General features: G+C 71.1%; 55 protein-coding genes (1 of these 55 only partly in view). 32 read left to right on the top strand and 23 right to left on the bottom strand.

Annotated features, from left to right (window positions below; all coding sequences use genetic code 11):
- The 5 genes from IH45_RS0122680 to IH45_RS0122660 form a co-directional block, all read left to right on the top strand.
- On the top strand, nt 1-850 hold the 3' portion of the coding sequence (locus IH45_RS0122680) for a hypothetical protein (protein WP_050515085.1). 191 nt of this gene lie to the left of the window's left edge; 850 of the gene's 1,041 nt are visible here — the last part of the coding sequence; the start codon falls outside the window, past its left edge; the stop codon is at nt 848-850.
- 24 nt (nt 851-874) lie between these two features.
- Nucleotides 875-1,804 carry a 23S rRNA (adenine(2503)-C(2))-methyltransferase RlmN gene (locus IH45_RS01000000143975; RefSeq protein WP_050515084.1) on the top strand — a complete coding sequence of 310 codons (930 nt, stop codon included), beginning with the start codon at nt 875-877 and terminating at the stop codon, nt 1,802-1,804.
- Between the two features lie 19 nt (nt 1,805-1,823).
- Complete coding sequence (locus IH45_RS0122670) at nt 1,824-3,497, top strand: B12-binding domain-containing radical SAM protein (protein ID WP_063763036.1); 1,674 nt, start codon at nt 1,824-1,826, stop codon at nt 3,495-3,497.
- 257 nt (nt 3,498-3,754) lie between these two features.
- Nucleotides 3,755-4,720 carry a pirin family protein gene (locus tag IH45_RS0122665; RefSeq protein ID WP_030671348.1) on the top strand — a complete coding sequence of 322 codons (966 nt, stop codon included), beginning with the start codon at nt 3,755-3,757 and terminating at the stop codon, nt 4,718-4,720.
- Nucleotides 4,721-4,962: 242 nt separating this feature from the next.
- Nucleotides 4,963-6,585: an FAD-dependent oxidoreductase gene (locus IH45_RS0122660; RefSeq protein WP_050515083.1), complete on the top strand. Its 1,623-nt coding sequence runs from the start codon at nt 4,963-4,965 to the stop codon at nt 6,583-6,585.
- Between the two features lie 77 nt (nt 6,586-6,662).
- On the opposite strand, the gene IH45_RS0122655 is transcribed toward IH45_RS0122660, so the two are convergent.
- Nucleotides 6,663-7,580: a LysR family transcriptional regulator gene (locus tag IH45_RS0122655; RefSeq protein WP_030671342.1), complete on the bottom strand. Its 918-nt coding sequence runs from the start codon at nt 7,578-7,580 to the stop codon at nt 6,663-6,665.
- A gap of 81 nt (nt 7,581-7,661) precedes the next feature.
- Between IH45_RS0122655 and IH45_RS0122650 the strand changes: the two genes are divergently transcribed.
- The 3 genes from IH45_RS0122650 to IH45_RS0122640 all read left to right on the top strand — a co-directional run bounded on the left by IH45_RS0122650 (nt 7,662) and on the right by IH45_RS0122640 (nt 10,722).
- A complete protein-coding gene (locus IH45_RS0122650; RefSeq protein WP_234440631.1) occupies nt 7,662-9,278 on the top strand; it encodes an MFS transporter in 1,617 nt (538 codons plus the stop codon).
- Nucleotides 9,275-10,156, top strand: a complete 882-nt coding sequence (locus IH45_RS0122645) for a phosphatidate cytidylyltransferase (RefSeq protein ID WP_078897722.1) — start codon at nt 9,275-9,277, stop codon at nt 10,154-10,156. The genes IH45_RS0122650 and IH45_RS0122645 overlap by 4 nt, the downstream gene beginning before the upstream one ends.
- Before the next feature lie 215 nt (nt 10,157-10,371).
- A complete protein-coding gene (locus IH45_RS0122640; protein ID WP_050515082.1) occupies nt 10,372-10,722 on the top strand; it encodes a winged helix-turn-helix transcriptional regulator in 351 nt (116 codons plus the stop codon).
- Between the two features lie 120 nt (nt 10,723-10,842).
- Here the strand turns inward: IH45_RS0122640 and IH45_RS1000000145390 are convergent, their stop codons facing one another.
- The 5 genes from IH45_RS1000000145390 to tatA all read right to left on the bottom strand — a co-directional run bounded on the left by IH45_RS1000000145390 (nt 10,843) and on the right by tatA (nt 14,420).
- The gene (locus tag IH45_RS1000000145390) at nt 10,843-11,598 is read right to left on the bottom strand and encodes an NADPH-dependent FMN reductase (RefSeq protein ID WP_050515081.1); all 756 of its coding nucleotides are present in this window, start codon (nt 11,596-11,598) and stop codon (nt 10,843-10,845) included.
- Nucleotides 11,599-11,608: 10 nt separating this feature from the next.
- Entirely contained in the window at nt 11,609-12,124 is a 516-nt protein-coding gene (locus IH45_RS0122630; RefSeq protein WP_394298697.1) for a cupin domain-containing protein, read from the bottom strand.
- A gap of 42 nt (nt 12,125-12,166) precedes the next feature.
- Nucleotides 12,167-13,270 (bottom strand): type III polyketide synthase, encoded by a 1,104-nt coding sequence (locus IH45_RS0122625; protein ID WP_030671325.1) that lies wholly within the window; start codon nt 13,268-13,270, stop codon nt 12,167-12,169.
- Nucleotides 13,271-13,615: 345 nt separating this feature from the next.
- On the bottom strand, nt 13,616-14,035 hold the full coding sequence (locus tag IH45_RS0122620) for a hypothetical protein (protein ID WP_030671320.1): 420 nt from the start codon (nt 14,033-14,035) through the stop codon (nt 13,616-13,618).
- A 64-nt stretch (nt 14,036-14,099) separates the two neighbouring features.
- A complete protein-coding gene (tatA, locus tag IH45_RS0122615; protein WP_030671315.1) occupies nt 14,100-14,420 on the bottom strand; it encodes a Sec-independent protein translocase subunit TatA in 321 nt (106 codons plus the stop codon).
- 155 nt (nt 14,421-14,575) lie between these two features.
- On the opposite strand from tatA, the gene IH45_RS0122610 reads away from it, so the two are divergent.
- On the top strand, nt 14,576-16,156 hold the full coding sequence (locus tag IH45_RS0122610) for an LCP family protein (protein WP_030671310.1): 1,581 nt from the start codon (nt 14,576-14,578) through the stop codon (nt 16,154-16,156).
- On the opposite strand, the gene IH45_RS0122605 is transcribed toward IH45_RS0122610, so the two are convergent.
- The gene (locus IH45_RS0122605; RefSeq protein ID WP_030671307.1) at nt 16,147-19,101 is read right to left on the bottom strand and encodes a P-type ATPase actuator domain-containing protein; all 2,955 of its coding nucleotides are present in this window, start codon (nt 19,099-19,101) and stop codon (nt 16,147-16,149) included. The two genes, IH45_RS0122610 and IH45_RS0122605, sit on opposite strands and share 10 nt — an antisense overlap.
- A gap of 7 nt (nt 19,102-19,108) precedes the next feature.
- A complete protein-coding gene (locus tag IH45_RS0122600; protein ID WP_030671304.1) occupies nt 19,109-19,477 on the bottom strand; it encodes an ArsR/SmtB family transcription factor in 369 nt (122 codons plus the stop codon).
- Nucleotides 19,478-20,112: 635 nt separating this feature from the next.
- Here IH45_RS0122600 and IH45_RS1000000149460 point away from each other — a divergent pair.
- From IH45_RS1000000149460 to IH45_RS0122570, 6 genes are all read left to right on the top strand, one after another.
- Entirely contained in the window at nt 20,113-20,277 is a 165-nt protein-coding gene (locus tag IH45_RS1000000149460; protein ID WP_167515140.1) for a hypothetical protein, read from the top strand.
- Between the two features lie 75 nt (nt 20,278-20,352).
- Nucleotides 20,353-20,646: a Dabb family protein gene (locus tag IH45_RS0122590; RefSeq protein ID WP_030671301.1), complete on the top strand. Its 294-nt coding sequence runs from the start codon at nt 20,353-20,355 to the stop codon at nt 20,644-20,646.
- 314 nt (nt 20,647-20,960) lie between these two features.
- The gene (locus tag IH45_RS0122585) at nt 20,961-21,770 is read left to right on the top strand and encodes an RNA polymerase sigma factor SigF (protein WP_030671300.1); all 810 of its coding nucleotides are present in this window, start codon (nt 20,961-20,963) and stop codon (nt 21,768-21,770) included.
- A gap of 191 nt (nt 21,771-21,961) precedes the next feature.
- Entirely contained in the window at nt 21,962-22,798 is an 837-nt protein-coding gene (locus tag IH45_RS0122580) for an RNA polymerase sigma factor SigF (protein ID WP_030671299.1), read from the top strand.
- A gap of 685 nt (nt 22,799-23,483) precedes the next feature.
- The gene (locus IH45_RS1000000150050) at nt 23,484-23,726 is read left to right on the top strand and encodes a hypothetical protein (RefSeq protein ID WP_030671298.1); all 243 of its coding nucleotides are present in this window, start codon (nt 23,484-23,486) and stop codon (nt 23,724-23,726) included.
- 90 nt (nt 23,727-23,816) lie between these two features.
- A complete protein-coding gene (locus IH45_RS0122570; RefSeq protein WP_030671296.1) occupies nt 23,817-24,956 on the top strand; it encodes a methyltransferase domain-containing protein in 1,140 nt (379 codons plus the stop codon).
- 33 nt (nt 24,957-24,989) lie between these two features.
- On the opposite strand, the gene IH45_RS0122565 is transcribed toward IH45_RS0122570, so the two are convergent.
- Both IH45_RS0122565 and IH45_RS0122560 read right to left on the bottom strand, forming a co-directional pair.
- Nucleotides 24,990-25,877: an NAD(P)H-binding protein gene (locus IH45_RS0122565; RefSeq protein WP_030671294.1), complete on the bottom strand. Its 888-nt coding sequence runs from the start codon at nt 25,875-25,877 to the stop codon at nt 24,990-24,992.
- A 161-nt stretch (nt 25,878-26,038) separates the two neighbouring features.
- Entirely contained in the window at nt 26,039-27,097 is a 1,059-nt protein-coding gene (locus IH45_RS0122560; protein ID WP_030671292.1) for a YncE family protein, read from the bottom strand.
- A 142-nt stretch (nt 27,098-27,239) separates the two neighbouring features.
- Here IH45_RS0122560 and IH45_RS0122550 point away from each other — a divergent pair, with 142 nt between their 5' ends.
- Nucleotides 27,240-28,136, top strand: a complete 897-nt coding sequence (locus IH45_RS0122550; protein ID WP_030671290.1) for a LysR family transcriptional regulator — start codon at nt 27,240-27,242, stop codon at nt 28,134-28,136.
- 71 nt (nt 28,137-28,207) lie between these two features.
- Here IH45_RS0122550 and IH45_RS0122545 read toward each other — a convergent pair whose 3' ends face one another.
- Nucleotides 28,208-28,525 (bottom strand): hypothetical protein, encoded by a 318-nt coding sequence (locus IH45_RS0122545; protein ID WP_158813233.1) that lies wholly within the window; start codon nt 28,523-28,525, stop codon nt 28,208-28,210.
- A 174-nt stretch (nt 28,526-28,699) separates the two neighbouring features.
- Here IH45_RS0122545 and IH45_RS0122540 point away from each other — a divergent pair, with 174 nt between their 5' ends.
- From IH45_RS0122540 to IH45_RS0122515, 6 genes are all read left to right on the top strand, one after another.
- Nucleotides 28,700-29,062 (top strand): hypothetical protein, encoded by a 363-nt coding sequence (locus IH45_RS0122540; RefSeq protein WP_030671284.1) that lies wholly within the window; start codon nt 28,700-28,702, stop codon nt 29,060-29,062.
- A gap of 269 nt (nt 29,063-29,331) precedes the next feature.
- Entirely contained in the window at nt 29,332-30,093 is a 762-nt protein-coding gene (locus IH45_RS0122535) for a DUF4232 domain-containing protein (protein ID WP_030671281.1), read from the top strand.
- Nucleotides 30,094-30,195: 102 nt separating this feature from the next.
- Nucleotides 30,196-30,618: a helix-turn-helix domain-containing protein gene (locus IH45_RS0122530; protein WP_030671278.1), complete on the top strand. Its 423-nt coding sequence runs from the start codon at nt 30,196-30,198 to the stop codon at nt 30,616-30,618.
- Nucleotides 30,619-30,666: 48 nt separating this feature from the next.
- Nucleotides 30,667-31,080, top strand: a complete 414-nt coding sequence (locus tag IH45_RS0122525) for a VOC family protein (RefSeq protein WP_030671275.1) — start codon at nt 30,667-30,669, stop codon at nt 31,078-31,080.
- A 326-nt stretch (nt 31,081-31,406) separates the two neighbouring features.
- Complete coding sequence (locus IH45_RS0122520; RefSeq protein ID WP_234440630.1) at nt 31,407-32,207, top strand: S1 family peptidase; 801 nt, start codon at nt 31,407-31,409, stop codon at nt 32,205-32,207.
- Nucleotides 32,204-32,635, top strand: coding sequence for an ankyrin repeat domain-containing protein (locus IH45_RS0122515; RefSeq protein ID WP_030671263.1), 432 nt, complete (start codon nt 32,204-32,206; stop codon nt 32,633-32,635). Before IH45_RS0122520 ends, IH45_RS0122515 begins: the two co-directional genes overlap by 4 nt.
- Before the next feature lie 16 nt (nt 32,636-32,651).
- Here the strand turns inward: IH45_RS0122515 and IH45_RS0122510 are convergent, their stop codons facing one another.
- Nucleotides 32,652-33,296: a CatB-related O-acetyltransferase gene (locus tag IH45_RS0122510; RefSeq protein WP_030671258.1), complete on the bottom strand. Its 645-nt coding sequence runs from the start codon at nt 33,294-33,296 to the stop codon at nt 32,652-32,654.
- Nucleotides 33,297-33,467: 171 nt separating this feature from the next.
- On the opposite strand from IH45_RS0122510, the gene IH45_RS0122505 reads away from it, so the two are divergent.
- Complete coding sequence (locus tag IH45_RS0122505; RefSeq protein ID WP_158813231.1) at nt 33,468-34,205, top strand: hypothetical protein; 738 nt, start codon at nt 33,468-33,470, stop codon at nt 34,203-34,205.
- Between the two features lie 136 nt (nt 34,206-34,341).
- Nucleotides 34,342-34,782, top strand: coding sequence for a cupin domain-containing protein (locus tag IH45_RS0122500; RefSeq protein ID WP_030671251.1), 441 nt, complete (start codon nt 34,342-34,344; stop codon nt 34,780-34,782).
- Nucleotides 34,783-34,798: 16 nt separating this feature from the next.
- On the opposite strand, the gene IH45_RS0122495 is transcribed toward IH45_RS0122500, so the two are convergent.
- Nucleotides 34,799-37,075 (bottom strand): S9 family peptidase, encoded by a 2,277-nt coding sequence (locus tag IH45_RS0122495; RefSeq protein ID WP_030671248.1) that lies wholly within the window; start codon nt 37,073-37,075, stop codon nt 34,799-34,801.
- A gap of 161 nt (nt 37,076-37,236) precedes the next feature.
- Nucleotides 37,237-37,905, bottom strand: coding sequence for a DUF4097 family beta strand repeat-containing protein (locus IH45_RS0122490; protein WP_030671231.1), 669 nt, complete (start codon nt 37,903-37,905; stop codon nt 37,237-37,239).
- A 226-nt stretch (nt 37,906-38,131) separates the two neighbouring features.
- Between IH45_RS0122490 and IH45_RS0122485 the strand changes: the two genes are divergently transcribed.
- Both IH45_RS0122485 and IH45_RS0122480 read left to right on the top strand, forming a co-directional pair.
- The gene (locus IH45_RS0122485) at nt 38,132-38,887 is read left to right on the top strand and encodes a helix-turn-helix domain-containing protein (RefSeq protein WP_030671226.1); all 756 of its coding nucleotides are present in this window, start codon (nt 38,132-38,134) and stop codon (nt 38,885-38,887) included.
- 171 nt (nt 38,888-39,058) lie between these two features.
- Nucleotides 39,059-39,616: a Uma2 family endonuclease gene (locus IH45_RS0122480; RefSeq protein WP_030671221.1), complete on the top strand. Its 558-nt coding sequence runs from the start codon at nt 39,059-39,061 to the stop codon at nt 39,614-39,616.
- A gap of 46 nt (nt 39,617-39,662) precedes the next feature.
- Here IH45_RS0122480 and IH45_RS01000000143970 read toward each other — a convergent pair whose 3' ends face one another.
- A complete protein-coding gene (locus tag IH45_RS01000000143970) occupies nt 39,663-39,929 on the bottom strand; it encodes a GntR family transcriptional regulator (protein WP_199810707.1) in 267 nt (88 codons plus the stop codon).
- A 253-nt stretch (nt 39,930-40,182) separates the two neighbouring features.
- Here IH45_RS01000000143970 and IH45_RS1000000148875 point away from each other — a divergent pair, with 253 nt between their 5' ends.
- Together IH45_RS1000000148875 and IH45_RS0122465 are read left to right on the top strand one after the other, a co-directional pair.
- Nucleotides 40,183-40,365, top strand: a complete 183-nt coding sequence (locus tag IH45_RS1000000148875) for a hypothetical protein (protein ID WP_158813230.1) — start codon at nt 40,183-40,185, stop codon at nt 40,363-40,365.
- On the top strand, nt 40,362-40,718 hold the full coding sequence (locus IH45_RS0122465; RefSeq protein WP_030671212.1) for a hypothetical protein: 357 nt from the start codon (nt 40,362-40,364) through the stop codon (nt 40,716-40,718). The genes IH45_RS1000000148875 and IH45_RS0122465 overlap by 4 nt, the downstream gene beginning before the upstream one ends.
- An 84-nt stretch (nt 40,719-40,802) precedes the next feature.
- Here IH45_RS0122465 and IH45_RS0122460 read toward each other — a convergent pair whose 3' ends face one another.
- Nucleotides 40,803-41,027 carry a hypothetical protein gene (locus IH45_RS0122460; RefSeq protein WP_030671208.1) on the bottom strand — a complete coding sequence of 75 codons (225 nt, stop codon included), beginning with the start codon at nt 41,025-41,027 and terminating at the stop codon, nt 40,803-40,805.
- Nucleotides 41,028-41,124: 97 nt separating this feature from the next.
- Nucleotides 41,125-42,732 carry a monooxygenase gene (locus IH45_RS0122455; RefSeq protein WP_050515080.1) on the bottom strand — a complete coding sequence of 536 codons (1,608 nt, stop codon included), beginning with the start codon at nt 42,730-42,732 and terminating at the stop codon, nt 41,125-41,127.
- Nucleotides 42,733-42,840: 108 nt separating this feature from the next.
- Here IH45_RS0122455 and IH45_RS0122450 point away from each other — a divergent pair, with 108 nt between their 5' ends.
- The 4 genes from IH45_RS0122450 to IH45_RS0122435 all read left to right on the top strand — a co-directional run bounded on the left by IH45_RS0122450 (nt 42,841) and on the right by IH45_RS0122435 (nt 47,949).
- A complete protein-coding gene (locus tag IH45_RS0122450) occupies nt 42,841-43,527 on the top strand; it encodes a TetR/AcrR family transcriptional regulator (protein WP_030671204.1) in 687 nt (228 codons plus the stop codon).
- 223 nt (nt 43,528-43,750) lie between these two features.
- Nucleotides 43,751-44,221, top strand: coding sequence for a MarR family winged helix-turn-helix transcriptional regulator (locus tag IH45_RS0122445; protein ID WP_030671202.1), 471 nt, complete (start codon nt 43,751-43,753; stop codon nt 44,219-44,221).
- A gap of 89 nt (nt 44,222-44,310) precedes the next feature.
- Nucleotides 44,311-46,809: an MFS transporter gene (locus IH45_RS0122440; RefSeq protein WP_463607456.1), complete on the top strand. Its 2,499-nt coding sequence runs from the start codon at nt 44,311-44,313 to the stop codon at nt 46,807-46,809.
- A gap of 279 nt (nt 46,810-47,088) precedes the next feature.
- Nucleotides 47,089-47,949 carry a YceI family protein gene (locus IH45_RS0122435; RefSeq protein ID WP_030671198.1) on the top strand — a complete coding sequence of 287 codons (861 nt, stop codon included), beginning with the start codon at nt 47,089-47,091 and terminating at the stop codon, nt 47,947-47,949.
- A gap of 94 nt (nt 47,950-48,043) precedes the next feature.
- Here IH45_RS0122435 and IH45_RS0122430 read toward each other — a convergent pair whose 3' ends face one another.
- The 6 genes from IH45_RS0122430 to IH45_RS0122405 form a co-directional block, all read right to left on the bottom strand.
- Nucleotides 48,044-48,280 (bottom strand): chaplin, encoded by a 237-nt coding sequence (locus tag IH45_RS0122430; protein WP_030671196.1) that lies wholly within the window; start codon nt 48,278-48,280, stop codon nt 48,044-48,046.
- A gap of 218 nt (nt 48,281-48,498) precedes the next feature.
- Nucleotides 48,499-49,323, bottom strand: a complete 825-nt coding sequence (locus tag IH45_RS0122425) for a TetR/AcrR family transcriptional regulator (protein WP_050515079.1) — start codon at nt 49,321-49,323, stop codon at nt 48,499-48,501.
- 42 nt (nt 49,324-49,365) lie between these two features.
- Complete coding sequence (locus IH45_RS0122420) at nt 49,366-50,943, bottom strand: MFS transporter (protein ID WP_030671192.1); 1,578 nt, start codon at nt 50,941-50,943, stop codon at nt 49,366-49,368.
- Between the two features lie 139 nt (nt 50,944-51,082).
- Complete coding sequence (locus IH45_RS0122415) at nt 51,083-53,182, bottom strand: ArnT family glycosyltransferase (RefSeq protein ID WP_078897716.1); 2,100 nt, start codon at nt 53,180-53,182, stop codon at nt 51,083-51,085.
- On the bottom strand, nt 53,179-54,498 hold the full coding sequence (locus IH45_RS0122410) for a bifunctional glycosyltransferase family 2/GtrA family protein (protein ID WP_050515078.1): 1,320 nt from the start codon (nt 54,496-54,498) through the stop codon (nt 53,179-53,181). Before IH45_RS0122410 ends, IH45_RS0122415 begins: the two co-directional genes overlap by 4 nt.
- A 26-nt stretch (nt 54,499-54,524) precedes the next feature.
- On the bottom strand, nt 54,525-56,132 hold the full coding sequence (locus IH45_RS0122405; protein WP_199810708.1) for a sensor histidine kinase: 1,608 nt from the start codon (nt 56,130-56,132) through the stop codon (nt 54,525-54,527).
- Between the last annotated feature and the right edge of the window lie 22 nt (nt 56,133-56,154).

Genomic DNA, 56,154 nt, shown 5'->3' with positions numbered 1-56,154 from the left:
GTGCCTCCCCGCGTCGCAGATCTGTTACGGCAGCTGCTTCGCCGCCCGCGGCTCGTTCGACGCCGGCTACGACTTCGGCATCCGGGTCGAGAACGTGCTCGACACCGACCTGCTGCGCTCGGACCTGCGGGCCCTGCCGGACGACCAGCGTTTCCTGCGCAACGGCTGGAACAGCGACGCCTCGTGGAACTGGCCCAAGGCGTACCAGCTGGCGCGCCTGGTCCGGGAGTCCGGCCGGTGCCCGGTGTTCGTCACCAAGTACTTCCGCACGATCGATTCCGGCACGCTGTCCGGCCTGGTCGAGGCCGGGGCCGAGCTGCGGGTGTCGGTGAGCGCGCTGGACACCGCCGGGCAGCTACGGCAGCGCCTGGCGGGCCTGCTGGCCTATCAGCAGGCAGGCGGTGTGGCGGTGGCAGTGGTGATGACATCGCTGTTCGCCGAGGAAGCGCTCAACCGGCGGCAGGACGACCTGGTCGAGTGGATCGTCCGGCAGGACATCAACGGCGCGGAGAACAGCCTGCGCGTCCCACCGGCCCTGCCGGTGAGCCGCCTGCTGGACCACGACCAGGTCGGTGTGCTGGACGACAGCGGCGACCTGTGGGCGGGCCGTCTGTACGGCGACCGGTTGCCGGTACCCACCATCACCTCCATGCCCTGCGACTACCCGGGCCTGCCGTGGCGGCGCCGTTCCGAGCTGGACCTCGACCAGCTCGAAGCCTGGCGGCAGGATCCGGTCCGCACCCACGAGGAAGTGCTGTCCGGCCGGCGGCTGGCCAAGCCGCGGCAGTGCGGGGTCTCCCGGACCTGGCTGCCCGAAGACGCACCCGCAGCACCGGGCGAACCCCGTTGAGACCGCGCCGAAAGGGTGGCACCCATGTTGGACCTTGAGAAGAAGACCACCAGCGACGACGGCAGTGTCAGATTCGTCTGGCGGCTGCCCGGCGGCCATCAGGTGGAAAGCGTTCTGTTCCGTACGACCGCGGACAGTTTCATCCAGCCCTCCGCACAGGCGGCCGAGCGCCCGCTGAGCCTGCCCAGCGGAGCCGTGGTGTGCGTGTCCAGCCAGGCCGGCTGCAACGTCGGATGCCGGTTCTGCGCCACCGCCCTGCAACCGATGAAGCACAACCTGTCCGCCGAAGAGATCTGCGCCCAGGTGATCCGCTCCGCCCGGGAGGAGAACGTGCGCGGCGGCACCCGGGTGGTGTTCGCCGGCATGGGCGAGCCGATGCTCAACTACGAGCCGGTGCGGGACGCCGCCCTCCACCTGACCGGCCGCGAGGACGTGCACAACGTGGCCGTCTCCACCATGGGCATCGTCCCGGCCATCCAGCGCCTGGCGGCCGAGGCGCCCGCGGTGGACCTGTACGTCTCACTGCACGCGGCCAACGACACCCTGCGCACCAGCCTGGTCCCCCTCAACCGCAAGTACCCGATCGGCGACGTGCTGGAAGCGGCGCGCGCCTTCGCCCAGGAGACCGGCCGGCGGGTGGACATCAGCTACCTGTTGCTGAAGGGCATCAACGACTCCCCGCAAGACGCCCGGGAACTGGCCGCGCTCCTGGACCGGAACCTGTTCACGGTCAAGCTCCTGCTGTGGAACACGGTGCCGGGGCTGCCCTTCGAGCGGGTACCGGACGAACGGGCCGTCGAGTTCGCCGGCTGGCTGGACGATTGCGGGCAGCCCGCCTACGTCATCCCGAGCAAGGCGCGGGACGTGGACGCCGGCTGCGGCCAGATGATCACGACCCAGCCGTCCGCATCGAGGCTGCGACGCGTCACCCGCGAGTTCAGCGCGCCGTCGTAGCCCCAGGGAGAGATCGCCGATGAGAATCCTCCTCGTCTCGGGGCTGGGCCCGGCGGTGAAGAACAGCGGCTACCTGGCCGGGACCGCCTTCGACCCCGTCACCGACAACGCGGCACACTATTACCGCACCGCTCTGCCGGGTTTTGACCTCTCCCGGCTGCACTACTCCTCCGGCCAGGGGCTGCGCCCGCTGCTGCGCCGCCGGACGACCGAGACGCCCCACCTGACCACCTTCACCCTGCGCTCCATCCTCGACGCCCTGCCCGTCGAGTACACCCACGTCGACACCAGCACCGTGTGGGCCGGCCAGGACGCCGAGGCCACCGGCGAGTACGACGTCGCCCTGCTGTCCACCACGTTCATCTGGGACCGGCGCTCACTCGCCGACGCCGTGGCGTGGATCAGCCGCAGGTGGCCGTCCGCCGTGCTCGTGGTCGGCGGCCAGTACAGCAACCTGAAGTACGCCCAGATCCTGCGCGACCACCCCGAGATCGCCCACGTCCTGCGCGGCGACGCCGAAGAAGCGCTGCCCGCGCTGCTCCAGGCGGTGGCGGGCCGCCAGGACCTCACCGAGGTGCCCAACCTCGTCACCCGCGACGACGCCGGACGCCCGGCGTCCACCCCGCTGACCTACATCGACCTCGAAGCCCACCCCTCGCCGGGGTTCCACCTCAAGGCGCCGATCGTCCCGTACGAGTCGATGCGCGGCTGCCCCTTCGCCTGCGGATTCTGTTCGTTCCCGCACGCCTCGCCCCAGTGGCGCTACAAGTCCGCGGAGAAGATCTTCGGCGACTGGGCCCGGTACGCGGACCGGACCGGCGCCCGCCACATCAAGGCCATGGACTCGACCTTCACCGTCCCGCCCACCCGGCTGCGCGCCCTGTGCGACCTCCTGCCGGCTCTCGACCTGGGCTGGGAAGCGTACAGCCGGGCCAACTCCATCAAGACCCCCGACGACGTGCGCCGGCTGACCGACGCGCACTGCCGCAGCCTGAGCATCGGCTTCGAATCGATGAGCGAGCAAACGCTCCGCGACATGGACAAAAAGGTCACCGCCCGGCACAACCGCAACGCCTTCGAACTGCTCCACGGCAGCCCCGTCGACTACCGCTGCTCCTTCATGGCGGGCTACCCGGGAGAGACCCCCGAGGAGTTCGCCCGCACCCGGAACTTCCTCGCCGAGGACTACGCCGGCTACTTCCTGCTCAGCGTCTTCTCCCTCCAGGACGAGACCATGCCGGTCTGGCAACGTGCCCGGGAGTTCGGCCTGGTGGTCGACGACCCGGACGACGCCGACTACTCATGGCGGCACCACGGGATGGACGAACCGACCGCCCGGGCGCTGGTCACCGACACCCTCGACACGGTGCGCACCCGCAACGACGACGCGGTCCTCATCCTCTGGCAGGGCGGTTACGAGCACCCGCCGATGCCCGACTACTCCCGGCCGCACAACAGGCGCGTCGAGAAGACCATCGAAAGACTCGGCATGCTTCCCAGGGACGAACCCGACCCCACCCGCGCCCGGGACCGTGCAGCGACGTGGCTGAGGGAGCTGACGGACCTGGGTGTCCACCTGACCGACGAAACCCGCGACATGGCCACCGCCCCAAACGCCCCCACGACGCACAGGCCCAACGATGTGGCCCCGGCGGGACACGTACCCGACGTCACTGCCGCCAGCAGCGTCTGAGCGGCCGCATGTCTTGATCGGGGACGCATAGGGTTCCAGATTTCGGTCCCGGTCCCGGTCCCCGGCATAGCTACGCCAGGCATCCGCCGACCTGGGCTGCGTGTGCGGCGACCCAGGTCAGGGCCGCCCGGCGCATGGACGAGTGCCCGAACGCCCGGCAAGCGGCCCGGGCTTCGGGTGGCACCTCGGCAACGAAGAGCACGCTCCCGCTGTATGTTGAACGTGCAAGCAACCGTCCCGAGAAGGCGCCGCCCCAGATGAGCAACACCGAAGTGAACCCCGCCGAGTTGCACTGCGCGCCGGGTGACCGGGCGCCCGAGGTCGAGGTGCTCGCGCCGCGTGATGTGCCACTGGGCGGCCCGCGGGCCATGACCGTGCGCCGTACGCTGCCGCAGCGCTCCCGTACCCTCATCGGCGCCTGGTGCTTCGCCGACCACTACGGCCCCGACGACGTCGCCGAGACCGGCGGCATGGACGTCGCGCCGCATCCGCACACCGGCCTGCAGACGGTGAGCTGGCTGTTCAGCGGGGAGATCGAGCACCGGGACAGCCTGGGGACCCACGCGTACGTACGGCCGGGCGAGCTGAACCTCATGACGGGCGGCCGCGGGATCAGCCACTCGGAGGTGTCGACCGGGCGGACCACCGTGCTGCACGGGGTGCAGCTGTGGGTGGCGCTGCCCGCGGAACACCGCCTCACGCAGGCCGATTTCCAGCACCACGTGCCCCGTCCCGTACAGGACGGCGGGGCCGGGATCAGCGTGTTCCTGGGCACGCTGGCGGGTGTCACCTCGCCGGTGCCGACCTTCACCCCGCTCCTCGGTGCCGAGATCGTCCTCGCGCCGGGTGCGACGGTCACCCTCGCCGTGGACCCCGCCTTCGAGCACGGCCTGCTCGTCGACCAGGGCACCGTCCGCCTGGCCGGCACCCTGCTGCGCCCGGCCGAACTCGGCTACGCCTGCCCCGGCCGCGACAGCCTGACCCTCACGAACGAGTCGGACGCCCCCGCCCGGACCGTTCTGCTCGGCGGCACGCCGTTCGAGGAGGAGATCGTCATGTGGTGGAATTTCATCGGGCGTTCGCACGCGGATATCGCCCGGGCCCGCGAGGAGTGGATGGCGGCGGGGAATCGGTTCGGTGAGGTTCGCGGGTACGACGGTGATCGGTTGCCCGCGCCTGAACTTCCCATGGTGGCGCTGAAACCGCGGGGGCGGGTGCGTTGACCGACGCGGTCAGGAATGCGGAATGACCGGCGATCCGCGCTCCCGAACGTACTGCGAAATGCGCGGGGACAGCGGCAGAACACTGGATGCGCCACACGCATTCATCGGATGACGAACAATCATTGGTGCCCCCGGAAGAACACCCATACCGTTTCCCATGGTGCTGCTCAGCACCCAGGCTCCCCTTTACCCCCGAAGGGGAGCCCGTATGTGTCACGGGTCGGTTCTCGGAGGTTTCCGCGGTGGGCGATTGTTTCTTCGACGTGGTGGTGGTCGGTGGCGGGCCGGTCGGGTTGCTGCTCGCCGCGGAGTTGCGCACGGCGGGCGCCTCGGTGCTGCTCGTGGAGCGCCGTTCCGAGGTCGACACGACGGTCAAGGCGGGCGTCCTCGGGCCGTTGGCGGTCGAGGCGCTGGAGCGTCGGGGGCTGCGCGGGCAGCTCGCCGAGGTGGAGCAGGAACGCTTCCGGCAGGCTGCGAGGACCGCGGCCGCAGCCGCGGGGGTTGCGGACCCCGCCCTGTTGCCCAAGAGCGCCGTACGGCTCGGGCCGACCAATCACTTCGCGGGTCTCGAATACCTCGAACCGGCGCGGGTGAAAGGTTCACAGCGGCGGCGTATGGCGGTCAATCAGCGGGCTCTCGAACTGATTCTGGCCGATCACGCCCGGCGCCTGGGAGTCGATTTCCGCCGCGAGCACGAACTGACCGGATTACGTCAGGACGGCGACGGCGTGACCGTCTCGATTCGCATGCCCGGCGGTGGGTTGGAAGCCCGTTGCGCATTTCTCGTGGGGTGCGACGGTGGGCACAGCAGCGTACGCAAGCTCCTCGGCATCGACTTCGCGGGGACCGGCGCGACGCTCACCGGGCGGCAGGCCGTCGTGGAACTCGCCGACCCCGCCGCCCTGCGCCTGGGCTGGCACCGCACCGACCAGGGCATGCTCGCCTACGGGCTCGGAGTGAACCGTGTCTTCACCGTGGAGTTCACCGGCCCGCCCGCCGCCAAGGACGAACCCGTCACCCTCGACGAGATGCAGGAAAGCATGCGCCGCACCAGTGGCGTCGACGTCGAGCTGCTTTCCGTCACGGCACCGACGCGTTTCACCGACAACGCCCGGCAGGCCGCCGAGTACCGGCGCGGCCGGGTGTTCCTGGCCGGCGACGCCGCGCACGTCCACCCTCCGTTCGGCGCACAGGGCCTCAACGTCGGCCTGCTGGACGCGGTCAACCTGGGCTGGAAGCTGGGGGCCGCCGTCGCGGGCTGGGCTCCGGACGGCCTGCTGGATTCGTACGCCGCCGAGCGCCACCCGGCCGGGCGGCGGCTCATGGACAGCACCCGGGCCCAGACCGCGCTGATGCGGCCCGACGCCCAGACCGGCGCGCTGCGCGAGCTGTTCGCCCGCCTGATGCGCTTCGACGACGTCAACGAGCACCTGTGGAACCTGCTGACCGGCCTGGACGAGCGCTACGCCCTGGGTGACGAGCACCCGCTGGTCGGCACCCTGTGCCCGAACTGGAAGCTGCTGCTGCGGGAGAGCGGCCCCCAGGAATCCGGCCCCGTGGACACGGGCCTGGCCACGGACGTGGCGGAATTGATGCGCGGTGGGCGCGGACTGCTGCTCGACCTCACCGGCGCTCCCCCCGTGGGCTGGTCCCAGCACGTGGACACCGTGCGGGTGGTGCCCGACACCGAGGGGCTCGACGTGGACGGCACGGAAGCGGCCTCGTACGCGGAACTCCAGTCCGTGAGCGCTCTGTTGCTGCGCCCGGACGGGTGCATCGCATGGGCCGGTACGCCCGGCGACGGGGGCGGCCCGCAGGTGTCGCTGCTGGAGGCGCTGCGCCGGTGGTTCGGCGCCGCCGTGTAGCCCGGTACGGTCACCGCGTGCCCCCTGTCCGGCGTGCGTTCACCGCGTGCCCCCTGTCCGGCCCCGGCCCCATGCCGTCACGACAGCACGGCCCGTACGGAATCCCGTACGCGTGACCGCAGCCAGGCGTGTGCCGGGTCGGCGTCGTCGCGGGGGTGCCAGGCCAGGGACAGCTCCACGGGCGGCAGGTCGAGCGGGAGTTCCCTGGTGACCAGGCCGAGTGCCTGGACGCTGCGCCGGTATTGGCGCCAGGGCACGAGTCCCACCACATCGTGGCGGTTGACCAGGAGCAGCAGGGTGGCGGCGAAGGTCGGTGCGGACACGGTGATGCGCCGGCCCAGGCCCAGTCCGGCCAGCGCTTCGTCGAGCGGGCCGGACAGGCGGCCGCGCCGGGACGTCGTGATGTGCCGTGCGGCGGCCACCCGTTCGGCCGTCACCTCGCCCTGGGCGAGGGCGTGGTCCGGGCGCATGACCAGGACGTGGTGGTCCGTCGCCAGCGCTTCCGTGCGCACCTCGGGAGCCGCCGGTCCCAGTACGCCCATTTCGAGGTCGGTGCTGCCTTCCCGCAGCCCGGAGTGGTCCCCGGGCGGTTCCGCGAGGAAACGCAGGGTCACTCCGGGAGCTTCGTTCTCCACGCAGGAGACGAGGTGGTCGCCGACCGAGGTGACCATCGCGTCGTTGGCGGTCACGGTGTAGGTGCGTTCCAGCGATTTCAGGTCCGGTTCGCCCGTCGGCGCCAGCACCGTCCGTACCCGCCGTACCAGCTCGCGCACCTCGCTGCGCATCGCCACGGCGCGCGGTGTCGGCTGCATGGCGTGTCCGGCCCGCACCAGCACCGGATCGCCGACCGCTTTGCGAATGCGCCCCAGGGTGCGGCTCATGGCCGGCTCCGATACGTGCAGCCGCTCGGCCGCGGCGGTGACCGAGCACTCGTCCAGCAGTGCGTCGAGGGCCACCAATAAGTTGAGATCCAGTTTCGAATGCACGGGGCGCATTCTATTTATCACTCACCTGCATTTGAAGTTATCCCGCCGCATTTCTACGGTCATCCGAACCAGCAGCGAGAAAGGAAGGACATGAACGCGCACAGCGCAGCAACAGCCTCCGGCCAGCGGCACGGTGCAGCATCCGGCGCCCCTGGCCGCACCGGACGGCAAGGCGGGCGGACGCCCGGCGGCACGGACCAGGGCAAGGTCCCGCGTCTGATGAACGCCGCCGTCATGGCCGTCCAGGCCATGGTGTCCGGCGTCAATCTGGCCCTGCCGCAGCTTTCCGCCAGTGCGCTGCACCCGTCGGCGACCCAGACCGTGTGGATCGTGGACCTGTACGTCCTCGTCTTCGCGGCCTTTCTCATACCGGCCGGGGCGCTGGGCGACCGCTGGGGCCGCAAGCCCGTACTCATCACCGGGCTGGGCGTCTTCGCGCTGGGCTGCCTGGGCTGTGCGCTGGCGCCCAGTGTCCCCGTCCTGCTGGCGTGCCGCGCGGTCTCCGGCCTGGGCGCCGCGCTGGTCATGCCCGCCACGCTCGCCCTGTCGCTGGCGGTGACCCCGCCCGCCAAGCGCGGCCAGGCGGTCGGCGCCTGGTCGGGCGCCACGGGCCTGGGCGGCATGCTGGGCAACGTCGTGGCCGGCGGCACGCTCCAGTTCTTCTCCTGGCCGGTGTTCTTCGCCCTCTTCGTTCCGGTCGCCATCGTGCTCGCGGTGCTCGCGGCCCGGTACGCGCCGGCCACCGGGCGGCATGCCGCCCGCCTCGATCCGGTCGGCACGGCGCTGCTCGTCGTCACGCTCGCCGCCCTGCTGTTCGGCCTGGTCGAGGGGCGGGAGATGGGCTGGGCCTCGGTGCCCGTGCTCACCGGCTTCGCCGTCTCCCTCCTCGCCGGAGCGGCCTTCGTCGGCCATGCGCTGCGTGCCGAGGCCCCTTTGGTCGACCCGCGCTTGTTCCGGCTGCCCGCCGTCCGCACCGGGACGCTCGGTGTGGCGGCCGCCTTCCTCGGCATGTTCAGCCTCTTCTACCTCAATGCCCAGTACCTGCAGTACGCCAAGGGATTCAGCGCCCTCGCCACCGGGCTCGCGATCCTGCCGCAGGGCCTGTGCATGAAGTTCGTCTCGCCGCGGGCGGCCCGGCTGGCCGGGCGGTGGGGGACACGCCGGGTCGTGGCGCTCGGCATGGCTCTCATCGTCGCCGGGCTTCTGCTGCTGTCCCTGTCGACCGCACGCACGCCGTACTGGATCTACGTCATCGACCTGCTCGTCATGGCATCCGGCATGGGCCTCGCCACCCCGCCGCTGTCCAGCGGAATCGTGGGGGCGCTGCCCAAGAGCCAGAGCGGTGTGGGTTCCGCGCTGAACAGCACCGCGCGCGAACTCGGCAGTGCCCTCGGCGTCGCCGTGGTCGGCACGGTCCTCACCGCCGGGTTCACTGCCCGGCTCCCGGCTCCTGTCGCGCCCCACGCGCACTCGGCCTCGGACGCGATGGCCGCGGCGGAGCACCTGGGCGCCGCCCAGCACGCCGCCGCGGTCACGGCGTTCACCGACGCCATGGCGATCGGCTACCGGGTCGTCGCGGTGATCGTCGCCGTAGCCGCGGTGGCGGTACTGCTCGGCAAGCGCAGCGGCGCCCCGGGCAGCGGCGGGAACGGCGAAGCCCGTCCGGCCTCCGGCGACGCGCCGCAGGGCGGGCGGGAGTCCACGTGAACGTTACGGAACACGATCGCGCCCCCGTGGGCCAGGACGTACCCGCCCACTCGAACGCCGACGGCCGCACGACACCCGCGCACGGCGGACGGGACGTGGGCCGTGCGGTGGCGGTCGGAATCCTGCTGGCGGCCGTCGTGTGCGGCACGCTGGTCACCGGCCCCCTGGCCTTCGCCGTCCTGGCCGCGGTAGGAGCCCTGGCGGCGGTCGCCGAACTGGGCCGCCGGTTGCGGCAGTCGGGCCTACGTGTGGCGCTCGCGCCCGTCCACCTCGGAACGCAGCTGATGGTGTGGACCGGTTGGTGCTTCGGCGAAGGCGCCCTGCTACGCGTCACCGCGGCCGCCGTACTCGTCTGCCTCGCCTGGCACCTGGCGTACGGCACGGCCGGATACCTGCGGAGCGCGGCGGCGTCCGTACTGCTGCTCGGCTACCTGGCCCTGCCGGCGTGCTGCGCGGTCCTGCTGGTCCAGAAGCCGCACGGCGCGCTGCTCGTACTGGCGGTGATCGCCTGCGTGGTGGCCACCGACACCGCCGGGTATGTGACCGGGGCCCTGCTCGGCCGCCACCCCATGGCGCCGGCCATCAGCCCCAGGAAGAGCTGGGAGGGCTTCGCCGGCTCACTGTCGGCGGCTGCCGTCGTCGGCGTGGCCGCACTGGGGTGGGTGGCGCAGACGCAGTGGTGGCAGGGCGCTCTCTTCGGCGGCTTGATCGCCCTGGCGGCCGTGGGAGGCGACCTCGTCGAGTCCGCGGTGAAACGGGACCTGGGCATCAAGGACATGAGCGCCCTGCTGCCCGGGCACGGCGGCCTGATGGACCGACTGGACTCCATTCTGCCGGCCATGGTGGCGGCCTGGAGCGCGCTCGGTCTCGTCCATTGAAAACACAACATATTCAGCTCTTCCTCGGCTTCGCGCCGGAAAGGCACATCCTTACCTGCATACCGCAATGACTACGCAAAGAGAGTAAAGGCCGCTTGCCCAGTCATATGCGGATGATAGATGATCTGACCCAGAGGCAGGCGCGCGCCCGGAGTAAAACAAGCAGCCCACGGGGATCCCGTTGCTTTTTAGCCGACAGGAGGGCAAGCAAGACCATGAACTCTGAGGAACTCAAAGCGGCGAATTCCGCCATCGGCCTGATTTCCAAAAAGTGGGACCTGTCCGTGCTCGTGGCCCTGCAGGCCGCGACGCGTGGACACGCGGAATTGGTCCGCCGCACGGGCCTGGACCGCAAACAACTGACCCGCGTCCTGCGCCGCCTCGAAAGCGCGAGCCTCGTGCACCGCTCGGTGGACACCGCAAGCTCTCCGGTGCGCGTCTGGTACCGGTTAACCAAGGCCGGCCATCAACTGCTGCACCTCGTGGTCGGATTCGCCGACTGGTGGGAGAAAGGTCCGGCCGCCTCCGCGGAGGCGGCCGAGCCCAGGGCCGCCTGCCTGGTCTGACATCCGTCCGTACCGGGACGGGCGCGACGCGCACCAGCTCACGGCGGTGCGCGTCGCACCCGTCTGCCGCTTGTCCCCGGGTTCAGCACGGCAAGAGACCGTATCCGGAACCCGGCCCGGTCATGCCGCGTCGGCGGCCCGGGCCTCGGCGAGCCAGCGCGCCGCCGTCTCCCGGGTCTGCCCGGCGCTCAACAGCCGCTCGGTCACGGCCTCCGGTGTCGCGCCGTCAGCCAGCGCCCGCGCCACGTACGGGAAGAACCGTGCCCGCTCGATCGCGGCGCGGTTGCGTTCCACCGCCTGCCGCAGGCTCTGGTGCGCCTGCGCGGCGAGTACGTCGGCGAGCACTTCCAACTGGACGCGGACCAAGCCGGCGGCCGTCTCATCGACCAGCCGCACCGAACCGTCCGGAGATCCCTCCAGGGCGCTCGGCGCGGAAGCGATCACCACTTCCGGATCCGGTACCACGACGTTTCCCAGCGAACCGACGAGTCGTACGGTGTCGCTCAAGCCGCGGTATCCCGTCGCCCGCCCGAGCGTGGCGACCATGACCGCCACCCCCTTGCCGGACAGGGCCCCGCGGCCGTGCGGCCGCGAGAGCCAGTCGATGGCGTTCTTCAGCACGCCCGGCAGTGAATGGTTGTACTCGGGCGTGGCGATGACCAGCCCGTCGGCGGCCGACACGGCCTCCCGCAACCGGGCGACCGGGGGCGGCGCCGGGTCCGTGTCGAGGTCCTCGTTGAACAGCGGCACGTCCCCCAGGCCGTCGAACACGTCGATCGACATGCCCTCGGGAGCCAGCGGACCGAGGGCGTGCAGCAGGCGGGTGTTGCAGGAGCCGGCGCGCAGTGACCCGGAGATCGCGAGAATACGGTGCACGACGCCCCGCTCAGCCGTAGGACAACGGGGTGATCTGGTGCACGTCGTGCTCTTCCCTGAGCCTCGCCACTTCTTCCGCGTCCACCCGATCCCCGCCGGTGAATATGTCCAGCAGTTTGTCGAAGTACTCCTCGTGGTCGCCCGGCGGAGACGACTGGAAAAGCATCTTCACGGGCTTCTCCGTGCGATTGGCAAAGGCGTGCGGGCAGCCGGGCGGTACGAACATCAAGGCACCGGCGCCCGCCCGCACCACCCGCTGCCCGTCGGCCCCTTCCCAGTCCAGCCAGTCACCGGACTGTTCCCGGGGCTCGAATGCCAACAGATCGAGTTCTCCGTCCAGGATGTAGAAGAGCTCTTCTCCCTGTGTGTGATAGTGCACCCCGGTGTTGAAACCCGGCGGCACGACGACCTCGAAGGTGGACGCGTACTTCGAGTGCTCCGCCGTCACCTTGAACGTGACGTCCTGCGCCTTGGCGACCAGTCGCTTTCCCCCGCCCGGGGGCACGATGAGACCGTTCACGGTCACTTTTCCTCCCTGCTTCGCGTGGTCAGTGGTCTGTGCACGGGCTCAGCCGGAGACCATCTCCGGCAGCGCGGACAGTTCCGCACCGAGACGGTCGGGCTCATCGGTCACCCAGGAGCCGACATTCATCTCCGCGGTGATTCCGGGGCCGAAGCCCGCGATCAGTCCCTGGGCGTCCGCGAACATGGTGTCGTCCTCGAAAAGGCGCCGCAGCGCGTCGAGGACCACGGCGCTCGCTATGTTCCCGTATTCGCTCAGCGTGGCCCGGCTGAAGCGGAATTGCTCGGACGGTACGCCCAAGTACTTGCACAGGTCGTCCAGGATGCGCGGTCCACCGGCATGGATGATGTAGAAGTCCAGGTCCGCCGCGTTCCAGGCGTGCGCGCCCACGACCTGGCGCAGCACCGGCGCGAGCGGCTCCATGGTGCCGGGCACCCGCCGGTCGAGCCGGAAGTGGAAGCCGGTCTCCTTGACGTCGTAGGAGATCCAGTCCTCGGTGTCCGGGATCAGGTACGACGCGTTGCGTTCGAGACGTACTCCGGTGCCGCCCTCACCACGGACCACCGCCGCCGCCACCGCGTCCCCGAACAGGCCGTCGGAGAGCAGCGACCCGATGTCTCCGTCGGCAGGCTGGTAACACAGCGAACAGAATTCACACGCCACGATGAGGACGTTGCTCTGCGGGTGCGCCGCGCAGAAGTCATGGGCGCGGTTGATGGCCGCGCCGCCGGCCGCGCAGCCGAGCTGGGCGATGGGAATCTGCCGGGTGGCCGGACGGAACCCCATCGTGTTGATCAGCCAGGCCGTCATCGACGGCATCATGAATCCGGTACAGGAAACGTAAACAATGGCGTCGATGTCCCGCGCCGTCGTCTCCGCGTTGGCGAGAGCCTGCTGGATCACCGGCGGAACCCGGCGCTTCGCTTCCCGCTCGTATATCTTGTTGCGCAGCTCGAACCCCGGATGAGCCAGCGTCCGGTCAAGCGGCTGGACGGTATGCCGTTTCAGTACCCCGGTATTGGTGATCAGCCGCAGAGCCAGGTTGAGATGCGGGCTCTGCGCATGCACACGCCGAGCCATTTCGAGCGTCTGCTCCATCGTGACGACGTTCTCCGGAACGGCGACCGCCGGCTTGCACAGTACAGCCATTTTTCCCCCTTGCTTCCGATACCCGTCATGAGCCGCGGAAGAGCGGGCACGGGTAATCGAGAAGAGCCGTCGGCGGTGTTTCCGCCGACGAGGAAAAACGTAATGATGTGCGAAGCCCGGCCGCAAGAGTCTCCTTGTGCCACCGCGGGGCATCACGGCCACCAAGGGGGACGCCCGGCAACCACCAGAGGAAACACCCGGTAACCGGCCGGGCCCTCACGGCAGTTCCAGTTCCGGTTCTCCAAGGCCGACTGCGGGGATTTCAGCAGCAGAACGGGAAAAGCAGCAGCCCCTGCCGCGGGTTCGCTGCTCGCGGCAGGGGCTGCACTGTCCGGGTGCCGGGGTTCAGCTCCGGCGGCGGCGGAACGCCTTGCGTACGAAGTGCACGATCAGCCAGATCACCACGATGATGATGACGACGAAGATGATGATCAGCACGATGAGGAAGATGCCGAGCTTCTTGAAGAAGCCCTTCTTCTTCTTTTCCTTCTTCTCCTTCTTGTCCTTGGAGCCGAAGGCGGCCTTCGCGTGGTGGTGGAAGGAGGCCGGGGCGGCCTCCGCCTGCGCGGCCGGGGTGCCGGTGGTCTGCTGCTGAACGCTGTGGGCGGCGTGGGTGACCGCCGGCGCTGCGGGCGCCGCCGCTGCCGCGGTGCCTGCCGCGCCCATCAGGCCGAGCAGCAAGGCCACGACAACTGCGGTGACGCGTCCGCTCTTTGCCCGTACGGCGCGTACGGCGTGTTCGGAATGCTTGCGCTCGGTGCTCATCCGGTCCGTTTCCCCTCGTGGTTGGTGCTGGGCGCGGCGCGCTGATCGCGACGCGCGCCAACCATTATGGGTGGCGGCCGTCTCCGCCTACGGGGGAGACGGGGGCGGTGGGGGCGCCGGAGGCAGTGGGCGCACCAGGGGCAGCGGCCGCGCCGGGTACGCGGTCGGCGGCCACCACCTGACCCGCCCGTGCGCCATCGCCCGTCCCGTTCGTCCCGGCCGTCCCGTCCGCCTCGTCCTTCATCGCCTTCGTCTCGCTCTTGAGGATCCGCAGCGACTTGCCCAGGGCCCGGGCCGTGTCCGGCAGCTTCTTCGAGCCGAACAGCAGGATCACCACGAGGGCCACGATCAGCAGGTGCCAGGGCTCCAGCCCGTTCCGCAGCATCGTCGTCCCGCCTTTCCCTCCATCGCGCCACCGGCGGTCACCGGTCCGCGCCGTCTTGCCGGATTCGTAACTTGCTACATTGCGCAACTGTACAACCGACTGGCCCGAACGACCGTCTTCTTCGGCAAGAACCGCGCAGGTGAGGGTGCACACACATGACAGCAAGCAGTCGCAGGGCGGTGGCCGAGCGCACCGGACGGGCCAGGGACAGCAGCCGCGGTGGCGGCGGTGACCGGGCCGTACGGGGCAGACGGCGGCCCCTGCGTACGGCCGGGATCGTGGCCGTGTCGCTGCTCGTACTGATCACCGCGGGCGCGGGCTGGTTCTACTTCAAGCTCAACGGGAACATCACCACATTCGGCGCCGACGGCGTCAGCCCGCAGCGCCCCGCGGAGGGCGCCGGCGGACAGAACGTGCTGGTCATCGGCTCGGACTCGCGGTCCGGCGGCAACAGCTCGCTGGGTGGCGGCGACGGCGACGTGGGCCGCTCGGACACCGCCTTTCTGCTGCACATATACGGCGACAGCAAGCATGCGGTCGCGGTCTCCATACCCCGCGACACCCTGGTGGAGATACCCCCGTGCCGGCTGCCGGACGGCAGGTGGACCGCGCCGCAGCACAACGCGATGTTCAACGCGGCCTTCTCGGTCGGCGGGAGCGCCCGGGGCAATCCGGCCTGTACCCAGAACACGGTGGAGAAACTGTCCGGCGTCCGTGTCGACCACACCGTCGTCGTCGACTTCGAGGGCTTCTCGAAGATGACGTCCGCGGTGGGCGGCGTACCGGTCTGCCTGCCGAAGGACATCTACGAGGGCGACCTGAACCCGAACCGCCACTCCCGCGGTGAGCGGATCTTCGCCAAGGGCCCGCAGAACGTATCCGGTCAGCAGGCGCTCGATTACGTGCGTATCCGGCACGGGATCGGCGACAACTCCGACATCGGCCGTATCCAGCGGCAGCAGGCGTTCGTCGGTTCGCTGATCAAGAAGGTCAAGGACCAGGGGTTCAACCCGGGCACGCTGCTGCCGCTGGCCAACGCCGCCACCCGGTCCATGACCGTCGACCCGGGCCTGGACTCGGCCGACAAGCTGCTCTCCTTCGCGATGTCGCTGAAGGACATCGACCTGCACAACACCAAGTTCATCACGCTGCCGTGGCGCTACCAGGGCGAACGCGTCGCGATCGTGCACCCGGCGGCGGACACGCTCTGGGCGGACATCAAGGCGGACCGCACGCTGGACGGCAAGAACGCGGGCGGGCCGGGAGCCCAGGCGTCCCCGGGCCCCTCGCCGTCCCCGTCCGGCTCGGGTACAGGTACGGGTACAGAAGCGGGTACGGGTACGGGCATCAGCGTCGCCGTTTACAACGGCACCACCAAGACCGGCCTGGCCGCCCGCGCCGCCGGGCAGCTGAAGTCCGCGGGCTTCACCGTCACCGGTACGGCGACCGCGCGTACCCAGGATCACGCGACGACCACCGTCGAGTACGGCGCGGGCAAGGAATCCGAGGCCAAGGCCGTCGCCGCCCGGTTCCGTGACGCGAAGCTGGTGCCGACGGCCACCGCGGGCGTCAACGTCGTCCTGGGCGCCGGTTACGCGGCCGATCCGACCATGGCATCCTCCGCCCCCGCCGCCGCCCCATCCGGTTCGGCAGCCCCTTCGCCCGGCTCGTCGTCGATCGGCGACTCGGCGCGATCGGCGGACGACAACATCTGCTCGGGGTTGTCCTACGGGTGAGATACCCGCCGGTCGTACCGCCTCTTGGCCCACGCCAGCCCGGCCCCGTACAGCACCAGTACGGCCGCCAGCAGCCCGTAATAGAGGGGCGGCAGCGCCGACATGCCCAGCAGCGGGCCCAGCGGTGACGGCGGCAGCAGCAGGCCGATGACGGCGAGCGCGCACACCGCGCCCCGGATCGGGCCGGGTGCCCGGCCCTCCGCCGAGTGGCGTCCGGCGCGCAGCAGGTACATCACCAGCGCCTGCGTCAGCAGGTTCTCCGTGAACCACCCGGCGTGGAACGCGTCCTGGCCGCCCGGGTGCCCGGAGCCGTGCACCGCCAGCATCAGCACGCCGAACGTGGCCAGGTCGGCGGCGGCGTTGAGCAGGCCGAATCCGGTGATGTAGCGGAGCAGGTCGGCGGGGCGCAGCACCGCGGGCCGGCGCAGCGCGGCCGGGCCCGGCCGGTCGAAGGCGAACGCGAGCTGGACCGCGTCGAAGCACAGGTTCTGGACCAGGACCTGTGCCGGGAGCATCGGCAGGAACGGCAGCAGCAGCCCGGCGCCGAGCATCGCGATGACGTTGCCGAGGTTGGAGGAGAGGGTGATGCGCAGGTACGTGGCGATGTTGGCGCTGCTGCGGCGGCCCGCGACGATCGCGCCGTCGATGGCGTTCAGGTCCTTCGAGGCGAGGACGACATCCGCCGCCTCGCGCGTCACGTGCACGGCGTCGCGCGGGGCGATGCCCACGTCACAGGCGTGCAGGGCGGGGAGGTCGTTGACGCCGTCGCCGAGGAAACCGACGGTACGGGGCGGGGCGCCGGTACCCGTACGGTCGTCCGCGGCCGTACAGGCCGTACGAGCCGTACCAGTCGTACGAGCCGTACGGCGCGCCGTGCCGTCCCCCGCCCGCAGCGCCCCCACGATCCGCGCCTTGTGCTCGGGCGTGCAGCGCGCGAACGCCGTCGTACGGGAGGCGAGGCGGGCCAGCTCGCCGTCCGTGAGGCCGTCGATCCGGTCGGCGGTGAGCACCGCGCCAGGACCGGTGTCCAGCCCGAGTTCGCGGCATACGTGGGTGACGGTGCCCGGGTGGTCGCCGGTGAGGACCTTGACGGCGACGCCGCGCCGTGCGAGGCCCGCGCAGGCCGCGGCGGCGGTCGGGGCGAGCGCGTCGCGCAGGCCGACGAAGCCGACGAGGGTCAGGCCGCGCTCATCCGCCGGGGTGTACGGGCCGAGCCGGGCGGGCCGCTCGGCCACCGCGACGGCCAGCAGCCGCAGCCCGTCCACCGTCCGGCCGTCGACGAACCGGGCCAAGCGCGCGCGGGCCGCGTCGTCGAGGTCGGTGTCCTCTCCCCCCGTACGGACGCGGGCGCAGCGCTCCAGTACGTCCTCGGGCGCGCCCTTGACGACGAGCGTGTGCACACCGAGCCGCGGGCCGGGTCCGCCCGCCGACGCCGCGTCCGTACGGATCACCGCGCACGACGTACGGCGTACCGGGTCGAACGGGAGGGCCGCGATCCCCTCGTAGGCCAGCAGCTCGTCGAAGTCGTCCTCGGCCGCCTCCAGGATCGCCTCGTCGAGCGCGTCCGGCGTGGGCAGCTCGGCGAGCTGGAGTGTCCACAGGCTGTTGACAGCCGCCCAGTGCAGCGGTCCGGGCGCGGGGCGCCCGTCCGGGGCGAGGGAGCAGGCCAGGACCGGGCGGTCCTGGGTGAGGGTGCCGGTCTTGTCCGTGCACAGCACGTCGATCGCGCCGAGGTCGTGCAGCGCGGGCAGCCGCTTGACGATCACCTCGCCGCCGCGCGCGAGCAGCGCCGCGCCCCGGGCGAGCGCGGTGGTGACGATGACGGGCAGCATCTCGGGGGTGAGCCCGACCGCCACCGCTACGGCGAACGGCAGTGTCTCCAGACCGCGCCCGCGCAGCGCCGCGTTGGCCATCAGCACCAACGGCGGGGTGAGCAGCATGAAGCGGATGAGGGTCCAGGAGATCCCGTTCACCGAACGGTCGAAGGCGCTCTCGCGCGGGCGGCGCGGGAGTTTACGGGCTCCGGACACCCGGTGGGTGCCCGGCCCGCCGGGGACGGCGCCGCTCCCGCGCGACTTCCCGTACGCACCGCCGAACAGCGTCTCCGCACCGGTGGCCAGCACCACCGCGGTGGCGCTTCCGGAGGCGACGCTGCTGCCCTGGAAGCACAGCTCGGGCCGTTCGAAGAGGCTGGGGCCGGCGGGACCGCCGTCGTTCGCGGGATCGCCGTCGCCCGCGTATGAGCCGGTGCCCGCATACGAGCCGGTGCCCGCGTACGAGCCGGTGCCCGCATACGAGCCGGTGCCCGCGTCCACCGGCTGCTTGGCCACCGGCGCCGACTCGCCCGTCAGCGCGGCCTGCCGCACCGTCAGCCCGCTCGCGCGCAGCAGTCGCAGATCGGCGGGGACCAGGTCGCCCGGACCGAGCCGGATCACATCGCCCGGCACCAGCTGATCCACCGGGATCTCCCGGGCGGTTCCGCCCGCCGGCCCCCGCCGCCGCACCGTCGCCGTCGTGGCGATCAGCTCGCGCAGCGCCGCCGTGGAGCGCTCGGCCCGGTACTCACCGCTGGACCGCAGCACCGCGCTGACCACCACCAGTACGGCGATCACGCACGCCGTACCCCAGGACGCGACGGCGGCCGAGACCAGCGCCAGGCACAGCAGGACGGTCGTGAACGGATCGCGCAGGCTGCGCACGAAACGCCAGGGCCGGCCGGCGGGCCACCGTTCGGGCAGCGTGTTCTCGCCGTACCGGAGCAGCCGCTCCTCGGCCTGCGCCTCGGTCAGGCCGCGCGGCCCGCTCTCCAGGAGGCGCAGGGTTTCCAGGGCCGTCAGGCCGGGGGCGTCCCGCAGGGCGGCGCCGCTCGCCGCCCGTACTTCCGGTGGTACGAGGTGTGTGTCCGGCTCCGCCTCCCCCTCCGTACGCGCGGCCGCGGAGCCCACGACCTTCTCAGGCGCCCAGGCCACGGACGCGTCCCGGAACCGCCGGCCCTTCGGACCCGCCCGTCCGGTCGGTCAGCTGCCCCACCAGCCACCGCACCATCGACACCACGTCGGGGTCGTCGACCAGGTACACCACGCGGCGGCCCTCCCGCCGCGACCGCACCAGCCCCGCCAGTTTCAGCTTCGCCAGGTGCTGACTCACCGCGGGCAGCGCGCCGCCCACCCGTTCCGCCAGCCCGCTGACGTCACACTCGCCGCCCGCCAGCACCCAGACGATGTGCAGGCGCGCGGGCGACGCCAGCAGTCCGAATGTCGCCGCGGCCTCCGTCAGCACCTCGGCCGACGGATCCGCCACGTCGTCGACGCCACTCGTCACAGCCGCTCTCCATCCGCCCTGGGCCGGGCCCGTGCCCCCGAAAGGGCCCAGTCTAGGCGCCGGGCACCGGGCACTCCCGTAGGAAAGGAGGCTCGTGTGGGCCGGCCCGCGGGCCCCGGCGCCCCACGCAAAAGCCCCGGCGCCGGGCCCGGAGGCCCGGAGCCGGGGCTCCGTGGGTCTGGTCGGGGGAAACGGCATCGGGGGGACAAACCGTTTCCCCCGATGGTGGACCGGGCCCCCAAGTCCGCGCCGCCAGTCAGGGGGGAAGCCGCGGCGTGGACCCCGCAGCGGGGCACTGTCCCGTACCCCGCGAATTCCTGCCAGATTCGCCGGGCACACCACCATCCTGCTCCGGCCGCCGGGTGCGGGCCCCGGGCAAAGGACCCCGCTCCAGGGGCCTTTGGTCCTTAAAGTTCTGATCAAGTGATCGTAGAAGCCTTGATCGCCTGGTTCTTCGGGGCTACCGGTCAACACCACGCCCCGCCGCCGACCGGTCCACCGCCCGTCACGAACCCGGCCGGGTACCCCCGCTCCCGCCGCCGACTCCACCCGTGTGACGGAAGTGGTTAGACTCACCCCGCCCGGCACCGGGGAAGGGCGGGCGGGAGCTGCCGTAGGGGAGACGGGACAGTCGGATGGCGCAAGCGAAAAAGATCGCGTTGTACGTGGTCGCCGTCTTCGTCCTGTACACGATCATCACGTCCCCGGCACGCGCCGCCGATCTGGTGCAGATAGGGTTCGAGGGCATTTCGTCGGCCGCCCACGGGGTCGGCGAGTTCATGACCCAGCTGATCTCGTAGGGCGCCGGCCGGGCCGGGCGGTGCCACGGGACGTACGGCGCGGGCCCGCACGAGGAACGCACGGAGGACCGTCCAGTGATACGCCACCTGGTTCTTTTCAAGCTCAACGAGGGCGTCGAACGCGACGAGCCGCGGGTCGTGGCGGGCGCGCAGGCGTTCCAGGAGCTGGCCGACCAGATCCCCGAGCTGGAGTTCTGGGAGTGCGCCTGGAACATCACGGACCGGCCGATCGCGTACGACTTCGCCGTCAACTCCGCCGTCGCCGACACCGACGCCCTCAAGCGCTATATCGAACACCCGGCCCATCAGGCCGCCGCCGGGCAGTGGCGCGAGTTCGCCACCTGGGTGATCGCCGACTACGAGTTCTGAGCCGCGGCCCCGGCCGCGCACCCGCCCCTCGCCCCTTACGGGTGAGGGGCTTCTCGCTTTCCGGGGCGGGGGCTTACGCCGCCCGGCCGCACCGGAGCACTCCCGCCGCCGGGACCCGCTCCGCGCTCGACCCCGAGCCCGACTCCACGACCTGCTCCGCGGCTCACTCCGCGGTCCACCACGCAGCCCACTCCGCAGCCCACTCCGCGATCAACTCTGCGATCAACACGGCGTTATGCGGTGCTTGCACACAGTGCACATGTCTTGTGATGCTATGACCGCTTTTGCCGGATGAATGGACTGAGAAGGGTGGCGTGACCGTGACGGCCCGAACTGCGCCCAAGGCGCCATCCCGCGAGAGCAGGAGCGCGGACACGCGGGCACTCACACAGGTCCTGTTCGCCGAGCTGTCCAGCCTGGATCCCGGCACACCGGAGCACGCCCGGGTGCGCGCCGCCCTGATCGAGGCCAACCTGCCGCTGGTGCGCTATGCGGCGGCACGTTTCCGCAGCCGTAACGAGCCGATGGAGGACGTCGTCCAGGTCGGCACGATCGGGCTGATCAACGCCATCGACCGCTTCGACCCCGGGCGCGGGGTCCAGTTCCCCACCTTCGCGATGCCGACCGTGGTCGGTGAGATCAAGCGCTACTTCCGGGACAACGTACGCACCGTCCACGTGCCGCGCCGCCTCCACGAGCTGTGGGTGCAGGTCAACGGCGCCACGGAGGACCTGACCGTGCTGCACGGCCGCTCGCCGACCACCGCGGAGATCGCCGAACGGCTCAAGATCGGCGAGGACGAGGTGCTGGCCTGCCTGGAGGCGGGCCGTTCGTACCACGCGACCTCCCTGGAGGCCGCGCAGGAGGGCGACGGACTGCCGGGCCTGCTGGACCGCCTCGGGTACGAGGACCCGGAGCTGGCCGGCGTCGAGCACCGCGACCTGGTACGCCATCTGCTCGTCCAGCTCCCGGAGCGCGAGCAGCGGATCCTGTTGCTCCGTTACTACAGCAACTTGACGCAATCACAGATCAGTGCCGAGCTGGGGGTGTCGCAGATGCACGTGTCCCGGCTACTGTCGCGGAGCTTCGCACGACTGCGGTCCGCAAACAGGATCGAAGCCTAACCGGGACGGGCGACCCCTTCCTGCACGGATATGTCGACTTGGCGCTACAGCGTGTTGCCGACATGTGACATTCTGCAGGAACCGCGTTTGCCGTGGCGTCGCCTCCGGTATTCAGGTGGAGGCATAAGTTCTCGGTTCCGCCGCGGGCCGAGGGCACCGCAGCGACCCGACCGCGACCTCAAGGGGGTGGCATGTCCGTAGAACTGGGCAGCTCGAAGGTGCTTCCCGCGATTCCCGCACCGGCAGCACCCGCGCACGACGACGACGCTCTCAACACCCGTACGCTCTCCCGCTCCCTCTTCATGCGGCTGGCCACGCTGGACCCGGACAGCGCCGAGCGGGCGTACGTCCGCGACACCCTGATCGAGCTGAACCTGCCCCTGGTGCGTTACGCGGCGGCACGTTTCCGCAGCCGCAACGAGCCGATGGAGGACATCGTCCAGGTCGGCACGATCGGTCTGATCAAGGCCATCGACCGTTTCGATTGCGAACGCGGCGTCGAATTCCCGACGTTCGCGATGCCAACCGTGGTTGGCGAGATCAAGCGGTTCTTCCGTGACACCTCCTGGTCGGTACGGGTCCCGCGCCGCCTCCAGGAGCTGCGCCTGGCCCTCACCAAGGCCAGCGACGAACTCGCCCAGAAGCTCGACCGCTCCCCGACCGTCACCGAACTCGCCCAGTGCCTCGGGGTGTCCGAGGAGGACGTGGTCGACGGCCTGGCGGTCGGCAACGCGTACACCGCCTCCTCGCTGGACTCCCCGTCCCCCGAGGACGACGGCGGCGAGGGTTCCCTCGCGGACCGCCTCGGCTACGAGGACAGCGCGCTCGAAGGCGTCGAGTACCGCGAGTCTCTCAAGCCCCTGCTGGCCAAACTCCCCCCGCGCGAACGCCAGATCATCATGCTGCGCTTCTTCGCCAACATGACCCAGTCCCAGATCGGCGAAGAGGTCGGCATCTCCCAGATGCACGTCTCCCGCCTGCTGACGCGCACCCTGGCCACCCTCCGCGAGGGCCTGATCTCCGACTGACCGGCCCCACGCCTCCTGGCACCGCCCTGCGCACCACCACACCGCGCCCTGCGCACCGGGCCTATGCAACTGACTACCCGTCAGCAACACTGGCCCGATGCGACGGACCACCCGCGCCCCACACCTCCGTACCGCTCGCGCGCCCCATAAGACGCGCGCCCTTCTCTCCACGGCCGTCCTCTGCTTGGCCACGCTGCTCTCCGCCTGCGGTGGCGACGGCGGCCGGGGTTACGCGGCGGTGGGCGCCGCCGGCCCGGCCGACGGCCGTTCCCCGACGAAGCCGGTACCCCCGGGTGACGCGATCACTCTCACGCCTCTGGACGGGCCCAGCTCTGAGCCCCGGCGCGGCAGCCCGGCCTCCTCGGGCACTCCCTCTCCCGGTTCTGGCACTGGTACGAGTACGGGTACGGGCCCGGGTGCGACGACGGGTACGGGTACGGATACAGGTACGAGTCCGAGCCCGGGTACGGACAGCAGCCCCACGCGGGCTCCCTCCGCTCCGACGCCCCCCAACCACCACGCAGGGCACGCCGAAGAGCCGAGCGAAGCCCCACCCGAATCCCCTCCCACCGCGCCGTCCCCCTCCCCCACGCCCAAACCCTCCACGCCCAGACCTTCCACTCCTCCCCACCTGACCCTCGGCCCCCTCCAACGAGCCGACGCCGACGTACGGTGGTGCGAGAGGGTGACCGTTGATCTTCGCAACACCGGTGGCCGCCCGGTGACTTCCGGAAAGATCACCTTCGGTACCCACATCATCGGCGCCCTGGGCATCGACTGGACCACCCGAACCTCCACCCACCCCCTCCCCGCCCCTATCCCGGCCACCTCCCACCGCACCGCCACCTGGCGCGTGTGCGTGGCGTCGTGGCGGGTGCTGCCCGGCATGCACATCGATACGCGGGAGCTGCGGGTCGAGTGGGAGTGAGCGGTGCCGTACCCACCGCGGACGGCCCCTGACGAAACTCCTGACAGGCACAGAAAAAGGAGCCGCAATGAGTTCGCACGGGAAGCACCGGTGACCGGCGCCGACCGGCTGCACGCCCGGGCCGTCCGGCTTCTCGACAGCTCGGGCGCTTTCGCGCGGCCCTGGATGCGGGAGGCATTCCGTACGGTTCCGCGGCATGCCTTCGTACCGGACACCGTCTGGGTGTGGCACGCCGAGGACGACCGCTACCACCCGCTGTCCCGCGCGGACGACGAGGAGCGGTGGGCCGAGCTGGTGCACCACCCCACCGAACCCGTCGTCACCCAGGTCGACGACGGCTACCCCGCTCTGACCGACGGTACGGGCGAGCTGCCCACCAGCTCGATGAGCGCCACCAACGCCGTGCTGACGACGCTCGCCGCCACCGACCCGGAGCCCGGCAGCCGGGTGCTGCACATCGGCACCGGTACGGGATACGACTCCGCGCTGTTGTGCGAGCGGGTCGGCGGGGCGAACCTGGTCACCATCGAGGTCGACCGGTCGCTCGCCGACGCGGCCCGGGAACGGCTGCGCCGTCTCGGCCACCGGCCGCGCGTCGTATGCGGGAACGGCGAGTTCGGGCAGCGGCAGGACGCGCCGTACGACCGCGTCCTGTGTACGGCGTCGCTGTCCCGCGTCCCCCTCACGTGGATCGGCCAGTGCGCCCCGGGCGGGCGCATCGTCGCGCCGTGGAAGACCACGTTCCAGCCCGCCGGCCTGGCGGTGCTGACCGTCGACACCGACCGCCGCAGCGCGTCCGGCCGGTTCGGTATGCCGCTGACCTTCATGGACCTGCGCGGCCGGCGCCGCCCGGGCAACCCGCTCCCCCGCGTCTACTCGGCCGGGCGCTGGGAGGAGAGCCGGTACGGTACCGCGACGCTCCCCCCGGACTTCCTCGACGACTTCCACGCACGCTTCACCCTCGGCCTGTGGCTGCCCGGCGTCCACGCGACCCGCACACCGACACCGGACGGCTCCCCCGCCTGGTGGCTGACCACGGACACTTCCTGGGCGTACCTCTGCGCCGGGGAGACGTTCCAGTGGGGCCCCCGGGATCTGGCCGAGGAGGCCGAGCAGGCCTACAACTGGTGGCTGCAGGAGGGGGAGCCGGAAGTGTTCGACTTCGGGCTCACGGTGGACGGGGAAGGACAGCGGACGTGGCTGAGGGAGGCGGACCGGACGGTGGGGTGATCGGGGTGATCCTGCGCCGCGGGTCGGCGGGCCTCAGGCCGCCGCGACGGCCGGCTTGAGCACCTCCTCGCACCACTGCCGGAACGTCGTCGGCGTCGTCGACTCCGCGGTACGCGGCTCCGCGTTGTCCATGCCCTGGTTCTTGGCGTCGAACATGTCGGTCATGGCCTGCGCCATCGGGGCGGTGGTCCCGAACCCCATGAGGCGGTCCCTGAGGGCCGCGCCCGGGATCTGCTGATAGCCGACCTCGGTGCCGAGGACATCGGAGATGATCTCCGCCATCTCGGTGGGCGACAGGTCCTCGGGCCCGAGGCAGGCGACCTGGCCGGTCCCCTTCCAGCCGTCGTCCAGCAGCAGCCGCGCGGCGGTGGCGGCGATGTCGCGGGTGGCGACGGTGGGCGCCTTCAGGTCCGGGTCGATCATCATGAAGAACGTGCCCTGTTCCTTGATCGCGCCGACCTGGTGGAGCAGGTTGTGCATGAACGACGGGCAGACCACCGCGCGGTAGGCCACGCCCGAGGTGGCGATCAGGTCGTCCATCGCCAGCGAGGCGGTCACCAGACCGGCCCGGCTGGCCATCGGCGTACCGCGGCCGAGCGCCGAGATGCCCACGACCCGCTCGACACCGTGCCGGGCGAACGCCGCGCACGCGGGCCAGGTGAAGTCGACGAACGCGGCGTCGGGGCTCGGTTCGGCCCCGTCGCCCGGCGCGAGCCAGAAGACGGCCCGGGCGCCGTCACACGCCCGGTCGATCACGTCGGGGTCGCGGTGCGAGCCCACGACGACCTCGACACGTTCGCGTATCTCGGGCGCGATCCGCGAGGGGTCGCGGGCGACGAGGCGCAGTGCGGCCCCACGGTCGAGCAGATCGGGGACCAGGTGGCGGCCGATGGTGCTGGTGGGGGCGGTGATGACGATCACGTAAGACCTCTTTGCGGGAAGGGGGTTCGGTCATGTTGGCGGGGAGGACGTGCGGTCACGGTCGCGGGAAGGGAGTACGGTCAGGCGGTCCGGGGCGCGGCCGGGTGCGGTCAGGCGCTCCGGGGCGGGGCGGTCAGGCGGTCCGGGGCGCGGTCGGGCGATCAGGCCGCACGCGGGATGTACGCCAGTCCATGGGCGCCCGCCTCACCGCGCTTGGCGATGTCCAGCCGGGCGGCCAACCGCCGCGTCTCCAGGTCGACGATGTCGACGGTGGACGACGCGATGCAGGCCACGTACGCGAGACGGCCGTCCGGTGACGAGGTGATGGTCAGCGGGCCGCGCCGCACCTCGACCCCGCCCAGCAGTTCCCCGGTGCCGGCGGAGAACACCGAGAGGCGTCCCGGCGCGTGCCGCCCGAGCTGGGACACCGGGTCGCGTTCCATCCGCTGCTCGCCCACGAGCAGCAGGCCCGTCGCGGTCAGATGCACCGGTACGACGACGTGCTCCGTGGGCAGGTTGCCCACGACGGACGCCGTCCCGGCATCGATGATCTGGAGGCCGGTGACAGGCCGGCCTTCGGTACGGGCGTCGCGAACGGAATTGGCGTAGGGCGCGGCGACGAAGACCCGCGTGCCGTCGGCGGCGACGGCGAGCCCCTCACTGCCCGGCACCTCGACCTTCGTCGTCATGACCCCGCGTTCGAGGTCGACCACCGACACGAACGGCGCCTCCTTGTTGGTGGCGTAGCCCGTCGTGCCCGCCGGGTCGATGGCGAACCAGTGCGGTCCCGGGGCGTCCGTGTCGATCCGGCCCACCGGTCGGCGGGTCTCCGTGTCGATCACCACGACACCGCCCGGCCGGTCCTCCGCGCCCTCCACGCTGACGTACAGACGGTGGCGCGCCGTGTCCAGCGCCAGGCCGTGCGGGCCGTGTTCCGGCGCGAGGTCGATGACCTCGACGATGCGCCGGGTGTCGGGGTCGATGACGGTCAGCTCGGTGCACCGGCCGCTGTTCGCGTGGTAGTAGCCCGAGTGGTACGTGATGGTGCACCACAGCAGCCGCCGTGTCGGGTCGAAGCACAACTCGTGCGGCTGGGCGGGGACTTCCACCGTACCGACGTGCTGGTCGGAGGCGGCGTCGAAGAACTCGACCGTCGGGCCGGTCTGGCTGACGACGGCCAGGACGTCACCGTCCCGCCCGATGCGCGGGGACTGCGGCATGGCGTACTCCTCGGATGGTGCGGATGAGGCGTCACGCGTATTCGCGGACCTCTCCACGATCGGTCAGCGGCAGCCCGCCAACAATGCAAGGATCGGCATCCAATACTTGCCTCAGACGTAAAAGCCCAGCTCAGGAGTGACATTGGATCTCAACTTGCTGCGCGTCCTGGACGCCCTGCTCCAGGAGAACAGCGTGACCCGCGCCGCTGAACGGCTCGGTACGTCACCCGCGGCGGTCAGCCGCACGCTGGCCCGGCTGCGCCGCGCCGTCGGCGACCCCCTGCTGGTCCGCGCGGGCCAGGGGATGGTCCCGACGCCGCGCGCCCTGGAACTACGGGACGAGGTGGGGGCATTGCTGCGCGGCTGTGACAACGTGCTGCGGCCCGGCGCCGGTTTCGACGCCGTCCACCTCCAGCGCAGCTTCACCGTGCAGGCCACCGACCTGGTCCTGTCGGGGGTGGCCGGAACCCTGACCGAGCGGATCCACAAGGAAGCGCCGCACGTGGACGTGGTCTTCCTGCCGGAGTCGGTGGAGGGCGGCCCGGCGCTGCGGCAGGGCTGGGTGGACGTGGAACTGGGCGCACTGGGGCCCCTCGACCCGGAGATCCGTACCCAGCCGCTGGCCCGGATGACGGTGGCGGGCGTCGCCCGCAGCGGTCACCCGCTGTTCGACGGCCGGATCGACGTCCGCCGCTTCGCCGCCGCCGGCCACATCGGCATCTCCCGGAACGGCAAACGCCTCGGCCCCATCGACAGCGCCCTCGCGGAGCGCGGGCTGCACCGTCGGATCGCGGTCGTCGTCCCGAGCCATACGAGCGCGATGATCCTCGCCCGTAACTCCGACCTCGTCGCCCTCACCCTCACCGACTGGCTCCCCGACACCACTGCCGCGCTCGGCCTGCGTACCTTCCCCATCCCCCTCGACCTGCCCACCATCGAATTCGGCATGGCCTGGCACCCCCGCAACGCGGCGGATCCGGGGCACCGATGGTTCCGGGAGCACTTGGCGGCGGCGGTTCGAGGGCCGAGCGGAGGGTGATGGTGCCTATCGGGCAGGCGCATCCAGGCCGGCGGGGCACACGGCGTACGGATATCCGCCAACGGCCCCGATCAGGACCGCTGCCGGTCTTCCTCCGACAACGCGCACCACGCCTCGTACAGCTCGTCCGTCAGCTTTCTGTGCACTTCCTTCTCCTCCCTGCGCGACGGAGCGTCCAGCACCAGCCACTTGGCGTCACCCAACGCCGACGGGACATCGCCCAGCAATTCCCGCGTGACCACGATCGAGTCCATCACCGGCACGCCCAGCGCGCTGAGCAGCTCCTGCACAGCGTCCATGCCTCCCGGGGAGGCGAGCACGGGACGGAACTCCGTCACCAGGGCGGCGATCCGTGCCAACCGCTCCGCGTCCATTCCCCGAATCTCCACCTCGAACGCCCCCTTCTCCCCATGTCCGGTAAGGCAAAACTACTGAACAGCCGCGCCGTTCGCCCGATCATTTAGCCACGCGCCGACCAGAGCTTTACGATCTCGGCCGCGATGCGGGCCCGCAGGGCGTTGCCAATATGCGTGACGCCGGGACGAATTCATCGTTCACCTCAGGTGATCACACGTCCGGCCGCCGCCATCGTCCTCACGTCCGTGAGTGCGGTGATCGCCACCGCCACCCCCGCCGCCGCCGGAGGCATCGGGGACCTCCTCTCCCCGGCTTTCGGCGTCACCTGCGCCAACCTCAACAACGGAGCCCGAGCGCACGGAGCGACCACCCACGACACCGGCGCCGCAAACGGCAACCTCGCCAGCCTCCCCATCGGCAACGCATTCAACCAATGCGGCGGCGCCGACGCCCCCGCACTTTCCCCACTGGAATGTGAGCCCCTGTCCAAAATTCTCGACCAGATGAGCCTGCACGCCGGCGGGGGCGGCTTGCCATGCTTCAAGGTGAACCTCACCAGGCCCGTGTAATTGATGCCCCCGTCCGCTGAGCGCGCTCTTCGTTGATGTACGGGATGGCGCACGGCGAGAAAGGCTGATGCCCGATCCGCCGTAACGGGTGGGAAGGCACCGACCGTCTCGTCCTGGGCCAGATTCTTCAGCTCAGGGGCCGTCGTCTCCCTGCTCGCGCCCGTGTTAGCTGGGCGTTAGCGGAGCGCCAACCGGGCGGTAGTGACCCCGATCAAAGTGGATGTCGTACGGAAGAAAACCCGACACCGACTTCCCCGGGGGAAACCGAAATGAACGCCGCCACCTCCGCCCGAACCACCCGCCGCCGCATCGTACGCACCGCCGCCGCAGCCCTGACCGCAGCCGCCGCCCTGTCCCTGACCGCCTGCTCCGGCTCCGACACCGCCGCCGCCACCAAGCCCGCAAGCCAGGCGGACACGGGCAGCGCCCCCGAGGCCGGCGGCAACGACCCCGCTGCCGCGGCACAGGGCAACGAGGCCCAGCCGGACAACGCCAACTCCGGCTCCGGCTCCGGTTTCGGCTCCGGCGAAGGCACCGCGTCCCACGCCACCGGCTCCGGCAACAACGCCGCGAAGAGCACAGGCAAGAGCACAGGCAAGAACGCCGGCAAGAGCACGGCGAAGGGCAAGTTCTGCCGGACGAACGAGCTGACCATGGAGGCCGTGGACAGCTCGCCCGACCAGAAGGTCGGCGACGTCACCGTCCAGATGACCAACAAGGGCGGTCGGACCTGCTCGGTGACCGGCTTCGCGGGCGTCGACCTCAAGGACGCCGACGGCACCTCCGCCCCCGTCCACCGCGGCGGCGAACAGCCCCGCATCACCAACCTGAAGCCCGGCGACACCGCCACCTTCAGCATCTCCTACACCGTCGACTTCAGCGGCGACAGCCTCGCCTCCCCCACCCACCTCATCGTCACCCCGCCCAACGAGACCCACAGCGTCTCCCTGAAGTGGCCCGCCGACGCCCTGAAGCTGGCCGGCCCGTACGACGAGAAGATCAAGGTCCACCCGGTCGGCATCGCCAACTGACCGGCACACCACCCGGCGAGGGAGCCGAGCCCCGCCTCGCCCCAGGCCCCCGTACGCGCCGCGGACGTACCCGCCGACACCCCTCCATGGTGTGATGCCCCCATGAACCGCGCCGTCGAAGACACCAACCGCCGCATGCTGCGTGCCCGGGACGCGATGGACCGGGCGTACGCGCAGCCGCTGGACGTGCCGGCGCTGGCGCGGATCGCCCATGTGTCGGAGGCGCACTTCACGCGGACGTTCCGCGCCACGTTCGGTGAGACGCCGCACCGCTATCTCCAGCGCCGCCGGGTCGAGCGTGCGATGTTCCTGCTGCGCGAGACCGGGCGCAGCGTGACGGACATCTGTTTCGAGGTCGGATTCGGCAGCCCGGGGACGTTCAGCCGTACGTTCCGGGACATCGTCGGGCGGTCGCCGCGGGCCTACCGCAAGGAGGCGACGGCTGTGGGGGTGCCGACATGCTTCACGATGGCGTGGACGCGTCCGAGCGCGCCTGCACCTCCGTCGGGCCCGGCCACCGGCTGAGCAGTTTTGGATAAGTTTTCGTCCGGCCCGCTCAGTAGCGTGATGGACATGTTCAACGCCATCACGCAATCGCAGATATACGTTCTCGACCAGGACGAGGCCCTGGACTTCTACGTCGGGAAGCTGGGCCTGGAGGTCGTCGCGGACGTCGACCTGGGCTTCATGCGCTGGCTGACCGTCAGCGTCCCCGGCCACCCGGAGCGCCAGATCCTGCTGGAGAAGCCGGGCGCGCCCGCGATGTCCGAGGAGACAGCACAGCAGGTACGTGAGCTGGTCACCAAGGGAGCGATGGGCGGCTGGCTCATCTTCACCACGGGCGACTGCCGCAAGACGTACGAGACGCTGCTGGCGCGCGGCGTGGAGTTCACCGAGGAGCCCACCGAGCGCCCGTACGGCACCGACTGCGGCCTCCGCGACCCCTTCGGCAACCGCATTCGCTTCACTCAGCCGAAGCAGGGCTGAGGCAGGCCGAGGCGGGGGCGACACGGGGCTGAGGACGCCCGCCCCCGAGGCGCCCTCAGGGTCGTCACTCCCCGGGATGACCGCCGACGCGACCGAAGGCTGATTACTTCCGCCCGCCCCGTCACTACTTTCGATCGCCGGAACAACAGCAACTGGCTGTTGCGGAACAGGCGATCAGGGGAGCGGGCATGGCGGGGAAGCGGTGGGGAACGGGAGTCGGGCACGCGAAGGGGCGGCGGACGCGAGCGCGGCTCGGAGTGGCCTTGAGCGCGGTCGTACTGGCCGGAGGCGGTACGGCCGTAGGAACCGCCGGGACAGCACATGCCATGTCCGGAGGCACGCAGTTGCTCCGGCCCGGCGCAGCCCCCTGGCTCGCGACGCTGGCCATGAAGGGTGACGGCCCGCTGCTGGGACGGGCGTCCTGCGGGGGTGTGCTCATCGCGCCCGACCGGGTGCTGACCGCTGCCCACTGCCTGGCCGGCGGGGACATACGCACCCTGGAGGTGCACCTCGGTTCCTCGGTGCTGTCGAAGGACCCGGGCACGGTACGGGACATCCGCTCCGCCACCCTGCACCCGCGCTTCGAGTTCCTGCCGTCCCCCGCCGACCCCGACCGCCCGGAGTGGTCCTCCGCGGCCAACGACCTGGCCGAGATACGGCTGAGCGCTCCGGTACGCGGGGTCCGGCCACTGCCGGTCGCCCAGCACCGGCCGCGTCCCGGCACGCCCGTATCGGTCTTCAGCCACGGTCTGACGGCCGACCCGGCCACCTCCCGGCCCGGCCAGGACGTCCGCGGCAACGTACTGCGCCGCGGCGACCTGACCGTACGCAACCACCAGCAGTGCGCCGCCCAGACGCCGGCGGTGGTGGACGAGGCGTCGGTCTTCTGCGCCCGCGATGTGCGTGCCGAAGAGACGGGCCGCACTCCCGCGGCGATGTGTTACGGGGACAGCGGCAGCCCGCTGGTGACCTGGGGACGGCGCGGCAGGCCGGAGCTGGTCGGTATCTTCAGCTTCGCCGGCGAGACGGCGGGGAAGGCATGCCTGCCAGCGGACGCGGCGTTCGCCGACGTACCGGCGCTGCTGCCGGAGTTGGCAGCGGGCGTACGGACGAAGGGCCACCGATGAACCGACGACGGCGGAAGAAACTGGCGAACCGGCTGGTGGCGACCGTGATGTTCGGCGAGACCCGCGAGGTCGCCGCGCTGCTGCGGTCCGGCGCGCAGCCGGGCGCCGCGAACGCCGACGGTACGACGCCGCTGTACGCCGCGTCCGTACACGGCGACGCGGCCGCCGCCCGCCTGCTCCTGGCCGCCGGTGCCGCGCCGGACACGGAGAGCGGGCACGGCTCGGAGGGCACCCCGCTGTGCGCGGCGGCGGCCTGGGGGCACCTCGATGTCGTACGGGAACTCCTCGCCCACGGCGCGGATCCGAACCTGCGCGAGGACGGCGGAACCGGCATGTCCCCGCTCGACTGGGCCACGAAGGAATTCCAGCCGCATCCGAAGACGGCGGCGGTGCTGCGGGCGGCGGGCGCGCGTCTCCGGGACCGCTGAGCGAGGCCCCGTAAGGTCACGTCCTCGGCGCCACCGCCGCCAGTTCCTCCACCGACCCCGACATGATCGTCCGCACATGCTCCGTGAGGTGCTCGACCGGCCAGTCCCACCAGGCCAGCTCCAGCAGCCGCGCCACGTCCTTGTCGTCGTAGCGGCGGCGGATCAGCTTGGCCGGGTTGCCGCCGACGATGCCGTAATCGGGTACGTCGTCCACGACGACGGCCCCGGAGGCGATGACCGCCCCGTGCCCGATCCGTACGCCGGGCATGACCATGGACCGGTAGCCGAACCACACGTCGTTGCCGACCACGGTGTCGCCCCGGCCCGGCAGTCCGCTGATCAGGTCGAAGTGGTCGGACCAGGAGCCGCCCATGATCGGGAATGGGAACGTCGAGGGGCCGTCCATCCGGTGGTTGGCGCCGTTCATGATGAACCGCACACCCTCGCCGAGCGCGCAGAACTTCCCGATGACCAGCTTCTCGGGCCCGTAGTGGTACAGCACGTTGCGCGTCTCGAATGCGGTCGGGTCGTCCGGGTCGTCGTAGTACGAGAACTCACCGACCTCGATCAACGGCGAGGTGACGAGGGGCTTGAGGAGCACCACGCGCGGCTGGCCGGGCATGGGGTGGACGACGTTCGGATCGGCGGGGACGAGGGGCATGGGGGTGGCCTTTCGAGCGGGTGGTGAGGTACGGATCACTGCCCCGGCAGGATCCCAACGAGTGCCGCCCCAGGCGACCTATTAGTCGGAGCAATCAGTTGATCTCCCCCTCCCACTTCTCGGTGATCGTCCGCGCGCAGGCAGAATGGCGGTCTCGACCATGGGGGCCTGATGTCTCGATTTCTGCGTGCCGCGGTGGCGGCCATAACGGTCACCGTCTGCCTGGCGGCCACCACGTCCTGCGGCTCCGCGAAGCCCGCGCGGCCGCCGCAGCCACCCCATTCCGAGCCGTTGACCGAGGCCGACCTGAGGTCTCTGCTGCCTTCGGGGAAAACCTTCCGAGGATATGTCGCCCGGCCTGACGAGCAGCCCGCGACAACGCGCCCGACCACCGGCACCGCCGACCACCCGCCCGAGCGCTCGAAGCTCTTCCCGGACGCTCCCCCGGCCTGCGAGGCTCTGGTCGATTTCGAGCTGAATCACCTACTGCACCGGCCCGCGGCGAGGGTGTCGTCCTGGATATCACCGCAATTCAGCAAACACACGGACACCGACTACACGAAGTTCCATTCGCTCAGCCTGGCCAGTTACCCCGTCGAGGAGGCGAAGACGGTGATGGCGTCCCTCAAAGAGGCCTTGCCTTCGTGCAACCAGTTCAAGGTCTACACCCTCGCGTTCGGGGACCAGGACGGGGAAGTCGCCGTCGGGAAGTGGTCCGCGCCGAAGGTCGGGGACGACTCGGTCGCCTACACCTGGACCGTCATAGGCATTCCGATGGACCAGACCGTCCCTGTCACCGTCGTACGCACCGGCGGCGTCATCGCCTCCTACTCCGGCGCGGTCATCGACGAGATCCCACAGCAGCAGCACAAGACGCTTCGGGACTTCATCTCCGGGACCGGGGGCTGATCGCGGAACAGACCGGCCCCGGCCGTCCCGCCCTGCTGCCGAATTGCCGGGCCAGCAACAGAAGTTGCCAGCCTGGCAGAGGTACCCCCAGCCTGTTGCTCCCACAGGGCCATCGAGAGAACCAGGGGGCACCACGATGACCAGCCAGGACAGCACGGCGACCGTACCGACCACCGACGAGACCACGCCCAAGCCCAACCGCGTCCACCACGTCCGCGCCGGCGAACTCGACGGCCACACCGCCATCAGCGGCCACACCGTCGGCTCGAAGCGGCTGTGGATGGGCCTGGTGGAGAACGCGCCGCTGAGCGCGACGGACAACCACCATCACGGCGAGTCGGAGGCGGGCATCTACGTGGTCAGCGGCCACCCCGTCTTCGTTTACCACGACGGTACCCAGGAGGTACGGGTCGAGGCGGGCCCCGGCGACTTCCTGCTCGTACCGCCGCACGTCCCGCACCGCGAGGAGAACCCCGACCCGGACGAGCCCGTGGTCGTCCTCATCGCACGGACCACGCAGGAGCCGATCAAGGTGTCCGTACCCGAGTTGTACCGGTACGAGGGTGCGGAGGCGTAGGAGGAGACCCGCGCGCTCAGCCGAACAGCTCGCCGAGCAGCTCGGGGCCGATGGCGATGGGCGCGGGCCGGTAGGCGGGCGGCTGCTCGCCCGTCAGCTCGCGCACCAGGAAGTCCCAGCACCGCGTGCGGACGTACGTGAGGCAGTCGATGAACATGTGCTCGGCCCCGGGCACGATGAACAGCTCGAAGTCCTTGTTGGCGGCGACGAGCCGGTCCGCCAGCCGCAACGTGTGGTCGGGGTGGACCTGATCGTCCATTTCGCCGTGGACCAGCAGCAGCTTGCCCGCCAACCGGTGTGCGATGTACTCGTTGGAGGTACGGGCCCAGGCTTCGGGGTTGTCCGCACCGTCGTAGGCCTCCACGAAGCCCGGGCTGAAGAAGCGGGCGTCGTGATATCCAGCGAGGGCGACTCCGGTCCGGTACACCTCGGGGAAGTCCAGCATCGCCCGCACCGTGGCGAATCCGCCCCCGGAGTGGCCGAACGCGGCCACCCGGTCCAGGTCCATCCACGGCCGGTCCTCGGCCAGCTGCCGCAGCGCCGCGACGTGGTCGTCCAGGCAGCCCGCGTCGGACAGGCGTCCGTACGAGGCGTCATGGAAGGCCTTGTCGCGTCCGGGGGTGCCGCGCCCGTCCATCGCCACCACCACGAAGCCCAGCGCCGCGAGCGGCTCCGCGTCGAGGCCCATCCCACCGGGGTCGAAGCCCGGGGCGACCCGGTTGACCTGCGGGCCGGGGTAGATGGTGTCCACCACCGGGTAGCGCCGGGCGGGGTCGAAGCCCCGCGGCCGGTACAGCACGCCGTAGATGTCCGTCACCCCGTCCGCCGCCTTGACGCGGAACCGTTCCGGCGGCGTCCAGCCGGTGGCGGTGAGCTTGCTGATGTCGGCGCGCTCCAGCTCGGCCAGCACCCGCCCGGTCCAGTCACGTACGCGGATCACCGGCGCGGTGTCGACGGTGGAGGCGGAGTCGATGAAGTACGCCTCGCTGCCCGGCTGGATGACGACATGGTCCAGGTCATCGTCGGTGACCTTGGCGAAGCCGGAGCCGTCGAGTCCCACCCGGCACACCGTACGTCGATACGGGTCCGTACCGACGAGCCCGGAGGCGGTGAAGTACACCACCCGCTCGGCCTCGTCGACGCGCAGGATCTGCCGTACCGCCCACGGTCCGGAGGTGATCTGCCCGAGGAGCGCGCCGGTGCGCAGGTCGTACCGGTACAGGTGGCCCCAGCCGTCCCGCTGCGAGTACCACAGCACCTCCTCCGCCAGCACCCGCACGATCGGCGGCTCGAACAGCCACTGGTTGGCATCGACGCGGGTGGCTCCGCTCTCGCTGAGTACGGTGGTGACCTCGCCGGTCGCCGGGTCCATCCGGTGCAGGGTGAGCGTACGCAGGTCGCGCGGCTGGCTGAGGTAGTACACCGCCGAGCCGTCCGGGGCCCACCACGCCCACTTGCTCATGACCGGCGACAACTGCAGCATGAGCAGCGGTTCGGCCTGCGCACGGACCACCGTGCCGTCGGCGACGTCCAGCACGACCAGTTCGGCCTGCGGCAGGTGCTCGTCCCCGGTGTAGGCGAACCGCTGGGTGTGGAGGCGGGGCGCGCTGCCGTCGGCGGGCCGGGCCTCCAGGAGGTGGGTCTGCCGGACGCTCCGCTCATCGGACCGGTGGGTCAGTATCTTCGTGGAGTCGGGCGACCAGGCCACCGCGGGCGGCAGGTGCGGGAGGCCGAACTTGCGCAGCAGGGTGGGGTTGCTCGTGCATTCCGGTCCGGTGCCGTACTGGTGGCCGGGCTCGCCGTCGGTGGTCAGCGCCCACTCGCGGCCGTCGGCCAGCGAGCGCGCCCACAGGTCGTGCCCCCGCCGGGACACCGCGAACTTCCCGTCCGGTGAAGGCACTTCCAGCGGATTGCCGGGCGGTGTGAACTCGGCCGGCTCACAGGCGTAACTGTCGAGGTCACAGCGCCAGTGACTGCCGAACGCGTCGAACTCCACGGCGTCCGCGCGCAATGCGATGGCCGCGAACGGCAAGGCCTCGGCATCGACCCGCTGCTCAGCGGCGGCGGCCAGCGCGTCGGCGAGACGGGCATGATCGAAAGCCGGCTCACGACTGCCCGCCGCCGGGTCGACCAGCACGAACCGCCTGCCGACGCCATTGTCCACCGCGTACCAGAAGCGGGCGCCGCCGTCGATCCACTGCGGCCTGATCCTGTCGCCCACGACGAGTGTGCCGGGGCGGACGGCGCGGCGCAGGAGTTGTTCCGCGGCCTGGTAGTCCTCGGTGGTGGTCATTTCGACGTCCTTTCTCGGGGTGGGTGGTTGCGGGGCGGGGCTCTACCGGGGGAGGTGCCCTGGGCGGCGGGGCGGCGGGGCGGCGGGGCGGCGACCGTTACGGGAACGGCCGTCGCGCCGATGGTCTCGCCGGCGGTCTCGCCGGAGGCCCCCGTCCGCCCTCAGAGGCTGCGGGCGATGATGTCGCCGTACGCGGTGGTCGCGTGGATGTTCAGGCCCGCGGCGCCGTCGGCGTTCTTGAGTTCGTTGCGGATCCGGCCGTACGAGGTACCGGCGTCCAGGGAGGCGGAGACCCCGCGGGCGGCGCCGACCGACACGTCACCGGCCTGGGTGCTCAGCACGACCGTGCCGCGTACGGCCTCGGCGATACGGATGTCGCCCTTCGCGTTGCTGATCTCCGCGGGGCCGTTGAGGCGCCCGACCGACACGTCACCGTCGAGGGCGGTGAGGCGGACGCTCTCCGCCTCGTCGACCTTGACCGTGCCACTCGCACCGTCGAAGACGACCTCACCGAACCGTCCGACGCCCCGGAACTCGGCGCAGGCCGCCTTTCCCTCGATACGGGACCCGGCGGGCAGCTGGACCGTCACCTCGACGGACCCGGAGGGACCGAAGTACTGGTTCTTCGCCGCCGGAGTCGTGATCCGCAGGACCCCGTCCCCGTACTCGACCTCGACCTGCTCCGCCGCCTTCACGTCGCGGCCCTTCGCGGCGTTCGCGGGCAGGACCTCCACCGTGGTGTCGGCCCGGGCGGCGGCGATGAACTGGACGCGCCCCGCGGGGATGTCGAGGACGGCGGAGACCGGGGTGGGGGTGGCGAACTTCTGCATCGTGCTCTCCTTTGCGCTTGCTGTTTCCGACTCCAGAAACGCTACGTTGCGTTCTCGGAGTGCGCAACGATGCTGTTGCACAAGATTCGCATTAGCACAGTTCAGAGGCGTCTTTTCGTTGCAACGGCCACGACATCAACGCAACACCAACAACCCCACTCGTTGCATTGACCTGACGCTGAACGCTATGCTGACCCCCTCAAGCAAGTACGAAGGGAAGTGCGCGATGCCGGGAGGCAGGCTCACCCAGCAGGAACGTCAGCAGATCGCGCTGGGACTGGGCGACGGGCTCGCCTACGCGGAGATCGCCAGACGTCTCGACCGCCCCACCTCGACGGTCACGCGTGAGGTGATGCGCAACGGCGGCCCCACCGGCTACCGCGCCGACCTGGCCCACCGCGCGACCGAGCGCCGCGCCCACCGGCGCAGGCAGACCACTCCCCGTGGGCAGCAGGCGGCCCCGCAGGCGCACGGACGCGATGCCGAGGCCGTGCGCGAGTACGAGGAGATGTTCACGACCCTCCTCATGCAGCAGGGCCTGCCCAAGATGATGTCCCGCGTGCTGACCTGCCTCTACACCACCGACGCGGGCAGCCTCACCGCGTCCGAACTCGTCCAGCGTCTCCAGGTCAGCCCGGCGTCCATCTCCAAGGCGATCACGTTCCTGGAGAGCCAGGGCCTCATCCGCCGGGAGCGCGACGACCGCCGCCGCGAGCGGTACGTCGTGGACAACGACGTCTGGTACCAGGGCATGCTCGCCGCCGCCCGCTCCAACGCCCAGCTCGCCGAGGCCGCGCGGCAGGGCGTCAGCGTCCTCGGCTCCGACACGCCGGCCGCCGCCCGCCTGGAAAACATCGCCCGCTTCGTGGACTTCGTCGGCGAGAGCATCGCCCGCGCGGCGGAGCAGGCCCGGGAGATCCTTTACACGGGGCCCGAGGGGGCTGCGGAGGGCGCGGACGCGCCGGGTTCCGAACGCGGGTAGGCGGAGGCGGGCTGCCGTCCCGGAAGCCCCGGCCGGTCGCGCCCGCGCCGGACTCCTCTCCCGTACCGCCGTCTTCGTGGGCTTCGTGCCTTATGGCCAGGCGGTGGCGTTGAACGGACGGGAGGCCGCCCGCCGTTCTTCGGCAGGCCGCCGGGACGGAAGGGTGTACGCATGGGCAACGAGGCGACCGACCACGACCACGGCGTCGATCCCGAACTCGCCTTGAAGTACGCGGTCCAGCGCGATCACGGCGACCGGGCCCAGCTCATCGAGGGCGTCATCACCCCGGCGTCCTCACCCTGGGCCCACGAAGCCACCGTCCACAGTCTCCGCAACCAGCTCAGCGCCCGCGCCCACGAACTCGGCTGCGTCATCGGCTCCGGCTACCTCGACCTGCCCGGCTCCCCCAACTGGTACGTCCCCGACCTCGCCGTCGTACCGGCCGCCGTGGCCAGGAACGCCGGCGCCCTACTGCCCGCCCAGACCTTGCTGGTAGCCGAAGTCACGTCGAAATCGCACGCCGAAACCGACCGCGCCATCAAGCGCCGCCGCTACGCGGAGTACGGGGCGCCGCTGTACTTGCTCGTCGATCGGCAGCAGCGCGACGTCACCCTGTTCGCAAGTCCTGCCCGACGCGGCTACGCCCACATCACCGGCCCGCTGCCGTACGGCACCCCGTTGAACCTTTCGGCCCCGTTCGACCTGGAGCTGGATACCAGCGGCTTGTGACAAACAGCCGTTTCGCCTGGTCGAACCCCGACACGGGCGCAACCAGTCATGCGCCGTCGGAGCCCTCGGCAGGCTTTTCCGGCAGGTCTTTGGAGACGAAGGAGCCCATGCCCAGCTCCGTGTAGATCAGGCCCTCCGCTCGGAGGCCGCGGTGCACCTTCTGGCTGGTCGCCGTCGCGATGCCGAACTCTTCCTGGAGCTTCAGCACCGATGGGATCTGAGTACCGGGCGGGTACGTGCCGTCAGCGATGCGATTCCGGATGATGTCGGCGACCTGGCGCCAACGGGGCCGGTCGGGGGCAAATTCGATCACCTGAACCAGGCTAGGCAAGGCACCCCGTCCTAGGCGAGCGGTGATACCCCCTAGTACAGTGCGGCACACTAGGAGTAAGGTGACGGCTACGCAGAGCCCCGGCGGGTGCTGCAACCACCCCCGGGGCGTGGCCAACGCTGCCAACTACGAAAAGAGCGCCGACATGCGCCACCGTATCCGCCGATTCGCGGCAAAGGTGAGGGATCTCCTCCTACCGACGCCGACTGCCCCCCTCACCACCCTCCGCGCGCCCATGCGCCCCACCCCCGTCACCAGGCTCGCGCCGCCCGCAGCCCGCGTGCTCGACCTGCCGTACGACGGCGACGCCTCCCCCCTCGTACGCCCATACCTCGTCGCCTACGAGACACGAGCCCACGAACGGCAAACCCGGCGCGACATGCGCCTTCGCACGCTGCACGGAGTGTTCGCCGTATGAGCGAGAGCAAGAGGGAGGAAGAGGGCCCGCCGTCGGAGCTGCGCCTGCTGCCCCGGACGCAGGACAGCGAAAAGCGGTGCCTTCTGTCCTCGGACGGTGACGGGTACGTGTCGCGGTTCGCCGATGACATGGAGGCGGCCCAGCTGGACATGGGCACGACACTGCTCGACCGCGCCGGGGCGCTGCTCGGTGATGCCGACGCGTCGGCCGGTGAACTGCGCTATCTCGCCAACCGGTTGGTCGAGTCGCTGGGCGACGCCTTGCGGGTCGCCGACAGCCGAGGCCGGCGGGTTCCCGGCCTTGGCGTGGGGGGCGGAGAGGGAGGCGTCGGCCGCGTGGTGGCGGCCGAGTGAGGGGACGTCAGGCCGTCACGTCCGTATACGTATACGTATACGTAAGGGACGGCCCGTAGACCCGTAGAGAAGAGATACCTACGGTCAGGACAGGGCGAGCCACGCCGCGCCGACGACGACCGCGATCGCGACGATCACGCCGACGATCACGCCGATGCGGGGACCGGCGGACGACTGCGGTGCCGCCGCACGGCGTCCGCCACCGCCGCCGCCCTGGGGCGCGCCCTCGTCCACGAAGGCGCGGAACATCTGCGTGCTGCCGGCCGGGTCCTGGTTGCCGTTGGCCGGGTTCTGCTGGTAGTTCGCCATAGGCCAGGACCCTAGCGAACCGGGCAAGCCCGGCACACCCCTGGGCCCCGTGCGTCACAGCACAGTTGCCGGGCGTGGCGGTGGATTGCCCAGGTCATCAGGCAGGCTTACGGGACGGTGTACCGGAAGGCGCATGGGAAGACGTACCGGAAGGCGTACGGGAAGGCGTTCCGGCCCAAGCCAGCAGCGCCGCACGCCGCTCCGCCCGCCGGTCCCCGACCTCAGCCGTACGGGTCGCCCACGCGACATGCCCGTCCGGCCGGACCAGGACCTCGGTCACGTCAGCCAAGTCCGGGTGGTCCTCGCGGCCGGTGACGGTTATGGCGTTGACGCGTGCGCCCCAGCCCGTAGTGACGGCCGCCCCGGCGCCCGGGTCGTCGCCCGCGAAGTCGAGGTGGACGAACCGGCCCGCGGGCAGCAGCTCGTACACCCGTGTCGCCTCCGACATCGCATCCGGCATCGCCCCCGACATCGCCTCCGACGCGACGGCCTTCAGCCCGATGTCCGGCATCCGCCGCCCCACCAGCGGATCGGAACCGGGCTCTGTCGGCCGATACGCCGTCCCGAGCGCGGACACCCTCTCCGCCAGCGTGCGGTTGACCTCCTCCATCCCAAGGAGTTCGTCGAAGAGGGCACGCAGAGCGGCGCCGGGGCGCTGATACCGCGGTACGAGCGTCAGCTCCGCCAGCAGCGTCTGGACCTCGGTGTTCTCGGTGACCAGTTGCCCGACGGGCCTGCGTTCCGCGTCGTAGCTGTCCAGCAGGCCGGGCGGCGCCCATCCGTTGATCACGGCGGCCAGCTTCCAGCCGAGGTTCATCGCGTCCTGGAGGCCGGTGTTCAGGCCCTGGCCCGCGGCCGGGAAGTGGATGTGCGCGGCATCGCCCGCCAGCAGGACACGTCCGGAGCGGTAGCTCTCGGCGAGGCGGGTGGCGTTGCCGAAGCGGGAGAGCCAGCGGGGCTCGGCGACGCCGCAGTCGGTGCCGCACAACCGGGTCAGGGACGTACGGAACTCCTCCGGCGTCACGGGCTCGGCGGCCGGCACCCGCATCCGCTCCGGGTCGATGAGGACCAGCCGCGTCAGGCCGCCCTCCAGCGGCGCGACCAGTACGCCGCTCGCGCGGGCGGCGTCGAGGGCGCCGGGATCGACCGTCGCGAAGTCACCGAGCACGCCGGTGAGGGTCTCGTCCGTACCCGGGAAAGCGATCCCGGCGGACTGCCGTACGACACTGCGTCCGCCGTCGCACCCGACGACGTAACGGGTACGTAGCGTCGCGACGTTACCGTCCCGACCGCGTACCTTCACCTCGGTCCCGTCGCCGTCCTGACCGACCCCGGCAACCTCGCGTCCGCGCTCGATCTCGACGCCCAGCTCCCGGGCCCGCTCCGCGAGCAGCGCCTCGGTGTGGGCCTGGGCGAGGAAGAGGGTGTAGCCGTGCCGGGAGTCCAGTACGGAGAAGTCGAGGTGGGTGGGGAGCTGGGCGAAGTGCCAGCCGGGGACGGCCCGGCCGAGCGGGAGGAAGCGGCCGAGCAGCCCGCGCTGATCCATCAGCTCCACGCTGCGCGGGTGCAGGCTGAGCGCCCGGGAGTCGCGCTGCGGTTCGGCACGGCGTTCCAGGACGCGGGTCCGTACGCCGGCCAGCGCCAGTTCGCACGCGAGCATCAGGCCGGTCGGGCCCGCGCCCACAACGATCACATCGACGTCCATCGGAATAGTCCTCCCCATAGAGCGAACAACGGTTCAGCGAAGAGCGGTTTGGTGAACAACGTTTAGTGAACAGCGTTCACGTGAACGCTGTTCACTATAGTGAGATCCATGAGTACCCCGTCAACCCCAGCCCGCGGCCGACCCGCCCGCCTCGACCGCGCACGCACCCTGCAAACAGCCCTCGACCTGCTGGATCAGTCAGGACTCGACGCGCTGACCATGCGGCGCCTCGCCGACGCGATGGGCGTACAGGCCGGCGCCCTGTACCGGTATTTCGCGACCAAGCAGGACCTGCTCACCGCCATGGCGGAACGGATGCTGGAAGGCGTCGCCGACGCGACCGCGAACAACGAAGGCCGGAACGACGACTGGAGCGACCGACTGGCCACCCTCGCCCGCGCCCACCGCGCCGCCCTGCTCGCCCACCGCGACGGCGCGCGCGTCTTCGCCGGAACACACGCGACCGGGGCAAGCGTCCTCGGCTTCGCCGAGGCGTTCGTGGGCGTACTGCGCGAGGCGGGCTTCCGGGACGACGACGCGGCCCGCGCCCTCTATACGGTGGTCAACTACACCGTGGGGCACACGCTGGAGGAACAGGCGGCCCTCCAGGCAGAGGCCGGAGCCCCCGAGAGCGTCGACACCCTGCGCGACGCGGTGGCGACAGGCCCATACCCCCACCTCAGCGCCACCCTCCCCACCCTCACCAGCACAGACTTCACCCGCCTCTTCGAGTTCGGGCTCGATCTGCTCATCGAGGGGCTGCGGGCTCGGCGCGCTCCGTCGGCCGACAACTGAGCGATCACGTACACAGCGAGGGCTCCGGCGAATACGCCGGAGCCCTCAGCCGTACAGCCACATCCGCCACCTGCGGCTTTACCGCCCCATCCACCCCCTTGACCGTTGATCTTGCCAACCTTTTGGATTCCTTTACTGTCGCATCGCAGGAATCGTTTGCCTTCAGCAACCAAGTGGTTCTACGGTTGCTCTAGGCAACAAAAGAAGAAGTGCGGAGGTGCCCATGGCCGCTCAGAGTCAGTACGAGGAGCTGGCCCGGCAGCTCAGTGCCATCGGTGCCGTCAAGCGGGAGATGGGGCGGATCCTGCCGCCCGACTGTCCGCCCGCCTCGGCCGGGGTGCTCACGCTGCTCGACCGGTTCGGTGAGATGCGGATGAGCAAGCTGGCGGAGCTGCTCGCGATCGACATGTCGGTCACGAGCCGGCATGTGGCCCACGTCGCCGAGCGCGGCTGGATCGAGCGGGAGCCGGATCCGCAGGACAAGCGGTCGCGGCTGCTGCGGCTGACGCCGAGTGGCCGGCTGCTTCTCGCGGAGCTCTCCGAACGTTACACAGCATCACTCGCCCGGTACCTGGACGACTGGTCCGACAGCGACGTCGGCCGTCTGAACGAGTTGCTCGCCCGGCTCCGTACGAGCTTCGGCGACTGCCGGACCCGGGCGCACCACGAATCGACCCGCACACCCGCGGAATGAAAAGGAACCACATGGCTACGACCACACCATCCGGTGTGCGGGGCGGCCACGCCAAGCACGGGGGCCACCCGGCTCCCGACGGGGCGCCCATGACGCACCGTCAGATCATGGAGGCGATATCCGGGCTGCTGCTCGGCATGTTCGTCGCCATCCTGTCCTCGACGATCGTCTCCAACGCGCTGCCCGAGATCATCCATGACCTCAAGGGCGGCCAGAGCGCGTACACCTGGGTCGTCACCGCGTCGCTGCTGGCGATGACCGCGACCACCCCGCTGTGGGGCAAGCTGTCCGACCTGTTCAGCAAGAAGCTGCTGGTCCAGATCGCGCTGGTGATCTACGTGGCGGGCTCGGTGGTGGCCGGTCTGTCGCAGAACTCCGGCATGCTGATCGCGTGCCGGGTCGTGCAGGGCATCGGCGTCGGCGGTCTGTCCGCGCTGGCCCAGATCGTCATGGCCGCGATGATCTCCCCGCGGGAGCGCGGCCGTTACAGCGGCTACATCGGCGCCACCTTCGCGGTCGCCACCGTCGGCGGCCCGCTGCTGGGCGGCGTCATCACCGACACCAGCTGGATGGGCTGGCGCTGGTGCTTCTACGTCGGCGTGCCGTTCGCGGTGATCGCCCTGATCGTGCTGCAGAAGACCCTGAAGCTGCCCGTGGTCAAGCGGGACGTCAAGGTCGACTGGGCGGGCGCGTTCTTCATCAGCGCGGCGGTCTCGCTGCTGCTGGTGTGGGTGACGCTGGCCGGTGACAAGTACGACTGGATCTCGGGCCAGACCTTCGCCATGGTCGGCGGCGCGATCGTGCTCGGCGCGATCTTCGTGTTCGTCGAGTCCAAGGCCAGCGAGCCGATCATCCCGCTGCGGCTGTTCCGCAACAAGACGATCACCCTGGCCTCCCTGGCGTCGCTGTTCGTCGGTATCGCGATGTTCTCCGGCACCGTCTTCTTCAGCCAGTACTTCCAGCTGGCGCGCGGTGAGTCGCCGACCATGTCCGGGATCATGACGATCCCGATGATCGGTGGTCTGTTCATCTCCTCGACCGTCTCCGGTCAGATCATCACCAAGACCGGTCGCTGGAAGGCCTGGCTGGTCTCCGGTGGCGTGCTGGTGACCGCGGGCCTGGGCCTGCTGGGCACCATCCGCTACGACACCGAGTACTGGCACATCGCGATCTTCATGGCGCTGATGGGCCTCGGCATCGGCATGATGATGCAGAACCTGGTGCTGTGCACGCAGAACCAGGTCGCCCCGCAGGACCTCGGCTCCGCCTCCTCCGTCGTGACCTTCTTCCGCTCCCTCGGTGGCGCGGTGGGCGTCTCGGCGCTCGGCGCGGTGCTCGCCAACCGGGTCACGCACTACGTCAAGGACGGCGTGCAGGAGCTCGGTCCGCAGGCCGCGGCGAAGTTCGCCCAGGGCGGCGCCGGCGGCGGTGGCGGCATCCCGGACCTGGACGCCCTCCCGGCCCCGTTCCGGACGATCATGGAGAGCGCCTACGGGCACGGCGTCGCCGACGTCTTCCTGTACGCGGCTCCGTGCGCGCTGCTCGCCTTCCTGCTGACGCTGTTCATCAAGGAGGTCGCGCTGAAGACCCAGGGTGGTCTGGCGCAGTCCAACGAGCCGGCGGCGGCACCCGCCGCTGCCGGTGCGGCCGCCGCCGCGGCCCCGCAGGCGCAGCCCGAGCCCGCCCTGGTGGGCGCGGGTGCCCCGGCGGGCCAGGACGACAACGGCGCGGCGCCCTCCTGGGCGCAGCAGCCGGCGGCGACGACCGCCACGCAGCCGCTGGCGGCGTACGCCTCGGCGGGCGGCGGTGACGAGATCCCGGCCGGTCCGGCGATCCACGGCTCGGTCCGCAACGCGGAGGGCCACCCGGTCGCGAACTCCGCGGTCACGCTGATCTCGCTCAGCGGGCGCCAGCTGGGCCGCTCGGTGGTCCAGGCCAACGGCTCGTACGTGCTGAACGCCCCCGGCGCCGGCTCGTACGTGCTGATCGCGGCGGCCGACGGCCACCAGCCGCAGGCGTCCACGGTCGTCGTCGGCGACCAGGCGCTGGCCTACGACATCCTGCTCAGCGGCACCAGTGGCCTGGGCGGCCAGGTCCGCAGCGCGGTCACCGGCGAGCCGGTGGCGGACGCGATGGTCGTGGTCACCGACGTACGCGGCGAGGTGCTGGCCACCGGCAAGACCGCGCCGGAGGGGTACTTCTCCTTCGACGAGCTGGCCCCCGGCACGTACACCATCGCCGTCAACGCGGCCGACTTCCGGCCGACGGCGCTGCCGGCCGAGGTCGGCGGCCAGGGCACGACCCGGATCGAGATCGAGCTGCTGTCCGGTGCCCGGGTGCAGGGTGTCGTACGGGCAGGAGCTGAGCGGCGTCCGCTGCCGGACGCGCGGGTCACCCTGGTGGACGCGGCGGGCAACGTCGTGGCCACCTCCACCACCGGTGAGGACGGCGCGTACGCCTTCACCGACCTGGACGCGGGCGACTACACGGTCATCGCGAGCGGCTACCCGCCGGTCGCCAACGGCCTGACGGTCGACGCGCGCGGGGTCGACGGCTACGACGTCGAGCTCGCCCACCCCGGCGAGTGATCCCGGGCCCGGGGGCCTGCCGTACGGCGGCGGGCCCCCGGGAACCCCGGCACGACCGGAAATCCGGTACGTCCGGGAAACCGGGTATCACCGGGAACTCCGGTACGACCGGAAATCCGGTACGACCCGGGGGACAAGACCCCGGCCCGCGCGTCTTCTGAGCGGAAAGGCGCACGGTCCGGACCCCAGGGCTCCGGCGGCGGTACGCGCACAGGCAGGGGACGGCCTGCGTGCCGCCGCCCGGAGCCCGACATGTGAGAGGCAAGAACGGGAGTGGGAATGAGTTCGACGGGCGCGGCAGCGGCGGGACCGGCCAAGGGCGCGGGCGTCCGCGCGCAGATCCGTACGAGGGACGGCTGGGCGGTGCAGCACGCGGTGCTGACCGTCACCGACATGACCGGCACCCAGGTGCTGCGCGCGGCGGCCGACGAGGACGGTCTCGTACGGGACGCGCAGCCGCTGGCCCCCGGCCCGTACACGGTGATCGTGACGGCGGTCGGCTACGCGCCGGTGGCCTCCAGCGCGATCGTGACGGCGAGCGGCCGGATGGACGTCGGCAATGTGACGCTGGCGCGGCAGGGCGGGGCGGAGCTGCCGCCGCCCGGCGCCTGGACCATCGACCCGATGCACTCGACGGTCGCGGCGACCGCCCAGCACCTGGGCATCACCAGCGTGCACGGCCGCTTCCTGGACTTCGCCGGGCGCATTGAGATCGCCGAGGACCTGAACAAGTCGTCGGTCGAGGCGGTCATCAGGACGGCGTCGATCGACACCGGCAACGGGATGCGCGACGGGCACCTGCGGACCGGGGACTTCCTGGACGTCGAGCAGTACCCGGAGATGACCTACCGCAGCACCGGCCTGGAGCCGGCCGGCCCGGACCGCTGGACCGTGCACGGCGAGCTGTCGCTGCGCGGCGTGGTCCGCCCGGTGGACCTGGACCTGAGCTACCTCGGTACGGGCCCGGACCCGTGGGGTGGCGTGCGGGCGGCCTTCAACGCCACCGCGGAGCTGCGCCGCGAGGACTTCAAGATGAACTACAACCAGGTCGTCGCCGCCGGCATCGCCGCGATCGGCACGACGCTGCGTGTCGAGCTGGACATCCAGGCCGTACAGGGCGAGACCCTGCCGACGGCCTGACGACTCGGCCCCCACCCCCCGACCGGGGCCGTACGCGACGGTGCCCCGCCCTTTGCACTGCAAGGGGCGGGGCACCGTCGTGCAGGACGGCCCGTTAGTTGGTCTTGCACTTGTTGCCCGTGGCGGGGTTCAGCAGCCCGATGACGTCGATGGTGTTGCCACAGATCGGGATGCCGACGTCGACCGGGACCTGGATGGCGTTGCCGGACAGGATGCCCGGCGAGTTGGCGACCTTGGCCCCCGCACCGGCGTCGGCGACGGCGGTACCGACGCTGCCGAGGACGGCGGCGACGGTCAGGACACCCGCGCTGATGGCAGTACGAACGCGCATATGGAGCTCCTTACGCTGCGCTGAGAAATGATCAGAAAAGAGGTTCACGCAGCGGCGGTCCGAAAAACCGACACGTCGGCCGATGCCCACGTTCGGCGGGACCGCTTCACGCGTCCGGACGCGCGGGGCGCACATGACGGCGTGGGGGGTGATAGGGGCGCTGTCCGCTCCTACCGGCCGCCGTCCCGCCCCTCCTGGCGGCCGCCGTCCCGCCCCTCCTACCGGGCGCCGTCCAGCCCCTCCTGCCGGCCGCCGTCCCGCCCCTCCTCCGTACGCGCGAGCTCCCGCTCCCGCATCGCCTCGATGCCCGCGATCTGGAGGTCGAGGGCGAAGGCGAAGTCGTGCTCCAGCATCTGTTCGGCGGTCAGCCCCTTGCGCGCGTACACCGCCTTGACGGACAGCTCCATCGCCTCGGCGAACTCCGGGCGGCTCCGCACGGCGCCCACGACCTGCTGGAAGTACTCGTCCAGGGTGGAGCCCTCGGCCCGGCAGCGGGCGCGGTGCAGGCCCTGGATGGTGCAGAAGCCGTAGACGAACTGGAACACCGCCGCCAGCGCCCCGGACGTCGACTCCTTCGAGAGGCCGCTGCGCGCCATCACCCGCAGGGTCGCATTGGAGAAGGCCATCGAGTGCGGCCCGAAGTTGATGTACTCCCCCAGCAACCTCGGCACCCAGGGGTGGGCGAGCAGCATGGTGCGGTATTCGGTGGCCAGGTGGCGCAGCTGGTCGCGCCAGTCCGCCCCCTCGTCGGACTCGTCGGGCAGGTCGATCTCGCCGGCCGCCGCGTCCATGGCCAGTTCCAGCAGGTCGTCCTTGGTGTCGACGTACCAGTAGACGGACATGGCGGTGACGCCCAGCTCGGCGGCGAGGCGGCGCATGGAGAACTTCGCCAGGCCCTCGGCGTCCAGCAGCCGGACCGTGGCCGCGACGATCTTGTCGAGGTCCAGTCCGGCCGGCTGGTCCGCCTTCCGTTTCACCGGGGGGCGCTCGGCCAGCCATACGCTTTTCGGCTGTTTCCCGGCGCGGTCCGAAGTCGCGGCCATCTCGCGCCCTCCCTTTCGTTACGCAGTGGTACGGAGTCGATGCTATTCCGGGCGGGCGGCGGCCGGAGCCGGGCCGGTACCGCCTTCGGGCACGTCGGCACGGTGCGCGCCGTCGCCCGGCGCGGACCGGTCGCGCTCCGCGCGGCGCAGCAGGAACGCCGCGAGCAGGCCGCCGAGGAAGACGGCCACCGCGCCCACCAGTTGGCTGGTGCCGATACCGGAGGCGAACGCGTCGTGCACGGCCGCCCGGTCCGCGTCCGTACGGGCCAGGGCCAGCGCCGCGGGCAGCGAACCGGCGCCCAGCGCGACCGCCGGGAGCAGCGCGGCGAAGCGGGAGTTGAGCACCGCGCCGAGGACCGCGACGCCCAGGCCCTGGCCGAATTCCATCAGGGTGCCGTTCACGCCCGCGCCCACCCCGGCCTTCTCCACCGGGATCGCGGACATCACCGCGTTGGCCATGGCGGGCATCGCGAACGCCACGCCGACGCCCATCACCAGCAGGCCGAGCAGCATGCCGCCGTAGCTGTCGCTGCCCAGCGTGGCGATGGCGGTCAGACCGGCGGCCAGCAGGGTCATACCGGACACGATCATGCCGGGGGTGCCCAGCCGGGGCATCAGCCGGGCGCTCAGGCCGCTGAAGTTCAATGCGACGACCATCAGCGCCAGCGGCGCCATCCGCAGACCGGCCTCCAACGGGCCGTAACCGAGGACCAGTTGCAGGTGCTGGGTGAGCAGGAACATCGAGCCGCCCAGGCCGAAGGCGACCAGGATGCCGCCGGAGACCGCGCCGATGAAGCGGCTGTTGCGGAAGAAGTGCATGTCCAGCATCGGGTGCGGGACGTGCAGTTCCCACAGCGCGAAGACGGCCAGGCCCACGACGCCGACGGCGGCGGAGCCCAGCACCCGCCCGGAGAGCCAGCCGCTGTCCGGTCCGGAGATGATCGCGAAGACCACGCCCACCATCCCGATCATGGAGAGCAGCGCGCCGACCAGGTCGGGGCGGTCGCCGCTGGGGTTCTTCGACTCGGGGACCAGCCGCAGGACGGCGACCAGGCCGATCAGCGCGACCGGGATGTTGATCAGGAACAGCGCGCCCCACCAGAAGTGCGCCAGCAGCGTGCCGCCGATCAGCGGCCCGGCGGCGAAGCCGAGCGAGTTGACCGAGCTCCAGATACCGATGGCCTTGGGGCGCTCGGTGTCGTCGAAGATCTGCATCACGACGGCGAGGGTGGTCGTCATCAGCAGCGCGCCGCCGACGCCCATCCCGGCGCGGGCCGCGATCAGCTGGCCGGGCGACTGGGCGAGGGAGGCGGCGAGCGAGGCGACACCGAACAGCACCAGGCCGAGGGCGAGCATCTTCTTGCGGCCGTAGCGGTCGGCGGCGTTGCCCGCGGTGAGCAGCAGGCCGGACTGGACCAGGGAGTACGCGTTGAGCATCCACTGCACGTCGGCGGTGGTGGCGCCCATCTCCTCGGTGAGGGAGGGCACGGCGACGTTCAGGACGGTGTTGTCGAGCAGGACGGTCAGCTGCGCGAGGCAGATGACGGCGAGGATGAGCCAGCGGGCCGGGTTGCGGGCCGGGCTCAAGGGATCGGTGGCGTTGGGCGCCACGGAGGACATACAGGCTCCCTGTACGGAGTGGTGCGAGCGGAAGAGCGGGACGCGTACACCGTACAGGGAGCGTTATACGCCGTACAGGCGATTAATGGGGGGCGGGAGGCGACGACTCGCTATCTCGTCGCGCGGGTCGGCGCCTGCCTCACGAGACCGGGCGGGTCAGGTCGTACAGCGCCGTTCCGCCGACAGTCACCTTCTTGAACGACTTCTCGACCCAGCTCGTGATGTCGGACGAGGTGGAGCTGTTGCGGTCCTTGCCGCCGCCGAAAAAGCCACCGCCCATACCGCCGCCGATGAAGTAGTGGATCTTGCCCTGGCGTACGTACTCCTTGAACTGTTCGAGGGTCGGTGACGGGTCGCTGCCGTTGAAGCCGCCGATGGGCATGACCGGGAGGCCGGTGGCGAGCTGGTAGCCGGCGGCGTTCTGCGAGCCGATCGCGGCGGCGGCCCAGGTGTGGTCGGCGGCGTTCTTCCGAAGGGCGGCTTTGGCCTTGGCGCTGACCCGCTGACCGTCGAGGAGACCGCCGAGGCCGTTCTGACGGGCGCCGTCGCGTTGTCCAGGGCCCTGGCCCCGGCCGGGTCCCTGACCGGGCCCCTGGCCGGGTGGCGGGCCGCCCGTACCGCCGTTCGCCCTGCCGCCCTTGCCACCCGGCCCGGTCCCGCGCCCACCGATGACGATCATTCCCCCGTGCCGGCCTCCGGCGCCCTTGACCTCCGGCCCCGCCGTGACGATGGAGCCGGTGTGCGGGGTGCCGACCGTGTTCACGGCGTACGCGACCGGGCCGCCCAGTCCGGCGGCGATGCCCAGCCCGGCGGCCACCACGGCCAGGCGCCGGCCCAGCCGTACGGACAGCCGCCGGCCCATCCGTACGGACAGCAGCAGCCCCAGCGCCGCCACGGCGCCTACCGCGACGACGGCCCAGCGCAGCCACGGCAGCCACTGCGGCGAACGCGCCAGCAGGACGTACGCCCATGCCGCCGTCGCCGCGACCGTGACCGCCAGCAGCAGCACGGCGGCGGTACGGGACCGCCGCTGCCACAGCAGCGTCGCGCCCATCGCTACCAGCGCCGCGATGTACGGCGCCAGGGCCACGTTGTAGTACTGGTGGAAGATCCCGGACATGAAGCTGAACGTCGCGAACGTCATCAGCAGCGCTCCGCCCCACACCAGGAACGCAGCGCGCGCGGCGTCCGTACGCCGGGCCCGCCGCAGCACCACCAGCCCGGCGGCCAGCAGCAGGAACGCGGCAGGCAGCAGCCAGGAGATCTGGCCGCCCATGTCGGAGGTGAAGAGCCGGGTGATGCCGGTGTCGCCCCAGGCACCCCCGCCACCACCACCGCCGCCGGGGCGGCCGCCGCCCACACTGCCGGTCTCGTTGCCGTTGATGCGGCCGAGGCCGTTGTAGCCGAAGGTCAGCTCCAGGAAGCTGTTGTGCTGCGAGCCTCCGATGTACGGGCGTGACGCGGCCGGCCACAGTTCCACGATCGCGACCCACCAGCCGCCGGACACCACCATCGCCAGCCCGCCCAGCAGCAGTTGGCCGATCCGGCGGCGCAGCGGGGTAGGCGCGCAGACCGCGTACACGACCGCCAGCGGCGGCAGGATCAGCCACGCCTGCAACGTCTTGGCCAGGAAGGCGAGACCGAAGCAGACGCCCGCCAGCAGCAGCCACTTGGTACGGGCGTCCTCCAGCGCGCGCAGGACGCAGTACACGGCGCAGACCATGAGCAGACACAGCAGCGCGTCGGGGTTGTTGAAGCGGAACATCAGGGCGGCGACCGGCGTCAGCGCCAGCAGCGCGCCCGCGAACAGCCCGGCACCCGCGCCGAAGCGGCGCCGTACGGCCGCGTACAGCACCCCGACCGTGGCGACGCCCATCAGCGCCTCCGGCACCAGGACCGCCCACGAGCTGAGGCCGAAGAGCCGTACGGACAGGGCCATCGGCCACAGGGCGGCCGGGGGCTTGTCGACGGTGATGGAGTTGGCAGCGTCGGACGAACCGAAGAAGAACGCCTTCCAGCTCGCGGAGCCCGCCTGGGCCGCCGCCGAGTAGAACTGGTTCGCGTAACCGGACGCGCCCAGGTCCCAGAGGTAGAGGGCGGCGGTGGCCAGGAGGAGTACGAGGAGGGCGGGGCGGGCCCAGCGGGGGGAGGCGGGGACCGGCGTCCCGGGGACAGGCTCCGGTGCCTGCCCGGCCGGGTTCGGGACCGGCTCGGCGAGGTGGGGGGACCGGGTCGTCATCGGGTGCTCCTGCCAGGGTGGTTCGGTACGGCGGTGAGCCGGTCGGGCTCCGCGGCCCGGCCCTCCCGCTCCCGGTCCGTGAAGACCCACGCGCGGAAGAGCAGGAACCGCAGCAGTGTCGCCGCGAGGTTCGCGGCCACCAGGACGGCCATCTCGGTGCCGTGCGCGGGGGTGCCGGTCGCGGCGTCCAGGGCGGCCAGCGAGCCGCTGGTCAGGGCCAGGCCGATGCCGAAGACGACGAGCCCCTGGGCCTGGTGGCGCACGGCGCGGTCCCGGCCCCGTACGCCGAAGGTCAGCCGCCGGTTCGCCGCTGTGTTGCCGATCGCCGACAGCAGCAGCGCGGCGGCGTTGGCCGCCTGCGGTCCGACGCCGAGCCGGAAGAGCGAGTAGAGGCCCAGGTAGAGCAGCGTGCTGAGGGCGCCGACCACGCAGAAGCCCATGACCTGGCGCGCCAGCCCACGCGGCACACCGCTCAGGTCGCGGTCGCGCGGGTCGTCCCCGAAGGGCCGGGCGAGCCGGTCCAGCGGCAGCGCCCCGGTCGCCAGCGCCCGCCCCACCCGCCAGACGCCCTTGAGGTCCTCGGTGGCCGTCCGCACGATGTGCACGGTGCTGTGCGGATCGTCCACCCAGTCCACCGGCACCTCGTGGATGCGCAGCCCGGCGCGTTCCGCGAGCACCAGCATCTCGGTGTCGAAGAACCAGCCGCTGTCCTCGACCATCGGCAGCAGCCGTTCGGCGACATCGCCCCGTACTGCCTTGAAGCCGCACTGCGCGTCCGAGAAGCGGGCGGCCAGCGAGCCGCGCAGGATGAGGTTGTACGAGCGGGAGATGAACTCGCGCTTCGGCCCGCGCACCACCCGCGAACTGCGCGCCAGCCGCGAACCGATCGCCAGGTCGGAGTGGCCGGAGATCAGCGGCGCGACCAGCGGCAGCAGCGCGTTCAGGTCGGTGGACAGATCGACGTCCATGTAGGCGAGCACCGGGGCCCCGGAGAGGGACCACACGGTGCGCAGTGCCCGGCCGCGCCCCTTCTCCTCCAGGCGCACGGCCGTCACCTCCTCGATCGCCTCGTCCAGCGACGCGGAGATCTCGGGAGTGCGGTCCGTGCTCGCGTTGTCCGCGATGGTGATCCGGAAGCCGTACGGGAAGGTGCGGGAGAGGTGGTCATGGAGCCGCCGTACACAGGGCTCCAGGTCGGACTCCTCGTTGTGGACGGGGATCACGACATCGAGCACCGTGGTGGTCTGCCCGGGGCGCAGATGCTCACGAGGCGGCAGGGAGCCCAGAGGGGTCTGGGCCGGCTGTGTCGTCGTCATGCCACCGACACTCGCCGGGCGCGCTGTCACCCTTGTGTGGTGCCGCTGTGATCCGCCTGTGAATGGGTGTGTTCCAGGGGCGCTTGGTGAAGCCGAGGGGCGCGTGTGGCGTCGCGCGCCGGTCCGTCGGCGGGCAGCCGGACGCTGAAGACCGTACGTCCGGGCGCGCTCTCCACCCGGGCCGTGCCGCCGTGCGCCGTGACCACGGCCTGCACGATCGCCAGCCCGAGGCCCGTGCTGCCGCCGGTCCGCCGTCCTGCGCTCCCGTCCGCGCCGCCAGCCCCTCCGGCTCCCGTACCCGTACGGGCGCGGGACGCGTCGCCGCGGGCGAAGCGTTCGAAGACGTGCGGCAGCAGGCCGGGCGGCACGCCGGGGCCGTCGTCCCGCACCTCCAGCCGGACGAAGCGGCCCGCGCCGGGCACCGGCGGCTCGTGACGGAGGCGGGCGACGACCGTGGTGCCCTCGGGGGTGTGCGTACGGGCGTTGGCCAGCAGGTTGACCAGAACCTGGTGCAGCCGGTCGGCGTCGGCGCGTACGCACACCGGGTCGCCGGGCAGTTCCAGTCGCCATTTGTGGCCGGGACCGGCCGCGCGGGCGTCGCTGACGGCGTCCACGACCAGCGGCGCGAGGTCGGTGCTCTCGTACGACAGCGGGCGGCCGGCGTCCAGGCGGGCGAGCAGCAGCAGATCCTCCACCAGGCCCGTCATCCGCTGCGCCTCGGACTCGATGCGCCCCAGGGCGTGCCGGGTGGCGGGGCCGGGCTCCTCACGGCCGCGCCGGGTCAGCTCGGCGTAGCCGCGTATCGAGGCCAGCGGTGTGCGCAGCTCGTGGCTGGCGTCGGCGACGAACCTGCGGACGCGCGTCTCGCTCTCCTGGCGGGCGGCGAGCGCCGAACCGACGTGGCCCAGCATCCGGTTGAGCGCCGCGCCGACCTGGCCGACCTCCGTACGCGGATCCGCCTCGGCGGCCGGGACGCGTTCGTGCAGGGCCACCTCGCCGCGGTGCAGCGGGAGCTCGGAGACCCGGGTGGCCGTGGCAGCGACCCGGCGCAGCGGCCACAGCGCCATCCGGACCGTGGCCGCGCCTGCGAGACCGGCCGCCACCAGGCCCGCGGCCGTGACGCAGACCTCCACGACGATCAGCCGGCCGACGACGTTCTGCACGTCGCCGGACGGCAGGCCGACCAGCGCGGAGTCGTCCCGCGCGGAGGCGACGCGGTAGTCGCCGAGGCCGGGCAGGGTGACGGTGTGCGGACGCCCGTCGCGCCGGGCGCCGGCCAGCGCGGTCACCTGCTCGTCCGTCAGCGAGGCCATGTTCTGAGCGGGCATCGGGTTGCGCGCGTCGATGCTGCGGGCCGCCGCGATGATCTCTCCGTCGGAGGAGAGGCGCGCGCCGACCGTGTTGATGGGCTGGCCGGGCCCGACGATGAACCCGAGGCCCCGGTGATCGAGGAAGCTCCCCTCCCGGGCGCCCGTGTGCTGGGCCGACTCCAGCAGCTTGTCGTCCAGTTGGCCCTGGAGGTAGGAGTGCAGGGCGATGGTGGTGACCGTACCGATCACCGCGCAGACCACCGCGACCATCAGCACGGCCGAGACGACCAGCCGCGTACGCAACGTCCACCGCCGGGGCCGCAGACGGAGGTGGCGGGGGCGGCGG

The sequence above is a fragment of the Streptomyces rimosus subsp. rimosus genome, from assembly GCF_000720725.1.
GTDB classification, from domain to species: Bacteria; Actinomycetota; Actinomycetes; order Streptomycetales; family Streptomycetaceae; genus Streptomyces; species Streptomyces rimosus_A.
The sequence above is the reverse complement of the archived record's forward strand: the minus strand, read 5'-3'. Positions and strand labels throughout refer to the sequence as shown.

What these genes read in the sequence shown, in the direction of transcription:
- IH45_RS01000000143975 (WP_050515084.1), top strand. Translation starts at nt 875, where the DNA reads ATGTTGGACCTTGAGAAGAAGACCACCAGCGACGACGGCAGTGTCAGA.
- IH45_RS0122670 (WP_063763036.1), top strand. Translation starts at nt 1,824, where the DNA reads ATGAGAATCCTCCTCGTCTCGGGGCTGGGCCCGGCGGTGAAGAACAGC.
- IH45_RS0122665 (WP_030671348.1), top strand. Translation starts at nt 3,755, where the DNA reads ATGAGCAACACCGAAGTGAACCCCGCCGAGTTGCACTGCGCGCCGGGT.
- IH45_RS0122655 (WP_030671342.1), bottom strand. Translation starts at nt 7,580, where the DNA reads ATGCGCCCCGTGCATTCGAAACTGGATCTCAACTTATTGGTGGCCCTC.
- IH45_RS0122650 (WP_234440631.1), top strand. Translation starts at nt 7,662, where the DNA reads ATGAACGCGCACAGCGCAGCAACAGCCTCCGGCCAGCGGCACGGTGCA.
- IH45_RS0122640 (WP_050515082.1), top strand. Translation starts at nt 10,372, where the DNA reads ATGAACTCTGAGGAACTCAAAGCGGCGAATTCCGCCATCGGCCTGATT.
- IH45_RS0122625 (WP_030671325.1), bottom strand. Translation starts at nt 13,270, where the DNA reads ATGGCTGTACTGTGCAAGCCGGCGGTCGCCGTTCCGGAGAACGTCGTC.
- IH45_RS0122620 (WP_030671320.1), bottom strand. Translation starts at nt 14,035, where the DNA reads ATGAGCACCGAGCGCAAGCATTCCGAACACGCCGTACGCGCCGTACGG.
- tatA (WP_030671315.1), bottom strand. Translation starts at nt 14,420, where the DNA reads ATGCTGCGGAACGGGCTGGAGCCCTGGCACCTGCTGATCGTGGCCCTC.
- IH45_RS0122610 (WP_030671310.1), top strand. Translation starts at nt 14,576, where the DNA reads ATGACAGCAAGCAGTCGCAGGGCGGTGGCCGAGCGCACCGGACGGGCC.
- IH45_RS1000000149460 (WP_167515140.1), top strand. Translation starts at nt 20,113, where the DNA reads ATGGCGCAAGCGAAAAAGATCGCGTTGTACGTGGTCGCCGTCTTCGTC.
- IH45_RS0122580 (WP_030671299.1), top strand. Translation starts at nt 21,962, where the DNA reads ATGTCCGTAGAACTGGGCAGCTCGAAGGTGCTTCCCGCGATTCCCGCA.
- IH45_RS0122560 (WP_030671292.1), bottom strand. Translation starts at nt 27,097, where the DNA reads ATGCCGCAGTCCCCGCGCATCGGGCGGGACGGTGACGTCCTGGCCGTC.
- IH45_RS0122535 (WP_030671281.1), top strand. Translation starts at nt 29,332, where the DNA reads ATGAACGCCGCCACCTCCGCCCGAACCACCCGCCGCCGCATCGTACGC.
- IH45_RS0122530 (WP_030671278.1), top strand. Translation starts at nt 30,196, where the DNA reads ATGAACCGCGCCGTCGAAGACACCAACCGCCGCATGCTGCGTGCCCGG.
- IH45_RS0122525 (WP_030671275.1), top strand. Translation starts at nt 30,667, where the DNA reads ATGTTCAACGCCATCACGCAATCGCAGATATACGTTCTCGACCAGGAC.
- IH45_RS0122520 (WP_234440630.1), top strand. Translation starts at nt 31,407, where the DNA reads ATGTCCGGAGGCACGCAGTTGCTCCGGCCCGGCGCAGCCCCCTGGCTC.
- IH45_RS0122515 (WP_030671263.1), top strand. Translation starts at nt 32,204, where the DNA reads ATGAACCGACGACGGCGGAAGAAACTGGCGAACCGGCTGGTGGCGACC.
- IH45_RS0122510 (WP_030671258.1), bottom strand. Translation starts at nt 33,296, where the DNA reads ATGCCCCTCGTCCCCGCCGATCCGAACGTCGTCCACCCCATGCCCGGC.
- IH45_RS0122505 (WP_158813231.1), top strand. Translation starts at nt 33,468, where the DNA reads ATGTCTCGATTTCTGCGTGCCGCGGTGGCGGCCATAACGGTCACCGTC.
- IH45_RS0122500 (WP_030671251.1), top strand. Translation starts at nt 34,342, where the DNA reads ATGACCAGCCAGGACAGCACGGCGACCGTACCGACCACCGACGAGACC.
- IH45_RS0122495 (WP_030671248.1), bottom strand. Translation starts at nt 37,075, where the DNA reads ATGACCACCACCGAGGACTACCAGGCCGCGGAACAACTCCTGCGCCGC.
- IH45_RS0122490 (WP_030671231.1), bottom strand. Translation starts at nt 37,905, where the DNA reads ATGCAGAAGTTCGCCACCCCCACCCCGGTCTCCGCCGTCCTCGACATC.
- IH45_RS0122485 (WP_030671226.1), top strand. Translation starts at nt 38,132, where the DNA reads ATGCCGGGAGGCAGGCTCACCCAGCAGGAACGTCAGCAGATCGCGCTG.
- IH45_RS0122480 (WP_030671221.1), top strand. Translation starts at nt 39,059, where the DNA reads ATGGGCAACGAGGCGACCGACCACGACCACGGCGTCGATCCCGAACTC.
- IH45_RS1000000148875 (WP_158813230.1), top strand. Translation starts at nt 40,183, where the DNA reads ATGCGCCCCACCCCCGTCACCAGGCTCGCGCCGCCCGCAGCCCGCGTG.
- IH45_RS0122465 (WP_030671212.1), top strand. Translation starts at nt 40,362, where the DNA reads ATGAGCGAGAGCAAGAGGGAGGAAGAGGGCCCGCCGTCGGAGCTGCGC.
- IH45_RS0122460 (WP_030671208.1), bottom strand. Translation starts at nt 41,027, where the DNA reads ATGGCGAACTACCAGCAGAACCCGGCCAACGGCAACCAGGACCCGGCC.
- IH45_RS0122455 (WP_050515080.1), bottom strand. Translation starts at nt 42,732, where the DNA reads ATGGACGTCGATGTGATCGTTGTGGGCGCGGGCCCGACCGGCCTGATG.
- IH45_RS0122450 (WP_030671204.1), top strand. Translation starts at nt 42,841, where the DNA reads ATGAGTACCCCGTCAACCCCAGCCCGCGGCCGACCCGCCCGCCTCGAC.
- IH45_RS0122445 (WP_030671202.1), top strand. Translation starts at nt 43,751, where the DNA reads ATGGCCGCTCAGAGTCAGTACGAGGAGCTGGCCCGGCAGCTCAGTGCC.
- IH45_RS0122440 (WP_463607456.1), top strand. Translation starts at nt 44,311, where the DNA reads ATGACGCACCGTCAGATCATGGAGGCGATATCCGGGCTGCTGCTCGGC.
- IH45_RS0122435 (WP_030671198.1), top strand. Translation starts at nt 47,089, where the DNA reads ATGAGTTCGACGGGCGCGGCAGCGGCGGGACCGGCCAAGGGCGCGGGC.
- IH45_RS0122430 (WP_030671196.1), bottom strand. Translation starts at nt 48,280, where the DNA reads ATGCGCGTTCGTACTGCCATCAGCGCGGGTGTCCTGACCGTCGCCGCC.
- IH45_RS0122425 (WP_050515079.1), bottom strand. Translation starts at nt 49,323, where the DNA reads ATGGCCGCGACTTCGGACCGCGCCGGGAAACAGCCGAAAAGCGTATGG.
- IH45_RS0122420 (WP_030671192.1), bottom strand. Translation starts at nt 50,943, where the DNA reads ATGTCCTCCGTGGCGCCCAACGCCACCGATCCCTTGAGCCCGGCCCGC.
- IH45_RS0122415 (WP_078897716.1), bottom strand. Translation starts at nt 53,182, where the DNA reads ATGACGACCCGGTCCCCCCACCTCGCCGAGCCGGTCCCGAACCCGGCC.
- IH45_RS0122410 (WP_050515078.1), bottom strand. Translation starts at nt 54,498, where the DNA reads ATGACGACGACACAGCCGGCCCAGACCCCTCTGGGCTCCCTGCCGCCT.